Source organism: Kocuria oceani (genome assembly GCF_029524215.1).
Taxonomy (GTDB): Bacteria; Actinomycetota; Actinomycetes; order Actinomycetales; family Micrococcaceae; genus Kocuria; species Kocuria oceani.
On sequence record NZ_JARAMH010000002.1, the window covers coordinates 230687 to 287198 of the forward strand.

Genomic DNA, 56512 nt, shown 5'->3' on the forward strand with positions numbered 1-56512 from the left:
CCCGCGAAGAAGCACCTGCGGATCTCCTCGGTGCCGGTGCTGGGCACCCTGCACGACGTCCGCGACGTGATGGCCCGCACCCGGGCCTCCGTGCTGATCGTGGCGATGTCCAGCCCCGAGCCCCGGCTCATGCACCGCGTGGCCGACGCCGTGGCCGGCACCGGGATCCGGGTCATGACCATGCCCCCGCTGGGCGAGGTGCTCACCGCCAAGCACAAGGCCGTGGACTTCCGGGACATCAGCATGGAGGACCTCATCGGCCGCCGCCCGGTGGACATCGACCTCGAGGAGATCGCCGGCTACGTCACGGGCCGGCGCGTCCTGGTCACCGGCGCGGGCGGCTCCATCGGCTCGGAGCTGTGCCGCCAGCTGGTGGGCTTCGAGCCCGCGGAGCTGATCATGGTGGACCGCGACGAGTCGGCGCTGCAGGGCACGCAGATCTCCATCACCGGTCGCGGCCTGCTCGACGGCCGCGACACGGTCCTCGCCGACATCCGCGACCCCGAGTCCGTCGGGGCGATCTTCCGCGACCGGCGCCCGGAGGTCGTCTTCCACGCGGCGGCCCTCAAGCACGTGTCGCTGCTCGAGCAGTACCCGGACGAGGCGTGGAAGACCAACGTCCTGGGCACCCTCAACGTGCTGCAGGCTGCTGAGAAGGTGGAGGTCGAGGTGTTCGTGAACATCTCCACGGACAAGGCCGCCAACCCCACCACGGCGCTGGGCCACTCCAAGCGCGTGGCGGAGAAGCTCACCGCCTGGATGGCGGACCGGACCGGGCGCCGGTACGCGTCCGTGCGCTTCGGCAACGTCTTCGGCTCCCGCGGCTCGATGCTGCCCCTGTTCACCGAGCAGATCCGGCAGGGCGGCCCCATCACGGTGACCGATCCCGAGGCCACCCGGTACTTCATGACCATCCCGGAGGCCTGCCAGCTCGTCATCCAGGCCGGGGCGATCGCCCGGGGCGGGGAGGTGCTGATCCTGGACATGGGCGAGCCCGTGCGGATCATGGACATCGCCGAGCGGCTGCGCGTGATGAGCGGACGGGAGGACGTCGAGATCGAGATCACCGGACTGCGCCCGGGGGAGAAGCTGCACGAGGACCTGATCGGCCTCGGCGAGACGGACGAGCGGCCGTTCCACCCCAAGATCTCCCACGCCCGCGCCGACCGCCTGGACCCGGCCCAGCTGGACCGGCACACCTGGAAGGTGCGCGGCGGGATGGTCTACACCGGCACGGTCCCCGTGGTGCGGCCCTCCACCCAGCCGCCGCCCACCTCCGTGCAGCGCCCGCGCAGCCCCTCCGGGAGGGCGTCGTGAGCGCCGCCGCGCCGCTGCCCGTGCTGCGTCCGGCCGGGCTGGACCTCACCGACCCCGGAGCCGCACCGGACCCGGAGGAGCTGCGCCGGCTCGGCGAGCTCGTCCTGACGGTCGGGGCCCCCGCCCTCGTGCTGAGCCTGCTGCTGCCCCTGGTGGTCAAGCCGCTGCTCGCGCGCTGGGGCGTGCTGGACGTGCCCAACGAACGCTCCTCCCACCAGCGCACCGTGGTGCGCGGCATGGGCCTGGCGGTGGCCGTGGCCGTGCTCCTGGCCTACGGCGGCGCCCTGCTGGCCGGGGCGGTGGAGGTCGACCGGTCGGTGGCGCTGGTCGTGCTCGCGGTCGCCGCGCTGTGCGCGGCCCTCGGGTGGGTCGAGGACTACCGGGGGGTGTCCGTGCGGGGGCGCCTGGCCGCGCAGCTGGGCGTCGGGCTGGCCGCCACCGGCGTGCTCGTGAGCGTGCTCGGCACCTCGGTGTGGTGGCTGCCCGTGGGCACCCTGGCGATCGCCGCCTACGTCAACATGGCCAACTTCATGGACGGGATCAACGGGATCTCCGGGCTGCACGGGCTGGCCGCCGGACTGCTGTACGCCTGGGCCGGCGCCTCCAACGACCTGACCTGGATGGTCGCCGCCGGCCTGGCCGTGGCCGGGGGCTTCGCCGGCTTCCTGCCGTGGAACCTGGGCCGCGGCACCGTCTTCCTCGGCGACGTCGGCTCCTACCTGCTGGGCGGGTCCCTGGCCGGCATCGCGGTGGCCGCGTTCCTCTCCGGCGTCTACGTCGAGTACCTCCTGCCGCCGCTGGCCGTCTACGTCGCCGACACCGCCGTGACCCTGCTCCGCCGCGTCCGGGCGGGGGAGGACTGGTACCGCCCGCACCGCTCGCACGTGTACCAGCGGCTCACCGACGCCGGGCTCTCCCACGTGGGCTCCTCCCTCGTCGTCACGGGCGTCACCGTCCTCGTCAGCGTGGTCTCGGTCCTGGGCCTGCGCACCGGGCCCACGGCCACGGTGCTCGCGGGCGCGTTCGTCCTGGCCGTGCTGGGGCTCTACCTCGTGCTGCCGGAGCTGCTCGTCCGCCGCGGCGCGCGCCGCCGGACCCGGGCCCCGCGGTGAGCGGGCCCGCGCTCAGCGCCCTGGCCGGGGCCGGGCTGATCGTCGCGAGCCACCTGATCACCCTGCTCGTGGCCCGGGCGACCGCGGGCGCCTCGGGCCCCGTGGCGGCCCCCGCCCTGGCGCTGAGCTACGTGCTGAAGGTGTTCGTGCTCGGCTGGGTGCTGCTGACCGTGCCCGCCCCGCCCTGGCTGTCCCCGGGCTGGCTCGCCGCAGGCCTGCTGGGGGCGCTGGCCGTGTCCCTGGTCCTGGCCGGGCGCACGAGCGCCCGGCGGACCCGCGCGGCCCTCGGCCCGGTGCTGCGCGCCCGGCAGGAGGACCCGCGGCAGGACCCGCAGGGGAACCCGCACCAGGACCTCCACGGGGGCCGCGAGCCGGGCGTGCCCGGGGACCCGGGCGCGGACCCGCACGGCAACCGGCACGACGGGTCCGCGCGGTCCGCCGGGGACCCGGCGCACGACGACAGGAGGACCGAGCGCCATGAGCACGGATGACCGCGACGGCACGACCGGCGGCCCCGCGGACCCGCCCGGACCGGCCCCGGAGGAGGGCCCGGCAGGCGCGGAGGAACACGGCCGGGACGGGCCCGCCCGGGGTCGGGGACTGCGCACCGCGGGGGAGCTCGTGGAGGGCGGCGGCCTGTCCGGCGGCCTCACGACACTCCTCTACGTGGTGATCGGGATGGGGTTCTGGAGTTTGGTAGGGTGGGGTGCGGATCGCGTGCTGGGAACCCGGTGGATCGTGGTCCTGGGAGCGTGCATCGGTGCCGCCTCCGGGATCTACGTCGTGTACCTCCACATGCAGGAGGGGCTCCGTCGCAGCCAGGCCTCCGACGGAGCTGATCCTCCCAACCCGCACCAGTCCGGCCCGGACTCGGCGCCCCGACCGTGACAACCGGCCAGAGCACTGCAGAAAGGACCCGCATTGAACGCCGCCCTCAGGCTTCCCGCCACCGGAGGATTCACCGCCCCGACCGTCGATGAGATGCACCTGCCTCCGTTCTTCGAGCTGGGCACCTTCGAGTTCGGCAAGCAGATGCTGCTGGTCCTCCTGTCGGTCGTCCTGATCGCCGGCTTCTTCATGTGGGCCATCCGCCGCCGCGCGCTCGTCCCCTCGAAGGCCCAGTACCTCGGGGAGAGCGGCTACGGCTTCGTCCGCAACCACCTCGGCCGGGACATCATCGGCGAGAAGGAGTTCCGCCCCTACGTCCCGCTGCTGTTCACGTTCTTCTTCTTCATCCTCGTGAACAACCTCTTCGGCTCGATCCCGATCCTGCAGCTGCCGACGCTCTCCCACGCGGGCTCCGCCTACGTGCTGGCCGGTATCGCCTACGTCACCTGGGTGTTCATGGGGATCAAGCGCCACGGCCTCGGCGGGTTCATGGGGAAGATGACCATGCCGCCGGACGTCCCGAAGGCGCTGTACATCTTCCTGATCCCGATCGAGTTCCTCTCGAACCTGATCATCCGCCCGGTCACCCACGCCCTGCGTGTGTTCGCCACGATGTTCGCCGGTCACCTGGCGCTCATGGTCGCGGCCTCGATGACCGCGTACCTGCTGACCCAGGGCGGGCTGCTGAGCATCGTCTCCGTCGGATCCACCGTGCTGGGCATCTTCATCTACTTCCTGGAGATCCTCATCCAGGTCCTCCAGGCCTACATCTTCACCCTCCTCTTCGCCGTCTACGTCCAGGGCGCCCTGCAAGAGGGCCACTGACCCCGGCGGAGCCCCCGTCCGGCCCCGGCCGGACACCCCAGCTCCACCCTCCAACTGTTCAGAGCCGACACGGCTACGACGCCCGGCCCCCGGGCACCTAGAAAGGAAACACCCCTCATGACTGGTTCGCTCAGCGCTATTGGTTACGGTCTGGCTGCCATCGGCGGTGGCATCGGCGTGGGTCTGATCTTCGCCGCGTACATGCAGTCCGTCGCCCGCCAGCCGGAGTCGCAGCGCGTGCTGCAGCCGATGCTGTTCTTCGGCTTCGCCGTGGTCGAGGCGCTCGCGATTCTGGGCTTCGTGCTCGCGTTCATCGCCTGAGTGGCGTACCCCGTACAAGTCCTTCCTAGAGAACAGGAATCGCGAACATGACACTGTTGCTGGCAGCCGAGGAAGGGGCGAACCCCCTCTTCCCCAATGTCTGGGAAATGCTGATCACCGGCATCGGGTTCCTGATCCTGCTCTTCCTGGTCGTCAAGTTCGTCGTGCCGGCCTTCGAGCGGGTCTACCAGGAGCGCACCGAGGCCATCGAGGGCGGTCTCGCGAAGGCGAAGGCCGCGCAGGCCGAGGCCGCCGCCGCGCGTGACGAGTACAACCAGCAGCTCGAGAGCGCGCGCCTGGAGGCGCAGAAGATCCGCGAGGAGGCCCGCCTGGAGGGCGAGAAGATCCTGGCGGACTTCAAGGACCGGGCCAACGCCGAGTCCGCGCGCATCACCGAGAACGCGCACCGGACCATCGAGGCGGAGCGCTCGGCCGCCGTGGTCTCGCTGCGCAACGAGGTGGGCGCGCTGGCCACCACGCTGGCGTCGAAGATCGTGGGGGAGACCCTCGACGACGACGCCCGCGCCGGCCGGGTCGTCGACCGCTTCCTCGCCGACCTCGAGTCGGAGCAGCAGCGGAACGCGGGTGCAGCGCGGTAATGACAGACGCAGCGAACGAATACCGTCAGCAGGCCACCGCCGACGCCGAGCGCTGGGCCGGCTCCGCCAGCCCCGCGCTCGCGCGCGAGCTGTTCGCCGTGCTGGCCGTCCTCGACGAGAACGGACCCGTGCGCCGGGCGCTGGTGGACCCCTCGTACTCGGGGGAGCAGCGGGCCCAGGTGGTCCGCCGGCTGTTCACCGGCAAGGTCTCCCCGGAGGCCGTGGAGATCGTCGCCGGGATGACCGCTCGGCGCTGGGGCGACGACCGCGAGTTCGCCGACGGCCTGGAGCACGCCGGGGTGGTCCTCACCGCGGCGTCCGCGGAGAACCGGGCCGGCCTCGAGGGCCTCGAGCAGGTCGTGGACCAGCTCATCGCCTTCAAGACCGTCCTGGACGGCTCGCACGAGCTGCAGCGGGCGCTCAGCGATCCGCGTGCGGACGTCGAGGCGAAGACCCAGCTCACCCGCCGGCTCAGCCCGGGCGCCTCGGAGGAGGCGCTGCTGCTCCTGGAGCAGGCCGTGCTCTCGCCGCGCGGCGCCCTGGTGGGCCGTCTCGTGGAGCGCTTCGCGGAAGAGGTCGCGGCGCGCCGCCAGCGCTGGATCGCCCACGTGAGCACCTCCCGCCCGCTGACCGACGAGCAGCTGGCCCGCCTGCAGCACCAGCTCAACACGCTGTACGGCAAGGACCTCAAGCTCACGGTCGACGTCGATCCGGCGCTGATCGGCGGGCTCAAGGTGCAGGTCGGCGAGGAGGTCATCGACGGTTCCGTCGCGGCCCGCCTCGACGCGCTGCGCCAGCGGATCGGCGCCTGAGCCGAGGCTCGCGCGCCGCCGTGGCGGGGGCACCGCCCCGCCGGCCGGACGGCACCGGCCGGTGGACCGGCGCAGCGTTCCGCCACGACAATGGACTCACGGTCACCGCCGACGCAGTGATCACGAACTAGGAGAGCAGGGACAGGACATGTCCGAAGTCACCATCAATGCCGACGACGTCCGTAGCGCGCTGAGCGAATTCGCCGCGTCCTACGAGCCCGGCACCGCAGAACGAACCGAGGTCGGCCGCGTCAGCAGCGCCTCCGACGGCATCGCCCGCGTCGAGGGCCTGCCCTCGGTCATGGCCAACGAGCTGCTGCGCTTCGAGAACGGCGTGCTGGGCCTCGCGCAGAACCTCGACACCCGCGACATCGGCGTCGTGATCCTCGGCGACTTCCGCGGCATCGAGGAGGGCCAGGAGGTCCAGCGCACCGGGGAGGTCCTCTCCGTGCCCGTGGGCGACGCCTACCTCGGCCGCGTGGTCGACCCGCTGGGCATGCCCATCGACGACCTCGGCCCGATCGAGGCCGAGGGCCGCCGCGCCCTGGAGCTGCAGGCCCCCGGTGTGACCATGCGCAAGTCGGTGCACGAGCCGCTGCAGACGGGCATCAAGGCCATCGACGCCATGATCCCGATCGGCCGCGGTCAGCGCCAGCTGCTCATCGGCGACCGCCAGACCGGCAAGACGGCGATCGCCGTCGACGCCATCCTCAACCAGCGCGCCAACTGGGAGTCCGGGGACGTCAACAAGCAGGTGCGCTGCATCTACGTGGCGGTCGGGCAGAAGGCCTCGACCATCGCCGGCGTGCGCCAGACCCTGGAGGACAACGGGGCGCTCGAGTACACCACGATCGTCGCCGCTCCGGCCTCCGAGGCCGCGGGCATCAAGTACCTGGCCCCCTACGCCGGCTCGGCCATCGGCCAGCACTGGATGTACGGCGGCAAGCACGTGCTGATCGTCTTCGACGACCTGTCCAAGCAGGCCGAGGCCTACCGTGCCGTGTCGCTGCTGCTGCGCCGCCCGCCGGGACGCGAGGCCTACCCCGGCGACGTCTTCTACCTGCACTCCCGCCTGCTCGAGCGCTGCGCCAAGCTCTCCGACGAGCTGGGCGCCGGGTCGATGACCGGTCTGCCGATGATCGAGACGAAGGCCAACGACGTCTCGGCCTTCATCCCGACCAACGTCATCTCGATCACCGACGGCCAGATCTTCCTGCAGTCGGACCTGTTCAACGCCAACCAGCGCCCGGCCGTGGACGTGGGCATCTCGGTGTCCCGCGTCGGCGGCGCCGCGCAGGTGAAGGCGATGAAGAAGGTCTCCGGCACGCTGAAGCTGGAGCTGGCCTCCTACCGGTCGATGCAGGCCTTCGCGATGTTCGCCTCGGACCTCGACCCGGCCTCGCGCCAGCAGCTGACCCGCGGCGCGCGCCTGATGGAGCTGCTGAAGCAGAAGCAGTACACCCCGTACCCGGTCGAGGACCAGGTCGTGTCGATCTGGGCCGGCACCAACGGCCACCTCGACGAGGTCGAGGTCGCCGACGTGCTGGACTTCGAGCAGGCGCTGCTGGACCACGTCCGCCGCACCACCAACGTCATGGACTCCATCGTGGGGACCGGCAAGCTCGAGGACGACGCGGTCGCCGCCCTCGAGACCGCCGTGGCCGAGGTCAAGCGCGACTTCCGGGGCACCAAGCACGGCATCGAGCCGGGGCACGAGGAGCACGAAGCCATCGACGCCTCGAAGGTCGACCAGGAACGGATCGTCAGGAAGTAACCGGTCGGTCCGGTGCGCCGCCGCGGCGGCGCACCGGACACGGTGACGAAAGGAAGTCACATGGGAGCGCAGATTCGGGTCTACCGGAACAAGATCGCGTCGACCAAGTCCATGAAGAAGATCTTCAAGGCCATGGAGATGATCGCGACCTCGCGCATCAACAAGTCCCGACAGGGTCTGCTCGCGGCGCGTCCGTACGCGAACGCGCTGACCCGGGCGGTCTCACAGGTCGCCACCCAGCACAACGTCTCCCATGTCCTCACCACACGGCCCGACGAGGTGCGCCGGGCCGCCGTGGTGATCATGACCTCGGACCGCGGCCTGGCCGGCTCCTACTCGTCCAACGTGCTCAAGGAGGCCGAGGGCCTGCTGGAGCTGCTGCACGGGGAGGGCAAGGAGACCAAGGTCTACCTGATCGGCCGCAAGGCCCAGGCCTACTTCGACTTCCGCAGCCGCCCGTACGAGCGCAACTGGACGGGCGACACCGACAACGCCCGCCCGGAGCGGGCGCGGGAGCTGCGCGAGGTGCTGGTCGAGGACCTGGAGACCCCGTACGAGGACGGCGGGGTGGACGAGATCCACCTGGTCTACACGTCGTTCCAGTCGATGGTCACCCAGGAGCCCCGGGTGCTCCGCCTGCTGCCGCTGGAGGTCGTGGACGCCAACGCCCTGACCGACGAGGTCGCCCAGGAGTTCGACGAGCTGGAGGAGCCGGACAGCACCTTCGAGTTCGAGCCGAACCCCGAGGAGTTCCTCGACGCGGTGCTGCCGCGCTACATCGACGCCCGCCTGTACGCCAGTCTCTCGCACGCGGCCACGAGCGAGCTCGCGGCCCGGCAGAAGGCGATGAAGGCCGCCGGCGACAACGCCGACGAGCTGATCAAGAAGTACACGCGCCTGATGAACAACGCCCGCCAGGCCGAGATCACCACCGAGCTCACCGAGATCGTGAGCGGCGCCGAAGCCCTGTGACGGGCCGCCCGGCGATCCAGCAACTGACCACCACGAACAAGTGAAGTGAGAGAAATGACTGCCACCATCAGCGAACAGGCCGGGCAGCCGGTCTCGGGCGGTGCCACGGGCCGCATCGCCCGGGTCATCGGGCCGGTCGTCGACGTCGAGTTCCCGGAGCACGCCGTTCCGGAGATCTACAACGCGCTGACCGCCCAGTACGAGCTCAACGGCGAGACGCGCACGATCACGTTCGAGACGGCCCAGCACCTGGGCGAGAACATGATCCGGGCGATCTCCCTGCAGCAGACCGACGGCCTGGTGCGCGGCACCGAGGTCAAGGACTCCGGCGGGCCGATCTCCGTGCCCGTGGGCGACGTGGTCAAGGGCCACATCTTCAACGTGCTGGGCGACGCCCTCGACGTCGAGACCTCCTCCCTGGAGATCACCGAGCGCTGGCCGATCCACCGCAAGGCCCCGTCCTTCGCGGAGCTCGAGGGCTCCACGGAGATGATGGAGACCGGCATCAAGTCGATCGACCTCCTCACCCCCTACATCAAGGGCGGGAAGATCGGCCTGTTCGGCGGCGCCGGCGTGGGCAAGACCGTGCTCATCCAGGAGATGATCACCCGCGTGGCCCGCAACTTCGGCGGCACCTCGGTCTTCGCCGGCGTGGGCGAGCGCACCCGTGAGGGCAACGACCTCTGGGTCGAGATGGAGGAGGCGGGGGTCCTCAAGGACACCGCCCTCGTGTTCGGCCAGATGGACGAGCCGCCGGGAACGCGTCTGCGCGTGGCCCTGACCGGCCTGACCATGGCGGAGTACTTCCGCGACGTGCAGAACCAGGACGTGCTGCTGTTCGTGGACAACATCTTCCGCTTCACCCAGGCGGGCTCCGAGGTGTCCACCCTGCTGGGCCGCATCCCCTCCGCCGTGGGCTACCAGCCCACGCTGGCGGACGAGATGGGCGTGCTCCAGGAGCGCATCACCTCCACCCGCGGCCACTCGATCACCTCGATGCAGGCGATCTACGTGCCGGCCGACGACTACACCGACCCGGCCCCGGCCACGACGTTCGCCCACCTGGACGCCACCACGGAGCTCTCCCGCGACATCGCCTCCCGCGGCCTGTACCCGGCGATCGACCCGCTGGCCTCGACCTCGCGCATCCTCGACCCGCAGATCGTGGGCCAGGAGCACTACGACGTCGCGATCCGCGTCCGGGCGATCCTGCAGGAGAACAAGGAGCTGCAGGACATCATCGCGATCCTCGGCGTCGAGGAGCTCTCCGAGGAGCAGAAGGTGGTCGTCGCGCGCGCCCGCCGGATCGAGCAGTTCCTCTCCCAGAACACCTACACCGCCAAGCAGTTCACCGGCGTGGAGGGCTCCACCGTGCCGCTGGCGGAGACCATCGAGGCGTTCGGGAAGATCACCGAGGGCGAGTTCGACCACGTCCCGGAGCAGGCGTTCTACAACGTCGGCGGCCTGGACGACGTCATGCAGCGGTGGGACGAGATCAAGACCCGGACCGGCGGCAAGTAGCCATGGCCGAGATGATCGTCGAAATCGTCTCCCTCGAGCGCTCGGAGTGGACCGGCACGGCCCGGATGGTGCGCGTGCGCACCTCCGAGGGCGACATCGGCATCCTGCCCGGGCACGAGGCCGTGGCCGGGCTGCTCCGGCCCGGTGACTTCGCGCTCGACCCGGTGGACGGCGCCCGTGTCGAGGGCACCATCGACTCCGGGTTCGTGTTCGTCGACAACGACCGGGTCACGATCGTGGCGGACAACGTGGAGCTCACCAGCGCCGCCGCCTGATCCGCCCGGTCGCGGGGCCTCCGCCCCGCTCTGCACGCACAGTCGCGGCCTCCGCACCACCGGTGCGGAGGCCGCGGCCGTACCCGGGGCCCGGCGGGCACCCGGCCGAGACCGCCCAGGAGAGTGGATGGAAGAGAAGATCGTCGTGCACGGACCGACCGCGGTCGGGGGCACGCTGCGCGTCTCCGGGGCGAAGAACAGCGTCCTGAAGCTCATGGCCGCGGCGCTGCTCGCCGAGGGCGAGTCCACGATCAGCAACGTGCCGGAGATCCAGGACGTGACCATCATGGCGGAGCTGCTGCGCCGCCTGGGCTGCGCGGTGGCCTACGACCGGGTCGAGAAGACCGTGCGGATCGACGTCCCGGCCGTGCTGCACCACCAGGCGGACTACGACCTGGTCCGGGCCATGCGCGCGTCGATCTCCGTGCTGGGCCCGCTGGTCGCCCGCTGCCGGGTCGCCGAGGTGGCGCTGCCGGGCGGGGACGCCATCGGGGCCCGCGGCCTGGACATGCACCGGGCGGGGCTCGAGGCGATGGGCGCGGTGCTGCAGATCGAGCGCGGCTACCTGGTGGCCTCCGTCCCGCAGACCCTGCGGGGGACGCACTTCCGGCTCGACTACCCCTCGGTGGGGGCCACCGAGAACCTCATGATGGCCGCGACGCTGGCCGAGGGCACCACCGTGATCGACAACGCGGCCCGGGAGCCCGAGATCGTGGACATCGGGCGGATGCTGCAGGGCATGGGCGCCCGGATCGAGGGCCTGGGCACCAGCACCGTGACGGTCGTCGGCGTCACGTCCCTGCGCCCGGTGGAGCACCGGACGGTGCCGGACCGCATCGTCGCCGGCACGTGGGCCTTCGCCGCCGCCGTGACCGGGGGGACCGTGCGGATCGAGGGCGCGGAGCCGGGCCACCTCGCCGTGGTGCTCGACAAGCTGCGCGCGGCCGGGTGCCGCGTGGACACGCACGACGGCTGCCTGGTGGTGGCCGGGCCGCAGCGGCCCCGGGCGATCAACGTCTCCACCCTGCCGTACCCGGGGTTCCCCACCGACCTCCAGCCGTTCGTGGTCGCCCTCAACGCGGTCGCCGAGGGCTCGGGGATGGTCACCGAGAACGTCTTCGAGGCCCGCTGGGGCTTCACCGCGGAGCTGGAGCGCCTGGGGGCCAGCGTGCGGCTCGACGGCCACCACGCCCTCGTCGCCGGGATGCCCGTGCTCTCCGGGGCGCCCGTGGAGGCGAAGGACATCCGGGCGGGCGCGGCCCTGGTGATCGCCGGCATGGCCGCGGTGGGCACCACCGACGTGCACGGAGTGGAGCACGTCGACCGCGGCTACGAGCACTTCGTGGAGCAGTTGGCGGCGGCCGGGGCCGCCGTCGAGCGCCACCTGGCCGGCGCCGCGTACTGAGCCGCCGCCCGGGAACGGAGGAGCCCCGCACCCGGGACGGGTGCGGGGCTCCTGCTCAGCCGGTGCGCGGAACGCGGATCAGATGAGCGTGACGCCGGTGGCCTGCGGGCCCTTCTGGCCCTGGCCGATCTCGAACTCGACGCGCTGGTTCTCCTCGAGGGTGCGGAAGCCGCCCGACTGGATCTCGGAGTAGTGGACGAAGACGTCCGAGTCGGAGTCGTCGGGGGTGATGAAGCCGAAGCCCTTCTCGGCGTTGAACCACTTGACGGTGCCCTGGGCCATGAAATCTCTCCTTGCGAGATGGTGCGAAACGTGTGCACAGGTCGTGCACGGGAGGGCGGTAGGACGAGATGAGCCGAGGACCGTCGGGCCGGCCCCGCGGGGCCGGAGGTCGGGATCCGGGTCGAACATCACGCTCGCTTACCCGTTCTGCGAGCATGCAAAACATGGAACGAAGAACATGTTCAGCTTCACACATCCCCCGGGGGCGGTCAACGTTGTTCGCCTGCTGATCATCCGCGCCGTCGGGGTGTTCGCTGAGCGCGTGACGCGCCGCCGGGCTCAGAACAGCCGCGCGTCGCTGTCGTCCACCCCGCGCATGCCGTCGTAGTCGAGGGTGAGGCAGGCGATGCCGCGGTCCTCGGCGAGCACCCTGGCCTGGGGCCTGATCAGCTGCGCGGCGTACACCCCGCGCACGGGCGCCAGCAGGGGGTCGCGGTTGAGCAGCTCCAGGTAGCGGGTGAGCTGCTCCACGCCGTCGATGTCCCCGCGGCGCTTGAGCTCCACCGCCACGGTCGCCCCTGCCGCGTCGCGGGCGAGGATGTCCACCGGCCCGATCGCGGTCGGGTACTCCCGCCGCACGAGCGTGTGCCCGGCCCCCAGCAGGTGGATCTGCTCGGCGAGCAGGCGCTGCAGGTCGGCCTCGACCCCGTCCTTCACCAGGCCGGGGTCCAGGCCCAGTTCGTGCGAGACGTCCTCGTGGATCTCGAAGAGCTGGATGACCAGGCGGTCGTCGCTCTTGGCCGCCTGCACCGTCCACGTCTGCACCACGCCTTCGGCGGCGAGCTCGGCCTCCGGCTCGCCCACGTGCAGCCGGGCCGGCGGGCTCATCCAGTTCAGGGGCTTGTAGCTGCCCCCGTCCGAGTGCACGAGCACGGAGCCGTCGGCCTTCACTAGGAGCAGACGGCGGGCGGCGGGCAGGTGGGCGCGCAGACGCCCTTCGTAGTCGACGGAGCAATCGGCAATGACGAGACGCACGGGGACCAGCCTAACCAACCCCGGGGACGCCCCGCGCCGAGACCCGTGTGAGAGGATGTCGCCGTGCCCCGCTCCAACCACTCTTCGCGAGGCCGCCGGGCCGGCGGCCCGGCCGCCGGTGCCCGCGCCAGCAAGTGGCAGCGCGCCGCGGCGCGGGAGCCCTGGTCGGTGGAGCGGGTCCTGGAGCCGGCGCCCACGGTGGAGCGGGCCCCCGACGGCGACTGGATGGTGCGCCACGTCCGTCCGGCCAACGCGGTGAAGACCTACGTCTGCCCCGGGTGCGGCCGGTCGATCCCCCCGGGGATCGCCCACCTCGTGGTCTGGCAGCAGGACTCCCTCCTGGGCGCACGGAGCGCCTTCGAGGACCGCCGGCACTGGCACGAGCGGTGCTGGCGCACCCGCCGCTGAGCAGCGCCCGGGGTCTCAGCGGTCGTCCTGGCGCGGGACGAACACCTCCCGCACGAGGATGAGGGCCGCCGCGGCCGTGGGGATGGCGATGAGTGCTCCGAGCACCCCCCACAGCGCCCCGCCGGCGGCCACGGCGATGACCGCGATGGCGCCCGGCACGGCCACGGCCCGGCGCATGATCCGCGGCGAGACGAAGTAGGCCTCGACCTGCAGGTAGGTGAAGTAGCCGATCGCGTAGGGCACGGCCGTCTCCCAGCCCGCGGTCACGGCCACGAGCGAGACGAGGATCCCGGCCAGCACCCCGCCCACCAGCGGCACGAAGGCGAGCAGCGCCACGACCAGCGAGAGCAGCGCCGCGAACGGCACCCCGGTGATCAGCATGAGGGCCAGCGCCACCGCGGCGTTGAGCAGGGCCACGCACGCCTGGCCCACCACGTAGTTGCCGACCCCGCGCAGCATCCGGTCGCCCAGCTCCTGGACCCGGGCGCGGCGGGAGGCCGGGGCGAGCCGGTAGGCCCACTGCGTCATCACCGGCAGGGAGGCCAGGAAGTACAGGGTCAGGGCGAGCACGATCAGCGTCCCCGCCACGGCGCTGAGCACCACCGAGCCCAGGCCCACGACCCCGCCGAAGAGCCCGCCCAGCAGGTCGCTGTCGGACCCGACCCGCCCGCTCAGGCCCTGCAGCCACTGCTCGGTGGAGTCGTGGACCCCGAACCGGGCGTCCAGCTCCGCGAAGCCTCGCGAGGCGAGGAGGTCGTCCACGAGCGGGGGCACCCGTTCGGCCAGCTGGGCGGCCTCGGCCACGATCCGGGGGACCACCAGGGTGATCACGGCGGCCAGCGCCCCCGCCAGGCCCAGCACCACCAGCGCCACCGCCCCCGGGCGCGGCACGGACCGCGCCTCCAGCCACCGCACGAGGGGCTCGAGGCCGAGGGCGAGGAACGTGGCCGTCACGACCCAGCCGACCAGCGGCCCGACGTTCGCCAGCACCCACCAACCGAGCAGCGCCAGGCCCACCCCCACGGCCAGCAGGAACCCGGTCTGCACGGGCCGGACCAGCCCCGGTTGCTGCGGCGGACGCGCCGGGCGCTCCCCGAGCTCGGGCGGCACCTCGAAGCGGCGGCGCGGCCGCGCCCCGGGCAGGGGGCGCAGGAAGCGGTCGACGGCGTGGGTGCGGCGCGCGCGGGCCGGCTCGGGGCCGGCCGGTTCCGGGCGGGCCGGCCCGGGCTCCCGCGCGGGCCCGGGCTCCCGCGCGGGCCCGGGCTCGGGTGACGTCATGGCTGCTCCAGTGCGGTCGGCGGCGCCGCGGGCCCTTCTGCGCCGTCGTCCGGCCGGGCCGCGGTCACGCCGGAAGCGTACACCGGCCCGGTCCGGTGGCCGAGCCGCCGTCCGCCGTCGATAATCGACGGTAGACCCGCGGCGCCCGCCGCGCCGCCGCCCCGGACCCGCCCGGCCGCCTCCGGCCCGGCCGGGTCCATCCCCGAGATCCCCAGGAGACGCTTGTGAACGAGTTCCCGCACCAGCAGCCGCGCAGCGCCGCAGAGCCCGCCCCGCAGCCCGAGCCCACCCTGCCGGCCTCCGTGCGGGGGGCCGTGGACCTGGGCGCCGTGCCCGCCCCGGCCGCCGCGCCCCGGGGTCAGGCCGGGGAGGCCGCCGCCGGGGGCTACCGCCGGGAGGTGGGCACGGCGGACTTCCAGGAGGTCGCCGAGCTCTCCACGCAGGTCCCGGTCGTCTTCGCCCTGTGGGCGCGCTTCAGCCAGCAGTCGGTGGCCTTCGCCGACACCCTCGAGCAGGTCGTCGACCGCTACCGCGGCCGGATGCTGCTGGCCTCCGTGGACGCCGAGGCGTCCCCGGAGATCGCCCAGATGTTCCAGGCGCAGTCCGTGCCGACCGTCGTGGCCCTGCTGGGCGGACGCCCCGTGCCGCTGTTCAACTCGACCGTCCCGGCGGAGCAGGCGGCCCAGCTCCTGGACGAGCTCCTGGGCCTGGCCGAGCAGAACGGGATCTCGGGCACCGTGGAGCCCGTGCGCGCCGACGACGAGCCCGAGCCGCTGCCCCCGCTGCACCAGGAGGCGGCGGACGCCCTCGAGGCGGGGGACCTCGACGCCGCCGAGGCCGCCTACCGCAGGGCCATCGCCGAGAACCCGGGCGACCGGGACGCCAAGCTCGCCCTGGCCCAGGTCCACCTCCTGCAGCGGGTGCTGCCGCTGGACGCCGCCACGGTGCGCGCCGAGGCCGCCGCCGCCCCGGACGACGTCGCGGCGCAGCTGGCGGTCGCCGACCTCGACGTCTCGGGCGGGCACGTCGAGGACGCCTTCCGGCGGCTGCTGGACCTCGTGCGCCGCACCGCGGGGGAGGACCGCGACACCGTGCGCCGGCGCCTGCTGGAGCTCTTCGACGTGGTGGGCGCCGAGGACCCCCGGGTGGTCACGGCCCGGGGCGCCTTGATGCGCGCCCTCTTCTGAGGCCGATCTCCGCCGCCCGGTGCTGAGGCCGGCCTTCGCTGCCTGACCGCGCGGCCGGGATCCGCGGCGGGGCGGCGGGTCCCGGCTCCGCCGCCCGGGGGAGCCCGGACCCGGACCCGGCCGGCGGGATCCGTCGTGCGCCGGAGGCGCCCCGGACCCCGCCTGCCTACGCTGGTGGCATGAGCCACCAGCCGCCCCCGCCCCCCGCCCCGGTCCCGTCCGCGGCACCGGACCGATCCGCCCCGCCGCCCGGCGGGCAGCCCGCGCTGAGCGTGCGCGGGCTGGTCCGGGTCTTCGGCCGGCCCGGGGCCCCGGACGCCAAGGTCGCCGTGGACCGGGTCGACCTCGACGTGCCGCGCGGGTCCTTCTTCGGACTCGTGGGCCGCAACGGCGCCGGCAAGACCACCATGCTGTCCATGGCCACCGGCCTGCTGCGCCCCACGGCGGGGACGGTCCGGGTCGCCGGGGTGGACGTCTGGGCCGAGCCCCGCCGGGCGAAGCAGCTGATGGGCGTGCTGCCCGACGGAGTGCACCTGTTCGACCGGCTCACGGGCCGGCAGCTGGTCACCTACTCGGGCCTGCTGCGCGGGATGGACCGCGAGGTCGTGGCCGAGCGCGCCGAGGACCTCCTGCGGGCCATGGACCTGCTCGGCGACGCCGGCACCCAGGTGCAGGACTACTCCGCGGGCATGACCAAGAAGATCGCCCTGGCGGGCGCCCTCGTCCACGCCCCGAGCCTGCTCGTGCTCGACGAGCCGTTCGAGTCGGTGGACCCCGTCTCGGCGGCCAACATCCGCCAGATCCTGCACGGCTTCGTGGCCGCCGGCGGCACCGTGGTGGTCTCCAGCCACGTCATGGACCTGGTGCAGCGGATGTGCGACCACGTGGCGGTCATGGACCGCGGCCGGGTGCTCGCCGCCGGCACGGTCGACGAGGTGCGGGCGGGAGCATCCCTGGAGGACCGGTTCGTGGAGCTCGTCGGCGGCCGCCGGGAGACGGGGGAGGAGCTCTCGTGGCTGCGCCCGGAGTGAGCCCCGGCCTCGCGCCCGCCCCGCACGGACCCGTGCCCGGCCGCGCCGGTGCGGCGCTGCCGGTCCGGCACCTCGTGGGGCTCAAGGCGAGGATCCTGCTCAACACCCTCAGCCGCAGCACCTGGGTGCTCGTGGGCACCGTCGTGGGCGCGGCCTACTTCCTGTTCCTGCTGGTCACCTCGCTCGTGGGACTGTTCCTGCTCGGCCGCGAGGAGCTCTCCCTGGTGCGGACCGTGCTGGTCCTGGCCGGGTCCGCGGCGACCCTGGCCTGGTGGCTGGTGCCCGTCCTCGCCTCCCGCGCCGACGCGACCCTGGACCCGGCCCGGCTGGCCCTGTTCCCGCTCACGGTCGGCCAGGTCCAGTGGGGCCAGGCCCTCGGCGCGCTCGTCGGGGTCCCCGGGGCCCTGACGGCGCTCGCGCTGGCCGGGACCGTGCTCGCCTGGCGGTCCTCGGCCGCGGCCGTGCTCACCGCCCTCGTCTGCCTGCCCCTGGCCCTGGCGCTGCTGTTCACCGGCTCCCGCTGCGTCACGGCGCTCGCGATCGGGCTGAGCCGCCGGCGCCGGCTGACCGAGCTGCTGTCGGTGGTCGCGCTCGTGGGCCTGGTCTTCCTCGGCCCGCTGTTCGCCGGGGTGCTCAGCGGGCTGGAGCTCGTGTGGGAGCGGCTCCCGGAGTACGCCGCGGCCCTGGCCTGGACGCCGCCGGGGGCCGTCTGGGCCCTGCCCGCCGACGTGGCCGCCGGCCGGTGGGCCGCGGCCGCCGCGCGGCTGGCGGTGACCGTGCTGACCGTGCTCGCCCTCGTGCTGCTCTGGCGGGTCGCCCAGCAGCGTGCCCTCACCAGCACCGCCGGGGAGCGGGCGGCGGCGACCGGCGGGAGCGACGGCGCGGGGCTCCTCGACCGGCTGCCGCCCCGCCCCTGGGCCGCCGTGGCGGCCCGCTGCCTGATCTACTGGATCCGGGACCCGCGCTACTCGGCGGGCCTGCTCGTGATTCCCGCGATCGCCGTGCTGCTGTGGCTGACCCGGGACCCCGGCGGGCCCAACGTCCTGTTCCACGCCCTGGGCCCCATGGTGGCCGCGCTGATGGCCTACACGATCTCCGCCGACGTCTCCTCGGACAACACCGCCGTCCACCTGCACCTGCTGGCGGGGCTGCGGGGCGTGCACGACCGCGCGGGGCGGGTGCTCGCCCTGCTGGTGGTCGCGGCGCCGCTCGCGGCCCTCGGGCTGCTGCTGCCCCTCGCGGTGGAGGGCCGCTGGCACCTGCTGCCGGGGCTGCTGGGCACCACGGTGCTGGCGCTGCTCGGCGGGTGCGGCCTGGCCTCGGTGATGTCGGCCCGCTACACCTATCCGGTGGCCCCGCCGGGCGCCTCCCCGCTGAAGACGCCGGAGGGGTTCACGGTGCTCAACGTGCTCGTGCAGTTCGTGGCCCTGGCGCTCATGCTGCTCCTCACGCTGCCCGCGGCCGTGCCGCTGCTCGTGCACGCGGCCGGCGGGAGCGCCGGGTGGGGCTGGGCGGCGCTGGCCGCCGGGCTGGTGCTGGGCCCGCTGCTGTGCGGGCTCGGCGTGGTCGTGGGCGGGCGCTGGTACGACCGGCGGGCCCCGGAGCTGCTCCAGGAGGTCGCCCGGTTCCGCTGAGCCGGCGCCGGGTCGCACGCCCGGCGACGGCGACGGGGTAAACTGACGCCCATGCACTCCTTCCCAGCCTCCACTCCCGGCACCCCGACCAGCGGGCTGGACGACAGCCCCTACGGCACCGACCCGGCGCAGCCGGCGGGCGGCACCACGACCATCGAGCGCGAGGAGACCCGGGAGGTCCAGGAGCCCGGCGACCACGAGCGCTTCGCGCACTACGTGCGCAAGGAGAAGATCATGGAGTCCGCCCTCTCCGGCGAGCCCGTGATCGCGCTGTGCGGCAAGGTCTGGGTGCCGGGGCGGGACCCGCAGCGGTTCCCCGTGTGCCCCACCTGCAAGGAGATCTACGAGGGCCTGCGCCCGAGCAACGACAGCGGCGACGACCAGGGCTGAGCACGGCCCTTCCGACGAAGCGCCCGCCGCCGGCGGGCGCTTTTGCGTGGCCCGCCGCCGCGCCCTCCCACCCGCCGCGGCCCGTGCCGGGCCGCGGCACCACGAGCGAAAGGACATCGCCACCGTGTCCCAGGACGACCAGCTGTCCTTGTTCGGCGCCGCCGCCGCCGACCTCCCCCCGGCCTATCCGGACCGCGCCGCGTGGGGGACGGCCCCCAAGCTGCGTGCCTGGCAGGCGGAGGCGCTGCAGCGCTACTTCGAGGCCCAGCCCCAGGACTTCATGGCGGTGGCGACCCCCGGGGCCGGCAAGACGACCTTCGCGCTGCGGGTGGCCAAGGAGCTCTTCGACCGCGGCACCGTCAACCGCATCACGGTGGTGACCCCCACCGACCACCTCAAGCGCCAGTGGGCGGACGCCGCCGCCCGGGTGGGGCTGGCGATCGACCCGAACTTCAAGAACTCGGACGGCTCCCACGGCCGGGACTACCTCGGCGCCGCGGTGACGTACTCGCAGGTGGCCATGAAGCCGCTGCTCCACCGCGCCCGCACCGAGGCCGGCCGCACCCTGGTGATCATGGACGAGATCCACCACGCCGGGGACGCGCTGACCTGGGGCGACGGACTGCAGGAGGCCTTCGACCCGGCCGTGCGCCGGCTCGCGCTGACCGGCACCCCGTTCCGCTCGGACACCGCCCCGATCCCCTTCGTGCGCTACGTGGAGGACGGGGACGGCATCCGCCGCTCCAGCGCCGACTACACCTACGGCTACGGGGACGCCCTGAAGGACCACGTGGTGCGCCCGGTGATCTTCCTGGCCTACTCGGGGCAGATGCGCTGGCGCACGAGCGCGGGCGAGGAGATGGCCGCGGAGCTCGGCGAGGGCTTCACCAAGGACATCACCTCGCAGGCCTGGCGCACCGCCCTGGACCCCCAGGGGCAGTGGATCCCCTCGGTGCTGCAGGCCGCCGACCAGCGGCTCACCGAGGTGCGGCGCACCGTGCCCGACGCCGGGGCGCTGGTCATCGCGACCGACCACCAGGACGCCAAGGCCTACGCCGCCCAGCTGCGCCGGATCACCGGGGAGAACCCCGCCGTGGTGCTCTCCGACGACAAGGGCGCCTCGGACCGGATCGACGAGTTCTCCGCCGGCGACAGCCGCTGGATGGTCGCCGTGCGCATGGTCTCGGAGGGCGTGGACGTCCCGCGTCTGGCCGTGGGCGTCTACGCGACGTCCACCTCCACCCCGCTGTTCTTCGCCCAGGCCGTCGGCCGCTTCGTGCGCGCCCGCAAGCGCGGGGAGACCGCGTCCGTGTTCCTGCCGTCCGTGCCCGCGCTGATGCAGCTGGCCAACGAGATGGAGGCCGAGCGGGACCATGCCCTCGACAAGCCGGCGGCCGCGGAGACCGGCCTGCCCGCCGACCCGATGGAGGAGGGCTGGGACGACGACCTGCTCGAGGAGGCCAACCGCGAGGAGAAGGCGTCCTCGACCCTCGCGCAGGGCCGCTTCGAGGCCATCGGCTCCGACGCGTCCTTCCACGGCGTGCTCTTCGACGGCGGCGCGTTCGGCGGCGGCGTGGCCGTGGGCTCCGAGGAGGAGGCCGACTTCCTGGGCATTCCCGGGCTGCTCGAGGCGGACCAGGTCTCGGCGCTGCTGCGGGAGCGGCAGTCGCAGCACGCCCGTCGTCGCTCGGGCACGGCCCGGGCCCCGGAGGCGCCGGCCGTGCCCGACCACCGGCGGCTCAAGGAGCTGCGTTCGACCCTGTCCAAGAACGTCTCGGCCTGGGCGTCGCGCACGGGCACCCCGCACGGCATGGTGCACAACGAGCTGCGCCGCGTCTGCGGCGGCCCGCCGGTGGCGCAGGCCAACGAGGAGCAGCTGCAGGCCCGCGTGAAGAAGCTCCAGGACTGGTTCATCGGCCGCAAGTGACCCCGCGCTCCTCCCCGCGGGGCCGCGGCTGTCGGCCACCGCGGCGCCGCCGGCCGCCGACAGCCGCAACCTCGCGGAGGTGAGCGGAGGAGAGCGCAGGAGACAGGGGGTGGGTCAGGAGTGGACGAGCTCGACGCCCGCGTCGGCCATCTCCTGCAGGGCACGGGCGGTGGACTCCTCGGCCACACCGGCGGTGAGCCCGACCAGGACCCGGGTGTCGTAGCCGGCCTCGACGGCGTCCAGAGCGGTGGCCCGCACGCAGTGGTCGGCGGCCAGGCCCACGATGTCCACGGCCTCGATCTCGTGCTCGCGCAACCAGTCGTCCAGGCTGACGTCGGGCTCGTCGTCCACGTCCTCGTCGTCGCCCATGGGCACGTCCGCGTCCGGGGCGAGCAGGCCCTCGAAGCCGGAGTAGGCGGCGTCGTGCTCGCCCTTGCGGAACCACGCCTGGATCCAGTCGGTGTCCAGGTCCGGGTGCGAGTGCGCGCCGGCCGAATCGGCCACGCAGTGCACGGGCCAGGAGTGCACGTAGTCGGGCTCGTCGGAGAAGTGCGCCCCGGGGTCTATGTGCCAGTCCTGGGTCGCGGCCACGGCGGCGTACTCCCCGTGGTGGTTCTCGAGGTGCTCCGACACGGCGGCGGCGACCTCGGCGCCGCCGGTCACGGGGAGGGCCCCGCCCTCGCAGAAGTCGTTCTGCACGTCGACGACGATCAGTGCGGTCCTCATGGTGCTCCTCCTCTAGTCGGCCGGCTCCGGTGGAATGGGCCGGGCCGGGTCGGTGCGGGTCGGTGGGGATGGGGTCGGGCCGAGCGGGCCCGGGGGCTCAGGCGACGGCCTCCGGTTCGACGACGGTGGGGATCACGGGGTCGCCCTCGCTCAGCCGCCGGGCGGAGCGGGGGAGCTCGGCCATCGAGGCGGTGTGCCTCGCCTGCGCCCGCTCCACGCCGGACGGCCCGGTCCAGCCGTCGAGCAGCTGCCCGTCGCGGACGAACTCCTCGAGCAGGGTCCGGTCGTCGCCGTCGTCGAGCGGGGACCGGCCGATGCCGACCATCTCGTGCGTGGCGGTGCCCCGCTGGTCGCGGCGGCGCAGCGCGTACTTCCGCCCGCCGAGGGAGGCCTTGCCCACGGCGGCCTTGGCCACGGGCTGCAGCGTCCCGGCGGAGTCCTCCCGGGCCACGAGCTTGTAGACCATGGAGGAGGTCGGGGCGCCGGAGCCGGTGACCACGCGGGTGCCCACGCCGAACGCGTCGACCGGCGCGGCGTTGAGGGCGGCGATCGCGTACTCGTCGAGGTCGGAGGTGACGGTGATCCGGGTGTCCGGGTTGCCGAGCTCGTCGAGCAGGCCGCGCACCCACGAGGCCTGGGTGACGAGGTCACCGGAGTCCAGGCGCACCCCGCCCAGCTCGGGTCCGGCGAGCTGCACGGCCCTGCGCACGGCCGCCTCCACGTCGTAGGTGTCCACGAGCAGCGTGGTGCCGCGGCCCATCGACTCCAGCTGGGCGCGGAAGGCGTCCTCCTCGCTGTCGTGCAGGAGGGTGAAGGAGTGGGCGGCCGTGCCCACGGTCCGGAGCCCGTAGCGGTGGCCGGCCTCGAGGTTGGACGTCGAGTCGAAGCCGCCGATCACCGCCGCGCGCGCCGCCGCGACGGCGGCCTCCTCATGGGCCCGGCGCGAGCCCATCTCGATGCACGGGCGGCCCGCCGCCGCACCGACCATGCGGGAGGCGGCCGAGGCCACGGCGCTGTCGTAGTTGAGCACCGACAGGAAGTAGGTCTCCAGGACGCACGCCTCCGCGAACGTCGCCTCCACCACGAGCAGCGGCGAGGAGGGGAAGTAGGCCTCGCCCTCGGCGTAGCCGGAGATCGAGCCCGTGAACCGGAACCCGGCCAGGTAGTCCAGGGTGGAGCGGTTCACCACCCCGGTGGCGGCGAGGAAGCTCAGCTGCTCGTCGTCGAAGCAGAAGCTCTCCAGGCCCTCCAGCAGGCGGCCGGTGCCGGCCACCACGCCGTAGCGGCGCCCGGCCGGCAGGCGCCGGGCGAACACCTCGAACACGCTGCGCCGGTGCGCGGTGCCCGAGTGCAGGGCCGCCTGCAGCATGGTCAGCTCGTAGTGGTCGGTCATCAGGGACGTGGGCGGCGGGGTCCACGGGTGGCTGCGCTGGTTCACGGGCACCACTCTAGCGACGCCGCCGGTGCGCCCGGCCCCCGGGACTCGCTACGATGGACGGACCATGCACTGCACCCTCCCCGCCGCCGTCCGCGCCGCGGCCACCGTTTCCCCGGAGACCGGCACCCGGACCACCGGGGAGACGTCGGTGGCCTCGGCGACCGAGCGCCCCTGGAACGTGGTCGTCTGGGACGACCCGGTCAACCTCATGAGCTACGTGACGTACGTCTTCCGCTCCTACTTCGGCTACCCGGAGGGCAAGGCCCGGGCCCTGATGCTGGAGGTCCACCACCACGGGCGCTCCGTCGTGGCCAGCGGCTCCCTGGAGGAGGCCGAGACGCACACGGCGGCCATGCACGGCTTCGGGCTGTGGGCCACCTTCGAGCAGGCAGGGGGACGCTGAGTGGCACAGGGATTCCGGTCGACCCGCAAGGGCATCACCGCCCGGTTCGAGGACGCGGAGAAGGATCTGCTGCAGAAGCTCTTCGCGGACGTGGCACAGACCCTGGCGCCCGAGGAGCCGGCCGCGCAGGACCCGCTGGAGCGCATGCTCGGGGTGTCCGCGGACGCCTCCGCCCCGGAGGACTCCGCCCTGCGGCGGCTGCTGCCCGACGCCAGCCCCGACCCGGAGCGGGCCGCGGAGTTCCGCCGGTACACGGAGCGGGCGCTGCGGGAGACCAAGATGGGTGCGCTCAAGCAGGCCGCCCTGGCCCTGGAAGCCCAGCCCGTGCGCCTGGACCCCGAGCAGGCCCAGGCCTTCGGGCAGGCGCTCAACGACGTCCGGCTGGTGCTGGCCGACCGGCTGGAGATCCGCAGCCAGGAGGACGCCGAACGGGTCGGCCGCTACGACGACTGGTCCGCGATCGAGGACGTCGAGGCGTACATGTCGCTGCTGTACAACTTCGTCTCGTGGTTGCAGGAGACCCTGATGGAGGCGCTGCTGCACGACCTGCCCCGTCACTGACCCGGAGCTGATCGAGGGCTGACCCGGGGCCGACGTGCGGCGGAGCGTGCGGGGACCCCATATGGGGAACGCCCGTGGCCGTGATCACACCGCGGCGGCCGCCGTGGGGTTTGGGGCGGCGGCACGCCGCGGACTACGCTCTTGACGATATGCAGGATGACGACGTCTTCGGGCCCGGCGGCCGCGCCGCGCGCGGCCCCAATCCCGGCTCACCCATCGGCGTGTTCGACTCGGGGGTGGGCGGGCTCACCGTGGCCCGCGCCATCATCGACCAGCTCCCGCACGAGGAGATCGTCTACGTGGGCGACACCGCGCACGGGCCCTACGGGCCGCTGCCGATCGCGGAGGTGCGGGCGCACGCCCTGCGGATCATGGACGAGCTCGTCGACTCCGGGGTCAAGCTGCTCGTGATCGCCTGCAACACGGCCTCGGCCGCGGTGCTGCGCGACGCCCGAGAGCGCTACACCCGGGTCTACGGCATCCCGGTGGTCGAGGTGATCCAGCCGGCGGTGCGCCGCGCGGTGGCCTCGACCCGCAACGGCCGGATCGGCGTGATCGGCACCGAGGCCACGGTGGGCTCGCGCGCCTACGACGACACCTTCGCCGCCGCCCCGCACCTGCGGATCGACTCGGTGGCCTGCCCGGCGTTCGTCGACTACGTGGAGGCGGGGGTCACCACCGGCCCCGGGCTCCTCGCGACGGCGCAGGGCTATCTCGGCCCGCTCAAGGACGCGGGCGTGGACACGGTCGTCCTGGGCTGCACCCACTACCCGCTGCTCACCGGGGTGATCTCCTACGTCATGGGCGACACCGTCACCCTGGTCTCCAGCGCGGAGGAGACCGCCCAGGACGTCTACCGTGCGCTCGTCAGCCACGGGCTCGAGCGCGAGCCGGGGGCGCCGGGCGGGTCGGCCAGGCACGAGTTCCTCGCCACGGGGGACGCGGCGTCCTTCGAGGTCCTCGCCCGGCGCTTCCTCGGCCCGGAGGTGGCGCGCGTGCGGCACACCAGCTCCGTGGCGGAGCAGTTCCCCACGGGCTCGCTCGCCCGGATCACCCCGGAGATGATCGGGGGCGCCGGCCCGTCCGGCGCCTGAAGCCCCGCGGCCGGTGCGGCCGCCGTCCCACCGGTTCCCCTGGAAGGCCCTCGCCCATGAAACTCACCATCATCGGATGCACCGGATCCTTCGCCGGTCCGGACTCCCCGGCCTCCTGCTACCTGGTCAGCGGCGAGGACGCCGCGGGCCGGGTCTGGCGGATCCTGCTGGACATGGGCAACGGCGCCCTGGGCGTGCTCCAGCGGCACCTGGACCTGCACGACATCGACGCCGTGCTGGTCAGCCACCTGCACCCGGACCACTGCATCGATCTCGCCGGGCTGCACGTGGCCGTCAAGTGGGACCCCCGGGGCTGGGGCGGGCCCCGGATCCCGCTGTGGGGGCCCACGGGGATCCACGACTACCTCAGCAGCACCCACGGGCTGCCGCTCGACCCGGGAATGCACGGGGAGTTCGAGTTCCACTCCTGGGTGCCCGAGCAGCCCGTGCGGATCGGACCGTTCACGATCACGCCCTATCTGGTGGAGCACCCCATTTCCGAGCCCTACGCCCTGCGCCTGGACTACGACGGGGTGATGGGGCCCAGCACGCTGACCTACTCCGGGGACACCGACGCCTGCGAGGGGCTGGTGCGCGCCGCGCACGACGCCGATGTGTTCCTCTGCGAGGCCGCCTACCACGAGGGCCGCGACGACGCCCTGCGCGGCATCCACCTCACCGGCCGGCGCGCCGGCGAGGCGGCCCGGGACGCCGGGGCGCGCAAGCTGCTGCTGACCCACCTGCCGGTCTGGAACTCGCCGACGCGGGCCGTGGAGGAGGCCGAGGAGGTCTTCGAGGGCCCCATCGGCCTGGCCGAGCCGGCCTACACCTACCGCATCGTCCGGCACAGCAGCGGCCGCCCCGCCGCCGCCGTCGGACCGTGACCCCCGGCGCCGCGGACGCGGCGTCCCGGCCCGGACCGGGGAGTAAGGTGGGTCTCATGGAAACCCCCGTCGACACGACCGCGCAGGCCTCCTCGATCCCGGGGGCGACCCGGGCGGACGGCCGCTCACCCGACGAGCTGCGACCCATCACCATCACCCGCGGCTGGTCCCAGCAGGCGGAGGGCTCCGCGCTCATCGAGTTCGGCAGCACCCGGGTGCTGTGCACCGCCTCCGTGACGGAGGGCGTTCCGCGCTGGCTGAAGGGGGAGGGGCGCGGCTGGGTGACCGCCGAGTACGCCATGCTCCCGCGCGCCACCTCCACCCGCTCCGCCCGGGAGTCCGTCAAGGGCAAGATCGGCGGGCGCACCCACGAGATCTCCCGGCTCATCGGCCGGTCCCTGCGCTCCGTCATCGACCTCTCCGCACTGGGGGAGAACACCGTGGTCCTCGACTGCGACGTCCTCCAGGCCGACGGCGGGACCCGCACCGCCGCCATCACCGGCGCCTACGTGGCGCTGGCCGAGGCGGTGAACTGGGCGCGCGCCGAAGGGCTGATCGCCCGGCGCGCCCAGCCGCTGACCGACACCGTCGCCGCCGTGTCCGTCGGGATCATCGACGGGGTGCCCATGCTCGACCTCCCCTACGTGGAGGACGTGCGGGCCGAGACCGACATGAACGTGGTCGTCACCGGCTCCGGGGACTTCGTGGAGGTCCAGGGCACCGCCGAGGGCGCCCCGTTCGACCGCGCCGAGCTCGACGCCCTGCTGGACCTGGCGCTCGCCGGCTGCGCCCAGCTGACCCAGATCCAGGTGGAGACGCTGCGGGAGGGCGACGGTGCCTGAGCACGACGGCGCCCGTGTGGTGCTGGCCACCCACAACGCCGGGAAGCTGACCGAGCTGCGGGAGATGATCGCGGCCGCGCTGCCCGGGGCGGACGTGCAGCGGCTCGTGGTGGACGCCGCCGCCGCGGGCGCCCCCGACGTCGTCGAGGACGGCACGAGCTTCGCGGCCAACGCCCTGCTCAAGGCCCGCTCCGCGGCCGCCGCCACGGGGCTGATCGCCGTGGCCGACGACTCCGGGCTGGCCGTGGACGTGCTCCACGGGGCCCCCGGGATCTTCTCGGCGCGGTGGTCCGGCCGGCACGGCGACGACGCCGCCAACCTGCGGCTGCTGCTCGACCAGCTCGCCGACATCCCCGACACCCACCGCGGCGCCGAGTTCGTGTGCGCCGCGGCCCTCGCGACCCCCGACGGCAGGGAGCACGTGGAGACCGGGACGCTGCGCGGCACGCTGCTGCGGGAACCCGTGGGGGAGGGCGGCTTCGGCTACGACCCCGTCCTGCTGCCGGAGGGCTCCGACCGGTCCGTCGCCCAGCTCACCCGCGCGGAGAAGAACGCCGTCAGCCACCGGGGCCGGGCCATGACCGCCCTGCTCCCGCACCTCCTGGCCGCGCTCGGCGCCGACACGGGCGCCGTCCCCGACTGACCCCACCCGGACCGAGAAGACAGCCCATGCCCTGGTCGTCGCTCCAGCACCTCCCCTTCGCCGGCGCCGTCGAGGCCGTCCTGGCCGAGGCGGGGATCCGCATGGCGCGCAGCGAGTGGGAGGTCCACGCCGGCGGCTCCGCGCACGTGGTGGTGAACGTGGGGCACATCATCTCCGTGCGGATCGCCAAGAACGCCACCGTCTGCGAGCAGGTGGATCGGCGCACGGAGGTCCTGCGCCGGCTGCCCCGCTTCTCCTTCCCGATCCCGCGGCCGCTGACGGGCGTGGTGGTCGCGCACGGCTACACCGGGGTGGGGCTGATCTGGCTCCCCGGGGTGCCGCACCCGCCCGGGTACGGCGACCCGGCCGTGCTGCACCGGGTCCTGACCGAGCTCGCGGAGGTCGACGCCTCCGGCTTCGCCGCCTACCTGGACCGGCCCGGCCAGCACTGGGGCGGCCACCGCCGCCGGCACGTGCTGCTCGACGAGGTCATCCCGCGGCTGCTGCCCCGCAACCAGGCGGCGGCCCGGGGGGCCGTGGCCGAGCTGGCGGCGCTGCCCACCGTCACCCCCTCCCTGGTGCACGGGGACCTGATGGGGCACAACATGCTCTGGGACGGGGAGGAGCTCACCGGCATCATCGACTGGGACCACGCCTGCCTCTACGACCCCGCGCACGACGCCGCCTCCCTCGGACTGTGGTACGGCTGGGACGTCCTGCGGGCCGCCGTGTCCGAGCCGGTCTACGAACGGGCCCGGCTGCACGCGCGCACCTTCCCGCTGCAGGCGGTCGCGTACGCCATGCACCACGACCTCGACACCGCCCAGATCAACCAGGCCATCGCCCGGGCGGACGAGTGGATCGAGACCCACCTGCGCGGCGCCCACGCCTGAGCCGGGGCAGTAGGCTGTTCCGGTGCCTTTTCCCGCTTCCCCCGCCACCGACGCACCGTCTCCCGCCGCGGCTCCCGGGCCGGCGCCCGGGACGACCGGCGCCGGGCCCTCGGCAGCCCCGTCCTCCCTCGACTTCACCGCGATCGACTTCGAGACCGCCAACCGCTTCATCGGCTCGCCGTGCGCGGTGGGACTGGTCCGGGTCCGCGCCGGGGTGGTGGTGGAGGAGCGCTCCGCGTACATGCGGCCCCCGCGCACCCGCGCCGCCTTCGACCCCGGCAACGTCCGCATCCACGGGATCACCGAGCGCACCGTCGCCGGCCACCCGCTCTTCGACGAGCTGTGGCCCCGGATCGAGGACTGGATCCTCGCCGACGACGCCGACGAGCTGGTCGTGGCGCACAACGCGGCCTTCGACATGGGAGTGATCCGCGCCGCCTGCGCGGAGACGGGCACCCGGCACGCCCCGCTGGCGTACGCGTGCAGCCTGGCGCTGGCCCGGCGCGGCTACGACCTGCCGTCCTACGCGCTGCCGCGGGCCGCGGAGGCCGCCGGCGTCCCCCTGGAGCGACACCACGACGCCCTCGAGGACGCCCGGGCCTGCGCCGGGATCGTGGTGGACCTCGTCCGGCGCTCCGGGGCGGGCACGGTCGGGGCGCTGCTCGCCGGCTGCGGCCTGAGCGTCAGGCGCCTGGCGCCCCGACTTCCCTGAGCCAGCGCTCGGCGGAGTCGGCCACCGCATCCCGGGCGTCCAGCTGGGCCAGCCACTCCGGGGGGAGGGCGGCCGTGCCGAGCGCCGCGCCCGTGACGGCGCCGGCGATCGACGCGGCGGCCTCCGGGGCGACGCCGGAGGCGGTGCCCAGGCCCACCGCGCGGCGGAACACCGCCTGCGGGTCCGCGGCCGCCGGGTCCTCGGCCTCGGCGCGCAGTGCCGCCCGGAGTCCGGCCGCCAGGACCACGGGCGCCGTCGGTTCCGCGCCGAGGTCCGCCGGGCGCCCGTCGGGCAGCGCCCCGGGGGCCGGGGTCGGCCCACCGGCGGCGCGCACGGCGTCGTCGAGCCGGGCGAGGGTCTCGTCGACCGGGCGGGTGAGGTGCGCGGCGGTCTCGCGGGCCGCGGCGACGGCGGCGGCGACCGGCCGTGCCGTCCCCTCCCGGCGGGCCCGGACGGCGGCGTGCACGGTGAAGCCGTAGACCGCCGCGGCGCTCTGCGCCTCGGGGTGCCCGTGCGTCAGCGCCGCGCCGTTGATCGCCAGCGGCGCGAGGGTGCGCCATCCCACGTGGGGCAGCAGGCCGAAGGGGGCGGAGCGCAGCACGGCCGCGGCGTCCTCGGCGTCCGGCAGCAGCGGCCGCTCGACCTCGCCCATCCGTCCGCTCCGCAGGGCCTCCAGCACCGTGCCGGCCGGGTCCCGGACAGCGTGCAGGACCTCGTGCTCGTCGAGCCGGCGGGGCAGGGGCCGTGGTGCCTCGGAGGGGTGGGGCACCCCCTGGGTGCGCAGCCAGCGCAGGTAGGCGAGCCACAGGCAGGCGGTCTCGTCGGCGGGCTGGCCGTCGTTGGCCCACTCCACGACCTCCAGGAGGGCGTCCAACGTGTAGAGGGTCAGCTGCGTGTCGTCGGAGACCAGCAGCCGCCCGGCACCGCCGTCGGGGTCCGGGTGCTCGGCGGACGGGGCGTCCGCACCGGCCCGGTAGCCGATCGCGTCCCCCAGTGCCCCGCCCAGCAGGGCGGCGCGCACGGAGTCGGCGTACTCGGGCCGGGCGGGGTCGTGGCCGGCATCGGGGCGGAGGAGGGGTCCAGGCATGCGGTCAGTGTAGTCGGGCCGTGCCGTCCGGCAGCGCCGTCCAGCAGCACCGTCCAGCAGCACCGTCCAGCCGTGCAGGCCGGTGCTGCACCGCGGTGTCTCACCGCCCTTTCAGGTGGGCTGTGGTTGCATGGCACGGGCGTCCGCCGCCCCGACCGCCACGGCACCCCCGTCCGTGTCGACCCGACCCCCAGGAGAACCCGATGACCGAGAACGTCCGCACGACCGCCGTGCGCCCCGGCGCCGAGGAACCCGCCGCCGGCAGCACCCGCGCAGGCGCCGTCGCCGCGGCCCGGCCTGAGCACCGCGCCGACACCACCGCCCTCGCCGGCCGGCGCGACCCCGAGCCCACCGGCCTCGCCGCCCCGGTGCCCGCGGCCGCGCGCAAGGACCCGGCGCCGGCCGCCGGGCAGGACCCCTCCGCCCCGGCGCGGTGGGCCGCGGAGTTCGCGGGCACGGCGCTGCTCGTCTTCGCCGGGCTGGGCACGGGCATGTTCGCCACGGAGGTCATCGACTCCGCGCTGGGCTTCGGTCTCGGCCTGCTCGCCGCGGTCGTGGCCTTCGGGCACGTCTCCGGCGGCCACTTCAACCCGGCCGTGACGCTGGCCGCCGTGGTCGCGGGCCGGACCGCTCCCGGGTCCGCGATCGGCTACGTGCTGGCCCAGGTGCTCGGCGCGCTGAGCGCCGCGGGCCTGCTGTGGGCGGTGCTGACGACCCTGCTGGACACCTCCACCACCGCCCAGGTGATCGCTGGCGTCTCCAACGGCTTTGGGGCGAACTCCGCCTCCCAGGCGGGGTGGACCACGGTCCTGCTGGTCGAGTTCGTGGCCACCGCCCTGCTCGCCCTCGTGGTGCTCGGCTCGACCGCGCCCCGGGCCAACGCCGTGCTCGCCCCGATCGCGATGGCCGCTGCGCTGGCCTTCCTGCTCACGGTCACCGCGCCGTTCGACGGCGGCTCGCTGAACCCCGCCCGCTCCACCGGCGCCGCCGTGGTCGCGGGCTCGTCCCACCTCGGGCAGCTGTGGCTCTTCTGGCTGGCACCCCTGCTGGGCGGCCTCGTGGCCGGGCTCGCCCACCGCGCGGCCGGCCTCCGGCGCCCGCGGCCCGGCACGGCGCCGGACGCGGCCCACCAGGACAGCGCCCTCGAGCACGGCGCCGTCCAGGACAGCACTGCCCAGGACAGCACTGCCCAGGGTCCCGCCGCGGATCCCACCCGTCGTGGAGCAGAGCGGGACCCGTCGGCCTGAGCGGCGGCGGGGCTCGACCGCCCCGGCGCGGGACGCTCCCGACCTCCCCGGTCCGCGCAGGAGCGGCCCGCGCTGCGCGGGGCCGACGCTTTCCGTCATCGACCGACGCCGTGGCTAGGCTGGTGCGTGCCCCGGCCCCCACCGGAAGGAACCGGACCACCCTCGTGAGCAGCACGCGCGCCCCCGAACCGCTCGGCGGGATCAGCATGGCCAGCCGTTCGCCGCTGGCCGACTCCCGCGAGCTCGCCGCCGTCAGCGGCGCCCTCTACCCGGTGCTGACCCTGCTGGTGCGCCTGCCCCAGACCATGGTGCCGCTGGGCGTGCTCACCACGGTGGCCCTGATCTCCGGGTCCCCGGCCCTCGGCACGCTGTGCGCCGGGGCCGTGACCCTCGGCTCCGCCGTGTGCGGGCTGGCCATGGGGGCGGCCGCCTCCTGGCGGGGCCGCCAGCTCGGCCTCGTCCTGCTGACGCTGGCGAATCCGGTGGCGGTCTGGTGGCTGGTCCGTCTGCTGCCGGGGGCCTCCGCCGCCGCCGAGCCCGACCCTGTCCGGCTGGTCCTGCCGTGCCTGCTCGCCGGACTGGTCCTGCCGCAGATGGGCGTGGTGTGCCGGCTGCGCTGGTGGTCGCTGCTCGGCCGGGACGACCGGCAGGACCTCTTCGACACGGCGCTGCGCCACGAGAGCGTGATGGACTCCCTGGCGACGGTCCTGGCCGCCGTGGTCACCGGGCTCGTGGCCGTGACGCTCGGGCCGGCCGCCGTGCTGGCGCTCTCGGCGGCCCTCACCCTGGCCGGCACCACCGTGTTCCTCCTGCACTGCTCGGCGCGGCTGCCGCGCCGGCTCCTGCGCTTCCGCGCCCCCGCCGCCGCGGGGCTCACCCGGGCGGCCCGGCTCCGGCGGCGCCGGACCGCGCAGCTGCGCCTGCTCCCGGTGGTGGGCATGGGGACGCTGGGTGCCCTGCTGGGGTCGATCCTCGGCTCCGTGGTCGTCTTCGCCATTTCCGTGGACGCGGTGGTCTCGGTGGCCTGGCTCTACGCGGTCACGGGGCTGACCTCGGCGGTCGCGGCGGTGTTCGCCTCCGCCCGCACGGAGGAGCTGCGGCTGTGGAACCGCTGGGTGGGGGCGGCCTCGGGGGCGGTGCTGGCCTCGATGCTGCTGACGGTCCCGGACGACTCCGTGGGGATGGTGCTCGCCCTGGCGGTGGCCGGGCTGACCACCGGTCCCTGCCTGGTGGCCGTCTACGAGCTCGCGCGGCTCGTGGCGCCGAGCTCGCGGGTCACCGCCCTCACCACGGTGATGACCGCGGCGATGAGCGTGGGGATGACCGTGGGTCTCGTGCTCTCCGGGTGGTTCGGGGAGACGTGGGGCTACCGCACCGCGGCCCTGGTGCCCGTCGGCTCCGCGGCCCTGCTCCTGGCCGGCGCCCTCGGCTTCGTCCACCGGTGGCGGCGCACCCTCCTCGACGACGCCTGAGTCCCGCCGGGCCCGGTACCGGGCCCGGCGGGACGGGCGGCTCAGTGGCCGCGGTCGATCCACTCCTGCAGGTGCGGGGCCTCGGCCCCGATCGTGGTGGGATCCCCGTGCCCGGTGAGCACCTCGGTGCCCTCGGGCAGGGTCAGCAGCCTCTCGCGGATCGACCCGATGATCGTGCCGAAGTCGCTGTAGGAGCGGCCGGTGGCCCCGGGCCCGCCCTGGAACAGGGTGTCCCCGGAGAACACGACGCCGTGCTCCCCCAGCTCGGGGGCGGAGAAGCACACCGAGCCGGGGGAGTGCCCGGGGGTGTGCAGCACCGTGAGGCGCACGCCGCCGACGGCGAACTCCTGGCCGTCGGCGAGCTCGGCGTCGAAGGGCGTGTGCGGGTAGACCTGCTCCCACAGCACGGTGTCGTCCGGGTGCAGGTGTATCTGCGCCCCCACCTGCCCGGCGACCTCCTTCACGGACCGGATGTGGTCGTCGTGGGCGTGCGTGAGCAGGATCGCCACGACCTGTCGACCGGCCACGGCCTCCACGACCTTCTGCGGGTCGTGGGCGGGGTCGATCACCACGCACGCGTCGTCGTCGCCGACGAGCCACACGTTGTTCTCCACGTCCCAGGTGCCGCCGTCCAGGGAGAACGTGCCGGCGGTCACCAGCCGCTCCACCCGCACCTGACCGGCGGCGGGACGTGCGGGCACGGCCCCGGAGTCGTCGGGGTGCTCACGCCCGGTGTCGGGCAGGGCGTCGCCGTCGACGGCCGGGGCGGCCGGATCGGGCGCGGACGCTCCGGACGGGGAGCCGGGAGTGGGGCCGGGGGCGCTCATCGGGTGGCCTCCGGGGCCGGGGCGATCTCGACGACGGAGCGCAGGACGGTGCCGGCCTTCATCTTCGCGAAGGCCTCCTCGACGTCGCCCAGACCGATCCGCTCGCTCACGAACCCGTCGAGGTCCAGCCGGCCCAGCCGGTACTGGTCCACCAGCATCGGGAAGTCCCTGGAGGGCAGCGTGTCGCCGTACCAGGCGGACTTGATCGACCCGCCGCGCCCGAACACCTCGTCCAGCGGGATCTCCCAGGTGGTGCCCGGGGCCGGGACCCCGACCAGCACCATCCGCCCGGCCAGGTCACGGGCCTCGAAGGCCTGCTTGAAGGTCGGGCCGATGCCCACCGCGTCGATCACCAGGTCCGCGCCGTGCCCGCCGGTGAGCTCCCGGATCGCCGCCACCGGGTCCTGCTCCGTGGAGTTCACGGTGTGGGTGGCCCCGAACTTCTTCGCCGTGGCCAGCTTCTCGTCGTCGAGGTCCACCGCGATGATCGTGCTCGCCCCGGCCAGGGCGGCCCCGGCGATCGCCGCCGCCCCGACTCCGCCGCAGCCGATCACCGCCACGGACTCCCCGCGCTTCACGGCCCCGGTGTTGAGCACCGCCCCGATCCCGGCCATCACCCCGCAGCCCAGCAGCCCCACCGCGGCGTACTGGTGGTCCTGGAGCTCGCCCTCGATCTTGGTGCACTGCCCGGCGGCCACCAGGGTCTTCTCCGCGAAGGAGCCGATGCCCAGGGCCGGGGTCAGCTCGGTGCCGTCCTCCAGGGTCATCTTCTGGGTGGCGTTGTGGGTGGCGAAGCAGTACCAGGGCTCGCCCCGCCGGCAGGCCCGGCACTGCCCGCACACCGCCCGCCAGTTCAGGATCACGTGATCGCCCACGGCGACCTCCGTCACCCCCTCACCGACCGCCGAGACGATGCCCGAGGACTCGTGGCCCAGCAGGTAGGGGAAGTCCTCGCCCACCGCACCGACCTTGTAGTGCAGGTCGGTCTGGCACACCCCGCAGGTGAGCACGTCCACCAGGGCCTCGCCCGGTCCCGGGTCCGGGACCAGGATGGTCTCCAGGGTGGCCGGCTCGTTCTTCGCCTTGACGACGACTCCTCTGACCTCGTGCATGGGGAATGGTCCTTTCTGCGGACGACGTGGCGGTTCCGGTCCGGAACCCTGCTCCCCAGTCTAGGGAAGGACGTCCCGGGCGCACCGGGGGCGCGGGGCGGTCCCGGGAACGCCGCAGCGGCGACCCCGTGGCGCTGGGCCATGGTGCCGCCGCTGCGGTGCCCGCCGAACTCTCCGAGCTGTGCGGTGCGGTGCTCGGGATCAGGAGGCCGAGCTGCTGCCCTGCCGGGAGGTCCCGGAGTCCGCGGAGTTCCCGGAGGAGTCGTCGGAGGAGTAGTCGAGGTGCTCGTGCTCCAGGCGCAGCTTGCGGCCGCGGTCGATGAGCTTCTCCTCCTTCTTCTCCTGCTTGTCGATCTGGCGGGTGTCCCGCGGCGGGAGCTGGATGGTCTCCTCGGCCTTGATCCCGCCCTGGAGCTCGCGGCCGCGCTCCACCTCGGCGTCGATCTCCGCGCCCAGCAGCAGCACGTTGTTGATGATCCACAGGCCGAGCAGGAGGATGATGACGGAGCCGATGATCCCGTAGGTGGCGTTGTAGGACGCGAAGTTGACCACGTACCAGGTGAACGCGGCCGCGGCCAGGGCCGCCACGATCAGGGCGACGATCGAGCCCATGCTGATCCAGCGGAACTTCGGCTGCTCCACGTTGGGGGTGAAGTAGTAGAGGATCGCGATGAGCACGATCGCCAGGGCGACGACGACCGGCCACTTGGCGATGTTCCAGACGGTCACCGCGGTCGTGCCGAGGCCGATGAGGTCGCCCACCCACTGGGCGATGCCACCGGAGAGCAGCAGCATGAGCATGATCAGCACCACGACGAGCACCAGGACGAGGGTCACGAGGATGTTCATCGGCCGGAGCTTCCAGATCGGCCGGCCCTCCTCGACCTCGTAGATCCGGTTCATGGCCCGGCCGAACGCCCCGGTGTAGCCGGAGGCGGTCCACAGGGCGCCGAGCAGACCGGTGAACAGGGCGAGCCCGGCGCCGGTGCTGGTGGTGAGGTTGTTGATGGGCTCGCGGAGCAGCTCGACGAGCGCGTCGGGTGCGTAGTCGCTGAGGAAGTTCGTGATGGCCTGGGTGGTGGCCTCTCCCTGCCCGAACACGCCGAGCAGGGAGACGATGGCCAGGAGCGCGGGGAAGAGGGAGAGCACCGCGAAGTACGTCAGCGACGCGGCGAGGTCGGTGCAGTCGTCCTTGGAGAACTCGGAGAGCGAGCGCTTGAAGATGTAGCCCCACGCGGGCTTGCTGAGCTCGGTGGGGCTGTCCGGCTTGCGATTGTCCTCGGGGTCCGGGGCGGTCTGCTCCTTGGACCGGCTGTCCTGGGTCGTGTCCTGTGCCATCGTGCACGTCCTTCGGTCGTGGCCGCCGGATCCGGTGCCTGGGCTCGGGCCGGCGGCGGGGGCGTGTGGGGGAGGTCTCCTGCATCAGTGTACTGATGATCGAACGGGTGGGCGACAATGGTCCTGGCGGGCCGCGGGCCCGGCCGACATCCCACCTGATCAGGAGGCCCCTCGTGCCCACCACCCGGCGCACCGTCTCCGCGGAGGTCGACTTCGCGTCCGAGACCGACCACCTGGCGGTGTTCTCGCTCGCCGCCGCCCGTCTGGGCGGCGGTCCGCACCCCGGGGAGCGGCTGCGCCTGCGCGTGGACGGCGAGCCGCTGCCGCTGGAGCCGGCCGAGGACCTGCACGGCACCCGGCTGCACCTGGCCCGCGTGCCGGGCGGGACGCAGTGCACCGTCTCCTACGAGCTGGTCCTGGACGGCGCGGGGGGCCCGCCGCCGGCGGCGGCGTCCGTGGACCTGGTCCGCTACACCCGCCCGAGCCGCTTCTGCCCCTCCGACGAGATGACCGGCACCGCCGACTCCCTGTTCCCGGGAGCCCGCGGCGGTGGGTACGCGACCCTGCAGCGGGTGCGGGACTGGGTGCACGAGAATCTGGACTACGTGGCGGGCTCGTCGACGGCCACGGACACCGCCGTGCACACGTACCTGACCCGCCAGGGCGTCTGCCGCGACTACGCCCACCTGCTCGTCACCCTGCTGCGGTCCCTGGGCGTGCCGGCGCGGCTGGTGTCCGTCTACGCCCCCGGGCTGTCCCCCATGGACTTCCACGCCGTGGTCGAGGCGTGGCACGACGGCGGATGGTACATCCTCGACGCCACGGGACTGGCCCCCCGGCCGGAGTTCGTGCGGATCGCCACCGGCGCCGACGCCTCGGAGACGGCGTTCCTGACCACCCTGCAGGGGCGGATCACGCTGGGGGAGATGCGGATCGCGGCGGAGTCCACCGCCGGCACGTCCGAGGATCCCGGGGCGCGGGTCGTCCTCCCCCTGCCCGGCTGAGCGGACGGGCCGGTCAGAGGGAGTTGACGGCCTCCCGCAGGCGGTCCGCCAGCCGGGTGAGGATGCGCAGCTCCTCCGGGTCGAGCCCGGCGGACATCAGCTCGTGCACGTGCACCCGGAACTGCTCGGCGATCTGCGCCTGCATGGCCCGGCCCGCATCGGTCAGCCGGATCCGCAGGCCCCGCAGGTCCTGGGGGTCCTGCCAGCGGTGCACCAGCCCCTTGAGCTCCAGGCGTTCGAGCATCCGGCTGAGGCTGGACTGGGTGAGCAGCACGTACTCGTTGAGCTCGTTGAGCCGCATCCCCGACTCGTCGGAGCGCGACAGGTTGAACAGGACGTCGTACTCGCGGGCCGAGAGCTCCGCGAACTCGGGTTGGCGCTGGAGGCGCCGCATGACCGTCACCTGGGCCCTGAAGAGGGCCTCCCAGGCATCGGCGCTGTTCTGCACACGGTCTGTTTCTCTGCGGGGCACACGTTAATGCTACGACCGGGTTACATGGCCGGACCGGGCGCGAGTGTCCCCCTTTCGGGGGTCCCCCCACCGGGGCCGGGTGGGGCCCACCCGGGCAGCACCCTCGCACCCCGCCCTGACCAGGCCGGATGTGGCCGGTGCCTTCTCGGCCGACCGCGCAGGCTCTGTGTGGACACCAGCATTCCCTAACGCAAATGTCCACGAAAGAGCGCAGGTGTCACGCGTCGGCCAGCGCCGCGATCCGCTCCTCCCGGCGGCGGTGGCGCTCCTCCCTGCGGGCCTCCACGAGCCGGTAGAGCACCGGGACCAGCACCAGGGTCAGCAGGGTCGAGGAGATGAGCCCGCCGATGACCACCACGGCCAGGGGCTGGGAGATGAAGCTGCCCTGCCCCGTGACCCCGAGCGCCATGGGCGTCATCGCCAGGATGGTGGCCAGTGCGGTCATCACGATGGGCCGCAGGCGGCGGGTCGCGCCGCGCTCGATGGCGTCCTCCAGCGCCATGCCGTGCTCCCGCCCCCGGTACTGGTTGATGAGGTCGATCAGCACGACCGCGTTGGTCACCACGATCCCCACCAGCATGAGCACGCCCACGAGGGAGGCCAGGCCCAGGGGCACCGCGGAGACGAGCAGCGCGAGCACCGCGCCCGTGGCCGCGAAGGGGATCGAGACCAGCAGGATCAGCGGCTGGACCAGGGACTTGAACGTCGCCACCAGGACCACGTAGACGATGGCGATGGCCGCGAGCACCGCGAGGCCCAGCTGGCGGAAGGTCGTCTGCTGCTCCGTCGCGGCACCGCCGAGCTCGGCGGCCGCGCCCTGCGGGAGGTCGAGTCCGGCGAGGGCCTCCTGGACCGCGGCGCTCGTGGCGCCGAGGTCGTCGCCCGCCGGGGTGACGGCCACGGTCGCGGTGCGCTGGTCGCGGCTCGAGGTGATGGTCTCGACGGTGAGCGTCTCCTCGACATCGGCCAGGTCGTCCAGGCGCGCCACTCCGCCGGCCGTGGGCACCGGAAGGGCGCGCAGGGCCTCGACGTCCTCCACGGCGCGGCCCTCGCCGATGGTCACGGCCACGGAGTCGGCGTCCAGGTCGATGGACCCGGCCGGGACCGGGTTGACCGTTCCTGCCAGCGCCCCGGTGACCTGCTCCTCGGTCAGCCCGCGCTCGGCCGCGGCGGCCCGGTCGACGGTCACGACCACGGTGGGCTGGGTCGCGGCCAGGTTGCTCGTCACCTGCCCGGCGGAGTCGAGCCCGCGCATGGCCTCCACGACGGCGCCGTCCGCCGTGACCAGCGTGTCCTGGTCCGGGGCGCTGACGGTGATCTCCACGTCGCTGCTGGTGAACCCCTGGGCCCCCTGCACGGAGAAGTCGCCGGCGCCGTCCAGGGCGTCCAGCTGCTCGCCCACGCTCCTGCGCAGCTGCTGCTGGTCGACCTCGGCGTCCGTCGTCACGGAGAAGGTGGCGCTGTTGCTTCCGCTGCCGGGCATGAACGCGGAGAAGCCGCCGCCGGTGCCCATGGTGACCTGGACGTCCTCGATGCCCTCGGTCGAGGCGAGCACCTCCTCGGCGCGGGACGCCTGCTCGGAGGTCACGGCCAGGGCGGTCCCGGCCGGGAGGTCCTGCTCGATCGTCATGGTGTTCTGTCCCGTGTCCCCCAGCAGGTTCGTGGGCAGCACCGGCAGCAGGGCGGCCGTGCCCGCGAGGACCAGCACGCTCACCCCGACCGTCGCCCACGGGTGCCGCTGGGTGCCGCGCAGCACCGGGAGGTAGCCGCGGGCCAGACGGGTGGGCGCCTCGGCGCCGGTGGACGACCAGGGCGCCGTCCGGGCGGAAGCCGTGCGGGAGCGGCGCCGGGCCAGGCGCGGATCGCGCAGGAACCAGTACGCCAGGACCGGCACGATCGTCAGGGACACCACCAGGGAGGACAGCAGGGCGATGGTCGTGGTGAGCGCGAACGGCCGGAACAGCTCACCCGTCACGTCGCCCACGAAGGCGATCGGCACGAACACCGCCACGGTGATCAGCGTCGAGGCGGTGATCGCCCCGGAGACCTCGCGCACCGCGGTGAGGATGGCCCGGCGCTTCGCGTTGGCGGGGTCCGTGCGCAGGTCCACCGTCCCGTAGTGGCGCTTGATGTTCTCGATCACCACGATGGAGTCGTCCACCACACGTCCCACGGACAGCGTGATCGCGGCGAGGGTCAGGAGGTTGAGCGAGTAGCCCAGGGCGCTGATGCCGATGAACGTGGCCAACAGGGACAGCGGGATGGAGATCGCCGTGACCAGGGTCGAGCGCAGGGACGCCAGGAACACCAGGATGACGAGGACGGCGAAGGCCAGGCCCAGGAGGCCCTCCACGGTGAGGTCCTCGATGGACTGCTCGATGTAGGGTGCCTGGTCGAAGACGGTCGTGATCCGGGCGCCGTTGCCCAGGTCCTCCTCGAGCCGGGGAACCATCTCCTCGACGGCCCGGGAGATCCCCACGGTGTCCCCGTCCGGGGTCTTCGTGACGGACACGGCGAGGGTCGGCTCACCGTTGGTGCGCGTGATCGAGGTCTGCTCCTGGTCGGCGAGCTGCACGGTGGCCACCTCGCCGATGGTGGTCGTCCCGGCGGCACCGGAGGCGTCCTCGGGGGTGTCCTCGGAGCGGGGGAGGGGGACGTTGCGCACGGCCTCGAGGGAGTCCAGCGGGGAGCCGGCCTGGACGGGGACGCTCGTGGCGCCGTCCTCGACCGTGCCCACCGGCACGAGCCCACCGCTCTCCTCCAGTGCGGTGCGGAGGTCGGCGGGAGTGGCCCCGGCGCGGGCGAGCTGCGCCTGGTCCGGCAGGATCGACACGACCTGCTCCGGGGCCCCGCTGACCTCGGCCGAGCGCACGCCGTCGATCTTCTGCAGGTCCGGGACCGTGAGCCGCTCCAGGTCCGCGGCCAGCGGGCTGAGCGCCTCGTCGGAGGACACGGCGAGGAAGACGATAGGGAAGTCCGCGACGGACCCGGCGAAGGCGGTGGGCTCGACGTCCTCCGGCAGCTGCGTCTCGACGTTGGACACGGCCCGCTCCACCTGGTTGCGGGCCCGGTCCAGGTCGGTGCCGTACTCGAAGCCGAGCTGGATCTCGGACAGCCCGCTGCGCGAGGTGGACGTGGAGCTCTCCAGGCCCTCCACGATGTTCAGGGCGCGCTCCAGCGGCCGGCCCACCTGCTCGTCGACCACCTCGGCCGAGGACCCCGGCATCACCGAGACCACGCTGATCACGGGGATCTCCAGGGAGGGGATGAGCTCCTGCTTCATGGAGCGCATGCTGAGCACGCCGAAAACGGCCACGAAGACCGTGATGAGCACGATCAGGGCGCGGTTGGCCATTGAGGCGCGGGCGAGGAGAAACACGCGTGCTCCTAGGGGAGGGACGGTCGAGGGCGCCCCGGGGAGGCCGGGAGCGGGCGCTCCTCAGCGTACCGCCGGAATCCGACAGGGGGCCGGGACCGTCCGTGCCGGCACCGGGCGGGGGTGGGCACGCCGCGAGCCCCGGACCGGCGGGTCCGGGGCCCGCGGCGTGCGTGCCGGGCCGGCGCGGGGTCAGCCGATGCCGAGCACCTGGGCGGTGCGGCCCATGACCTCGTCCGCGAGCTGCGGGTGGTCGTTGAGGGTGACGCCGTAGGAGGGGATCAGCTCCTTCAGGCGGCCCTCCCACCCGGAGATCCGCCCCGGGAAGGACTTGGCCAGCAGGTTGAGCATGATGGGCACGGCCGTGGAGGCACCCGGGGACGCCCCCAGCAGGCCGGCGATGGAGCCGTCGGCGGCGGTGATGAGCTCGGTGCCGAACTGCAGCACGCCGCCCTTCTCCTTGTCCCGCTTCATCACCTGCACCCGCTGGCCGGCCTCGACGAGCTCCCACTGGGAGCCGTCGGCGGTCGGGTAGAACTGCTGCAGCGCCTCGACGCGCTGCCCCTTGGTCTTGGCCAGCTCGCTCAGCAGGTACTTCACGAGGTCCAGGTTCGCCAGGCCGGCACGGGTCATGGGGTAGAGGTTGTGCGGGCGCACGGACAGCGGCAGGTCGAGGAACGAGCCCTGCTTGAGGAAGTTGGGCTTGAAGCCGCCGTAGGGGCCGAAGAGCAGGGCGCGCCGGCCGTGCTCGTACCGGGTGTCCAGGTGCGGCACGGACATGGGGGGAGCCCCCACGGAGGCCTGGCCGTAGACCTTGGCGTTGTGCTGGGAGGCCACGTTCTCGTCGGTGTTGCGCAGCCACAGGCCCGAGACCGGGAAACCGCCGTAGCCCTTGGCCTCGCGGATGCCGGACTTCTGCAGCAGCGGCAGGGCGCCGCCGCCGGCGCCCACGAAGACGAACTTGGCCCGGATCAGGCGGTGGCCCTCGGCGTTGAGCCGGTTCTTGACCTCGGCCACCCACGTGCCGTCGCTCTGCCGGTCGAGGTCCACGACCTGCTGGCCGTAGCGGACCTCGCCGCCCCGGGCCTGCAGGTGGGCGACCTGCTGCCGGGTCAGCTCGCCGAAGTCGACGTCGGTGCCCTCCGGGGACCAGGAGGCGGCCACCCGCCCGGCGCCCCGGCCGTGCATGGTCAGGGGCGCCCAGCCGGCGATCCTGTCCCGGTCCTCGGTGTACTCCATGCGCTCGAAGAGCTTGTTCGGCTTCAGCGCCTCGTAGCGGCGCCGCAGGTAGTCGCTGTGGGCGTCGCCGAAGACCAGGGACATGTGCGGCACGGGGTTGATGAAGGTGCGCGGGTCCTGCAGCTTGCCCTCGGACACGAGGGAGGCCCAGAACTGGCGGGAGAGCTGGAACTGCTCGTTGATGCTCAGCGACTTGGCCGGGTTCACCGAGCCGTCGGCGGCCTGCGGGGCGTAGTTCAGCTCGCACAGCGCGGAGTGGCCCGTGCCGGCGTTGTTCCAGACGTTGGAGCTCTCCGCGCCCACCTGGTCCAGGCGCTCCAGCAGCGTGATGTCCCACTGCGGCTCGAGCTCCTTGAGGAACACGCCGAGGGTGGCGCTCATGACGCCGCCCCCGATCAGGAGGACGTCGGTCGATTCCGTTGCCTGAGGTGATGTCACAGTCGATGCTCCCGTAGAACGCCCGGCGCTGACGCTGCGCCGGTGAGTGGTCGGGACTCAGACTAACGCCACGCCCGGACGATTCCCGAATGGCACCGGGCGGTCGGCGGCCGGGCTCAGCGCGCGGGGTCGAGGCGGACCCGGTTGAACTCCTCGTAGCCGGTGGAGGTCAGCGGGAACGACGTGACGGAGTCGTCGACGGCCACGGCCGAGATCGGGTGGGCCAGCGGGACGGCCGGCAGCAGACGGGAGAGGCGGTCGTTGATCGACGCGTAGGCGCGGGTGCGCTCCTCGCCGTCGGGCAGGGCCGCCGCGCGGTCGACCGCCCGGAACAGCGAGGCGTTGTCGATCCCGAACTCGCCGCTGGGCCCGCCGAAGAGCGCCCCCATGAAGTAGTCCGGATCCCGGTAGCCGCCGTTCCAGCCCAGCAGGTGCAGGGCGTGGTCGCCGTCCGGGTCCTGGACCTGCTGGACGTACCCGTCCGTCCAGTCCACCGGCACGGGCTCGATCACGAAGCCCGCCCGGACCAGCTGGGCCGCGATGTCGGCGTAGACCTTCTCGGGCTCCTGCATGTACGTGCGGGACGTGTGGCGCGGGTAGTAGAAGCGCAGCGGCTCCCCGTCGTAGGAGGACTGTGCGAGCAGCTCCCGCGCCCGCTGCGGGTTGTAGGAGGGCACCTGCAGGTCCGTCCCGTCCATCGCGAAGCGGGCCGGGAGGAACTGGTCGGCGACCCGGGTGCCGTCGGGATAGTGCTCGCGCACTATGGCGCCCCGGTCCACCGCGGCGGCGATCGCCTCCCGCACCTCCGGGTCGTCGAGCGGGGGCACGCTCTGGTTGATGCCGAGGTAGGAGACCGAGTACGGGTCACGCTGGAAGACCTGGACGCCCTCCCGGGCCAGCGGGGCGAAGGAGTCCAGGCCCACCTGGTCGTAGCCGTCCACCTGGCCCAGGCGCAGGGCGACGTAGCGCAGCTCGGGCTCGGCTACGGTGCGGAACTCGAGGGTGCCGATGTCCCCGAGCTCCCCCCAGTAGCCGGGATCGGCCCGGAGCACCACGCGGGTGCCGTCCCCGGACTCGTAGCGGAACGGGCCGGTCCCCACGGGGTGGGTCTCCTGGGTGCCGGCCGCCAGGGCCTCCGGGGAGGCGATGCCGAAGGCCGGCTGCGTCAGCGCCCGCAGCACGGGCGTGCGGGCGGCGGCCAGGGACAGCTCCAGGGAGGAGGGCGATTCCACGGTGCAGCCCTCGTACAGCGTCCCGCCGTCGGCGGCGCGGAAGACCGTCGCGAAGGAGGTCCGCTGCCCGGCGGCGGCCAGGGACTCCCAGCGCTCGAAGTTCGCGCAGACCGCCTCCGCGTCCAGGACGGTGCCGTCGTGGAAGCGCACCCCGTCGCGCAGCTCGAAGGTGTAGGTCAGCCCGTCCGCCGAGCGCTGCCAGGACGTGGCGAGCGCCGGCACGGGCTCGCCCGTCGACGGGTCCGCCCGTACCAGGCCCTCCAGCATCTGGGCCGCGATCCGCGAGGTCTCCACGGTGCTGACCACCGCCGGGTCCAGGGTGGGCGCCGCCGCCGCGTTGGCGAAGACGAACGTGGCCTGCGGCACCGAGCGGGAGGCCGTGGGGGCGGGCGAGCCGTCGCCGGGTGCGCACGCGCTCACGGCGAGCAGCCCCGCGCAGAGCGCGAGGGCGGCCGCGGTGCGGGGAACTCGCCTGGTCGCCATGGGTCCTTCGTGGCCGGCCGGACCGGCCGGCGGGGTGGTCGTGGTCGTGGAGGCCGCCGTGCTGATCGTCGTCGGCCGGGTCGTGCTCGGGCCCGGGCGGGGCCGTGGGGTGCGCGAGGCGGGACTCGAACCCGCACGCCGGTCAGGGCACAGGAACCTAAATCCTGCGTGTCTGCCAGTTCCACCACTCGCGCCGAGGGGCCCGTCCGGGCCCCCGTTCATCCTAGCGTCAGGCGTCGAGCCCGAGGTCCCGGCGCAGCTTCGCCACGTGTCCCGTCGCACGGACGTTGTACTGCGCGAGCTCCACGTCCCCCTCCGGGCCGACCACCACGGTCGAGCGCACGAGACCCTCGTAGGTCTTGCCGTAGTTCTTCTTCTCGCCCCAGGCCCCGTACGCCTCGGCGACCCGGTGGTCGGCATCGGAGAGCAGGGGGAACGTCAGGGCCTCGGCGTCGGCGAACCGGGCCAGCGCCTCCGGGCCGTCGGGGGAGATGCCGACGACGGCGAAGCCGTCCGCGGCGAAGCGCTCCAGGCTGTCGCGGAAGTCGCACGCCTGCGTGGTGCAGCCGGGCGTGGAGGCCTTGGGGTAGAAGTAGACGACCACGCGGCGCCCGCGGTGGTCGGCGAGCGAGACGGGCCGGCCCTGCGCGTCGGGCAGGGTGAAGTCGGGGGCCTTCCGGCCGGGTTCGAGACGTGCCGCCATGAACGGTTCCTCCATGCTGTCGTGCTGTGCTGTGCTGTGCTGTGCGGGCGGTGCCCGGACCACGAAGACTACCGGCGGTTCCCGGGGGGCCGCTGGACGGGTCAGTGGGCGGCACCCCGAGGCCCCCCGGTGTCCACGCGCGGCGAAATGCTCATAAGTTTGCTTAGCATGATGCTGTAATCGGCGTTCCGGGTCGGTAGACTGCTTTTCATGCCTTTCACCACTCAATGGCCCACCAACAGACTGCTCTCCACGGCGGCACGTCTCGTGGAGCACGCCTGGAACGAGCGCCTGGCCACGCTCGGCGTCACCCATGCGGGCGTCATGGCCCTCGACGTGCTGCAGACCGCGGGGAGCATGACGCAGGCCCAGCTGGCGCACCGCGTCCGGGTGCAGGCGCAGACCATGGGCAAGACGCTGCACCGGCTCGAGCTGCACGGGCACGTCACCCGCTCGAAGAACGTGCGGGACCGCCGCAGCCACCTGGTGTCGATCACCCCGGAGGGGCAGCGCATCCTCGAGGCCGCCACGCAGCTCGAGGACGACCTGGTGGGGGACGGCCTGCTCACCGACGAGAGCCTGCGCCGCACCCTGGCCGACATCATCACCACCCTCGGCGGCGCCCGCTGGAAGCTGCGGGTGGAGCCCGACGGAACCGTCACCGACGCCGGTTCCGCCGGTGCGCCCCCGGCCGCCCAGGAGATCGAGGTGGACGACGCGGTGGAGCGCGAGACCGTGGCCCAGGGCGACACCACGCCCTGAGCCGGTCGGCGCCGCCCGCGGCCCACCGGCCGGGAGGCGGGGCGACGCGGCTTTCGCACCGCCGCGCGCGGCCACGAGGGCAGGGCCGCGCCGAGGACGCCCGGGGCACGGTCGTGGCCCCGGGCGCTGTCGTGTCCGGACCGGCGCGCCCGGCCTGGGGGCCGGCAAGCGCCCCGGGTCGGAGAGATGGGCAGCGTCCGGTCCCGGCGCGGTGCACGGTCCCGGGAACGACGAGAGGCCCTGCCGCGTGCTGACGCGGCAGGGCCTCTGCTGTGGTGCGCCCCCTCGGACTCGAACCGAGAACCCATTGATTAAGAGTCAATTGCTCTGCCAATTGAGCTAGGGGCGCGTGGTGCTGCGGCAGAAACAGTAGCACGACCCGGCCCGTGGGCCGAATCGGACCGGCCGGCTCACGCCGTGCTCCGCCTCGCAACGAGAAAGTACTCTACCACCTCACGGCGGCTTGTCCATTTCGCCCGGGCCGCCGCGGGCCGTACCGGATCCGCCGCACGGCGCGTGCGGCCGGCACGCGGTGCGGAGCCGGCCGCTGCTCCGGCGGCAGGAGGGCGGCCCCGCCGGGGCTGTCGCGGGCGCGCGGCGAGCGCCCCGGCGTGCGCTGTCTCACATGGTGGGACGAGCCGTCCGAAGATTGACACGCCCGGGCGGGCGGCAGAGCATGGAGCCATGCAACTCAGCCACGGTGTCGTCCAGCTCACGGTACGCGTCCTCGTCGGACGCGGGGCCTGAGCCGACGACCGGTCGAGCGCACGGGCCCTGTCGCACCACCCGGTGCAGCGAGGGCCCTTTTTCTTGCCCGGCGCCATCGGGGACGCGACCGCAGGAGCCGGAACAGAACCACCGACACCAGAAGGACAGTGACATGAGCAAGGGACAGCCGATCAGCCCGGCGCTGATGGCCACCAAGCGGGTGGACACCGCCGCCGACCACCGGCCTCCGGGCGCCCGCGAGCACGTCGTCCCGGCCGCCCCGGCCGTCCACGGGCCCGGCAACACCGTGCCGCCCATGCAGATGACCGGTTCCCAGGCCGTCATCCGGTCCCTGGAGGAGCTCGGGGTGACCGACGTGTTCGGCCTGCCCGGCGGCGCCATCCTGCCGACCTACGACCCGCTGATGGACACCGACAAGATCAACCACATCCTGGTCCGGCACGAGCAGGGCGCCGGCCACGCCGCCGAGGGCTACGCCCTGGCCTCCGGGCGGGTGGGCGTGTGCATCGCGACCTCCGGCCCCGGGGCGACGAACCTCGTCACGGCGATCGCGGACGCGCACATGGACTCCATCCCCATGGTCGCCATCACCGGGCAGGTGTCCTCGAAGGTCATCGGCTCCGACGCCTTCCAGGAGGCCGACATCGTGGGGATGACGATGCCGATCACCAAGCACTCCTACCTGGTGACGCAGGCGGAGGAGATCCCGCGGGTGCTCGCCGAGGCCTTCCACCTCGCCTCGACCGGCCGGCCCGGTCCCGTGCTCGTGGACATCGCCAAGGACGCCCAGCAGGACACCATGACGTTCTCCTGGCCGCCGCGGATGGACCTGCCCGGCTACCGCCCCGTCACCCGAGGGCACGCCAAGCAGGTGCGGGAGGCCGCCAAGCTCGTCGCGGCCGCCCAGCGCCCGGTGCTCTACGTGGGCGGCGGGACGATGCGCGCCGACGCGGCGGCCGAGCTCGCCGAGCTGGCGGAGCTCACCGGCGCCCCGGTGGTGACCACGCTGACCGCGCGCGGGGTGTTCCCCGACTCCCACGAGCAGAACCTCGGCATGCCCGGGATGCACGGCACCGTCCCGGCCGTGTACGCGATGCAGCAGGCCGACCTGCTGGTGACGCTGGGCGCGCGCTTCGACGACCGGGTCACCGGTCACCTGGAGACCTTCGCCCCCACCGCCCGGATCATCCACGCGGACATCGACCCCGCCGAGATCTCCAAGAACCGCACCGCCGACGTCCCGATCGTGGGCGACGTCAAGGAGATCATCCCGGACCTGGTCGGTGCCGTGCGCCAGGAGTTCGAGCGCGGCGGCGCGCCGGACCTCTCCGCATGGTGGACCACGCTGAGCGGCCTGCAGGCCACCTATCCGCTCGGCTACCCGAAGCCCGCCGACGGGCTGGGCTCTCCGCAGCACGTGATCGAGCGGATCTCCGCCCTGACCGGCCCCGAGGCCGTCTACGCGTCGGGCGTGGGCCAGCACCAGATGTGGAGCTCCCACTTCGTGCGCTACGAGCGGCCCCGCCAGTGGCTGAACTCCGCCGGCCTGGGCACCATGGGCTTCGCCGTGCCCGCCGCGATGGGCGCGAAGGTCTCCCAGCCGGACCGCGTGGTGTGGGCGATCGACGGCGACGGCTGCTTCCAGATGACCAACCAGGAGCTCGCCACCTGCACGATCAACAACATCCCGATCAAGGTGGCCGTGATCAACAACTCCTCGCTGGGCATGGTGCGCCAGTGGCAGACCCTGTTCTACGACGGCCGGTACTCCAACACCGACCTGAACACCGGCCACGACAGCATCATGGTGCCCGACTTCGTCAAGCTCGCCGAGGCCTACGGGTGCGCCGCCCTGCGCTGCACCCGGGACGAGGACGTGGACGACGTCATCCGCCAGGCCCTCGAGATCAACGACCGCCCCGTGGTGATCGACTTCGTGGTCTCCGCCGACGCGATGGTGTGGCCGATGGTGCCCGCCGGCGTGTCCAACGACCAGATCCAGATCGCCCGCAACATGACTCCCGACTGGGACGAGGAGGACTGACCATGAGCCGACACACCCTCTCCGTGCTGGTCGAGGACAAGCCCGGCGTGCTCACCCGCGTGGCCGGGCTGTTCGCCCGCCGCGCCTTCAACATCGACTCGCTCGCCGTGGGACCCACGGAGCTCGACGGCGTCTCCCGCATCACCGTGGTGGTGGACGCCGAGGGCGAGCTGCTCGAGCAGGTGACGAAGCAGCTGAACAAGCTGATCAACGTCATCAAGATCGTCGAGCTCACCACCGACTCGTCGGTGCAGCGTGACCACATCATGGTCAAGGTGCGCGCCGATGCCGCGACCCGTCTGCAGGTCACCCAAGCCGCAGACCTGTTCCGGGCCACCGTTGTCGACGTCTCCACCGAGTCGCTCGTCATCGAGGCCACCGGCGCCCCGGACAAGCTCCGGGCGCTGCTCGACATCCTGGAGCCGTTCGGCGTCCGGGAGATCGTCCGGGCCGGTACGCTGGCCCTCGGACGTGGTCCCAAGTCGATGAGCGACCGCGCCCTGCGCCACTGACGCCCCCGGGCGGCGGTGCCCCGGGCGCCGGCCCACAGACACCCCAACCACCTCGCGGCGGGTTCCGCCGCGCCCATCCATGCTTCAAGGAGACACCCCCATGGCAGAGATCTTCTACGACGACGACGCCGACCTGTCGATCATCCAGGACCGCTCCGTCGCCGTCATCGGCTACGGCTCCCAGGGCCACGCCCACGCGCTGAACCTGCGCGACTCCGGCGTGGACGTCCGGATCGGCCTCGCCGAGGGCTCGAAGTCCCGCGCGAAGGCAGAGGCCGAGGGGCTGCGCGTCCTCACCGTCGCGGACGCCGTCGAGGAAGCCGACGTCATCATGATCCTCACCCCGGACCAGGTCCAGCGCCACGTCTACGCCGAGTCGATCGCCCCGAACCTGAAGGACGGCGACGCCCTGTTCTTCGCCCACGGCTTCAACATCCGCTACGGCTACATCGAGGCCCCCGAGGGCGTCGACGTCGTCATGGTGGCGCCGAAGGGGCCGGGCCACACCGTGCGCCGCGAGTTCGAGGCCGGCCGCGCCGTCCCCGCCCTCGTGGCCGTCGAGAAGGACGCCTCCGGCGCGGCCCTCGAGCTGGGCCTGTCCTACGCCAAGGCCATCGGCGGCACCCGCGCCGGCGTCATCAGGACCACCTTCACCGAGGAGACCGAGTCCGACCTTTTCGGCGAGCAGGCCGTGCTGTGCGGCGGCGTGTCCCACCTCGTCCAGTACGGGTTCGAGACCCTCACCGAGGCCGGCTACCAGCCGGAGATCGCCTACTTCGAGGTCCTGCACGAGCTCAAGCTCATCGTGGACCTCATGGTCGAGGGCGGCATCGCCAAGCAGCGCTGGTCCATCTCCGACACCGCCGAGTACGGCGACTACGTCTCCGGCCCCCGCGTGATCAACCCCGCGGTGAAGGAGAACATGAAGGCCGTGCTCGCCGACATCCAGGACGGCACCTTCGCCAAGCGCTTCATCGAGGACCAGGACCAGGGCGGCCCCGAGTTCAAGAAGCTGCGCGAGAAGGAGGAGACCCACCCGATCGAGGTCACCGGCCGCGAGCTGCGCAAGCTCTTCGCCTGGACCTCCCCGGACGCCGACTACGTGGAGGGCACCGCGGCCCGCTGATCCGCACCCGCCCCGCCGCCCACGACGGCGGCGGGGGCACCGGCCGAGGGGCCGCGTCCGCACGTCATGCGCCGAGCATCCCGTGCGGACGCGGCCCCTCGCCGTGTCCGGAGCCGTACCCTGAGGGCGGAGGCAGCCGCCACGATCGGGGGTGGTCCGCATGGCGGACGTCGGGACACGCGAGCGGTCGCCCGGCGGCGGCGTGCGGAGCTGGGCCGGGCGCCACCAGCTCGTGGTCTACTTCGCGCTGGCCTACGCCTGGTCCTGGACGTGGTGGGCGCCCCTGCTGCTCGGGGCCGGCGGCACGGTCCTGCTCCTGCTCGGCGGCTTCGGCCCGTTGCTGGCGGCGGCCGCGGCCACCCGGCTGGCGGGGGAGCCGCTGCGGCCCTGGGCCCGGGCGATCGTGCGGTGGCGGGTCCCCGTCCGCTGGTGGGCCTGGGCGCTGGGGCTGCCCGCGCTGCTGTACGCCGTCGTCAACCTGGTGCTCGTGGCGCTGGGCCGGGAGGTCGACTGGTCCCTGGCCCTCGCCCGCGCCCCCGCCTACCTGGCGGGCTTCGCCTTCGTGGCCGTCCTCGGGGGCGGCCTCGAGGAGCCGGGGTGGCGCGGGTTCGCGCTGCCGCGGCTGCAGGCCCGGCTGGGGCCGCTGCGCGCCACGGCGCTGCTGGGCCTGCTGTGGGGGGTGTGGCACGTGCCGCTCTACGGACCGCTGGGCTTCGCGGTGCCCTTCGTCCTGGCGTTCTTCTACACGCCGCTCTACAACCGCACCCGCAGCGTGCTGCTCTGCGTCCTGCTGCACGCGAGCTTCACCCCGTCCCAGGACCACCTCGTCCTGCTCGCCGCGGACCCCGTGCACACCGGGCTGCTGGACGTGGTGGACCTCGTGCTGTTCGGCACCTACGCCGGGGCCGCGCTGATCGTCGTCGGCCTCACCCGGGGGCGGCTGGGCGACCCCGGCTCCCGGCGGCGGCTCAGCCCTGCCGCACCACCGGGACGCCCTCCGAGGGCTGGACGATGACGAAGCCGGGGCCCGAGAAGGCCAGCTGGAAGGACTCGCCCGAGCCGCCGCGGAGGAGGGAGCCCATCGACAGGTCGTTCTGGATCCCCGGGACCAGGTTGGCCGACCACGCCACGGCCGCCTGCGGGTCCACGTACGTGGGCTGGCTCGCGCAGTCCAGGATCATCGGCGCCCCGTCGGAGCACAGGGCGAGCACCCCGTGGCCGGAGAGCTCCAGGTTGAACAGCCCGCCCGCCATCATCCCGGCCCCGCCCACGCGCCGGATGTCCCAGGACAGGGTGTCGTCGAAGGCCAGCAGGGAGGAGCTGCTGACCGTCATCCCCTCGCCCTCCAGCAGCACCGTGAACACGGTGCGCGCCTGCCGGGCGAAGAACACCTCGCCCTCGCCCGAGACGCGCATCATGGGCGCGTCCTCGCTGGTCAGCACCTTCTTCATCAGCTTGCCGATCGAGCCCGAGCCCTCGTGCCGGAAGCCCATCCGCCCCTGGTAGGCGACCATGGCGCCCTTCGTGGCGACGACGTCCGGGCCCAGGCCCACCCGGAGCATCCGGGAGGACTGCAGGGTCCAGCGCTCCTGGCTCTGGCGTTCGAAGTTGTCCTGGGCGAAGAGCTCGCTGCGCACGGTGGCCTCCTGAGGGATCGGTGCCGGCTGTCCCGCCCATCGTGGCACCCGCGAACGGGCGCCGCAGCCCCGGCGCGGTCGGTAGAGTGGAAACCGTGACTTCCTCCGACCGCACCCCGTACTACATCACCACGGCCATCGCGTACCCCAACGGCACCCCGCACATCGGGCACGCCTACGAGGTGATCGCGACCGACGTCATGGCCCGGTTCAAGCGGCTGGACGGTTTCGACGTCCGCTTCCTGACCGGCACCGACGAGCACGGGCAGAAGATGCAGCAGACCGCGGAGAAGGAGGGGCTGACCCCCCGGGAGCTCGCCGACCGCAACGCGGAGCGCTTCCGGGCGATGGACGACGCCCTGAACATCTCCTACGACCGCTTCATCCGCACCACGGACCCCGACCACTACGCGGCCTCGGCGGCCATCTGGCGGCGCATGGAGGAGGCCGGGGACGTCTACCTCGGCAAGTACGCCGGCTGGTACTCGGTGCGCGACGAGGCGTTCTACGCCGAGGACGAGACCGAGCTGCGCGAGGACGGGCTGCGCTACTCGCTCGGCACCGGCACGGAGGTCACCTGGACGGAGGAGGAGTCCTACTTCTTCCGGCTCTCCGCCTACCAGGACCGGCTCCTGGCCCTCTACGAGCAGCAGGGCTTCGTGTTCCCGGAGACCCGCCGCAACGAGGTCGCCTCCTTCGTCCGCTCGGGCCTGGAGGACCTCTCGATCTCCCGCACCACCTTCGACTGGGGCGTGCCCGTGCCCGGCGACCCGGACCACGTGATGTACGTGTGGGTGGACGCACTGACCAACTACCTCACCGGGGTCGGCTTCCCGGACACCGACTCGGAGCTCTTCCGGCGCTACTGGCCGGCCGACGCGCACGTGATCGGCAAGGACATCGCCCGCTTCCACGCGGTGTACTGGCCGGCGTTCCTGATGTCGGCCGGGCTGCCCCTGCCCGAGCGGGTCTTCGCCCACGGGTTCCTGTTCAACCAGGGCGAGAAGATGTCCAAGTCCGTGGGCAACGTGATCGACCCGCACGCCCTGGTCGCCGAGTACGGGCTGGACCAGCTGCGCTTCTTCCTGCTGCGCGAGGTGCCCTTCGGCCAGGACGGCAGCTACTCGCACGACGCGATCCGCAACCGCATCAACTCCGACCTCGCCAACGACCTCGGCAACCTGGCCCAGCGCTCGCTGTCGATGGTCGCGAAGAACTGCGAGGGCCGGGTCCCGGCCCCGGGGGAGCTCACGGCCGAGGACCGGGCGATGCTCGACGCCGCGGCCGGCCTCTACGAGCCGGTGCGCGCGGAGTTCGACGAGCAGCAGTTCCACCGGGCCCTGGAGCTCGTCTGGCGGGTCGTCGCCGAGACCAACCGCTACTTCACCGCCCGGGAGCCGTGGAAGCTGCGCAAGACCGACCCGCAGCGGATGGCCACGGTGCTGTGGGTGACCCTCGAGGTCGTGCGCACGGTGGGGCTGCTCGTGCAGCCGGTGATGCCGGAGGCGGCCGGCCGGCTGCTCGACGTGCTCGGCCAGGCCGAGGGCGACGCCCGGCTCTTCACCGCCCTGGGCGCGCCGCTGGTCCCCGGCACCCCGCTGCCCGCCCCGGCGCCGGTGTTCCCCCGCTACGAGGAGCCGGCGGCCCTGCAGGCCTGAACCCTCGCGGCCGTCCGGCATGTGAGACGTCCGTCCGGAGCGTGGAAGCACGCGCCACGGCGCTCCTATCCTGAGGGCATGAGCGAGCCGACTCCCGCAGCAGCCCCCGCCCACCTGAGCATCGCCGTCGTCCCCGGCGACGGCATCGGCCCGGAGGTGGTGGCCGAGGCGGAGAGGGTCCTCGACGCCGTGACCTCCGCCGCCGGCGTCCGCGTGGACAAGCGTCGGTTCGGTCTCGGCGCCCAGCACTGGCTGGAGACGGGGGAGACTCTCACCGAGCAGACGCTGGAGGAGCTGCGCGGCCACGACGCCATCCTCTTCGGCGCGGTGGGCGCCGCCCCCGGCGACCGCCGGGTGCCCTCCGGGGTCATCGAGCGGGACGTGCTGCTGCGGATGCGCTTCGCCCTGGACCACTACGTGAACCTGCGCCCCTCCCGGCTCTACCCGGGCACCACCAGCCCGCTCGCCCGGCCTGGGGACATCGACTTCGTGGTGGTCCGCGAGGGCACCGAGGGCCCCTACGCCGGCAACGGCGGGGTGCTGCGCCCCGGCACCGACGCCGAGATCGCCACCGAGGTCTCGCTCAACACCGCCCACGGCGTGCGCCGGCTGGTGCGCTACGCGTTCGAGCTGGCCGCCCGGCGCGAGCGCAAGAAGCTCACCCTGGTGCACAAGCACAACGTCCTGGTCAACGCGGGGCGGCTCTACTCCCGGTTGGTCGAGGAGATCGGCGCCGGGTTCCCGGAGGTCGCGGTCGACTACCTGCACGTGGACGCGGCGACCATCTTCCTCACCACCGACCCGGCGCGCTTCGACGTGATCGTCACCGACAACCTCTTCGGCGACATCCTCACCGACCTGGCCGGCGCGGTCACCGGCGGCATCGGCCTGGCCCCGGCGGGCAACATCAACGCGGACCGCACCGCGCCGTCGATGTTCGAGCCGGTGCACGGTTCCGCGCCGGACATCGCCGGGCGGCAGCTGGCGAACCCGGTCGCGGCGATCCTGGCGACCGCCATGATGCTCGAGCACCTCGGCCTCCCGGAGCAGGCCGCCCGGATCGAGGCCGCCGTGCAGCAGGACCTCGCCGCGCACGGGACCGAGACGCGCAGCACCGCCCAGGTGGGCGACGGCGTGCTCGCCGCGCTGGCCTGAGCCGCCCCGCCCGCGTGCTCCGGGGATAGGCTGGGGCACGAACCATCCGCCCGCCCCGCGTGCCGGTCGCCACGGGGTCGACCCCGCAGGGAGACGCAGTGACCACTCAGCCCACCACCTTCGCCCACCACCTGACCCGGGACCCGGTCCCGGAGGAGGTGCGCGCGGCCATCCTCGCCGACCCGGGCTTCGGCACGAACTTCTCGGACCACATGGTGAAGATCGACTGGTTCGGCGACGTCGTCGCGGGCACGGGGAGCTGGAGCGACCCGCGGATCGAGCCGTACGGGCCGCTGGTGCTCGACCCCGCCGCCGCGGTGCTCCACTACGGCCAGGAGATCTTCGAGGGGCTGAAGGCCTATCGGCACGCGGACGGCTCCGTGTGGACGTTCCGGCCCGAGGCCAACGCGGCCCGGCTCAACCGCTCGGCCCGCCGGCTGGCGCTGCCGGAGCTGCCCGAGGAGATGTTCCTGGACTCCCTGCGCGAGCTCGTCGCCGTGGACGAGCAGTGGGTGCCGGACGGGGAGGGCGAGTCCCTGTACCTGCGTCCGTTCATGATCGCCACCGAGGCGTTCCTGGGCGTGCGCCCGTCCCGGCAGGTGCTGTACTCGGTGATCGCCTCCCCGGCCGGCAACTACTTCGGCGGGCCCGTGAAGCCGGTCGACATCTGGCTCTCCCGCGACTACGCCCGCGCCGGGCGCGGCGGCACCGGGGCGGCCAAGTGCGGCGGCAACTACGCGGCCTCGCTGGTCGCCCAGATCGAGGGCGAGTCCCACGGCTGCCAGCAGGTGATGTTCCTGGACCGGGACCGCGGGGACGCCGTCGAGGAGCTGGGCGGGATGAACGTGTTCTTCGTCCTCGGGGAGGACACGCTGGTCACCCCCGAGCTCACCGGGACCATCCTGGAGGGCGTCACCCGCACCTCGATCATCCAGCTCGCGCGCGACCGCGGGATGACCGTCGAGGAGCGCCGCTTCACCCTCGAGGAGTGGCGGGAGGGCTGGCGGTCGGGCGAGGTCACCGAGGCCTTCGCCTGCGGGACCGCGGCCGTGATCACGCCCATCGGCCGGCTCCTCTCCGCGGAGGGGACCATCGGCGAGGAGGGCGCCCGGCCCGGGGCCGTCACCATGGACATCCGCAAGCAGCTGCTGGACATCCAGACCGGCCGCGCGGAGGATCCCCACGGCTGGCTCACCCGCCTGGTCTGAGACCCCCGGCCCCCTCGGTGACCGGCCGAGGGGGCCGCGCGCCGCCCCGCGGGCCGTGGGATAGCCTGGGGCCATGCGAATTGCCAGGTTCACCGTCGACAACGAGATCCACTTCGGCGCGGTCCAGGGCGCGCCCGGCGCCGAGACGGTCACCGTCCTCGCGGGCGACCCGTTCTACACCGGGATCCACCCCACGGAGCAGCGCCACGAGCTCGCCGACGTCCGCCTCCTGGCCCCGGTGATCCCGCGCTCCAAGATCGTGTGCGTCGGGCGCAACTACGCCGACCACGCCGCGGAGCTGGGCAACGAGCTGCCCACCTCGCCGATGCTGTTCTTCAAGCCCAACACCTCCGTGGCCGGCCCCGGCGACCCGGTGACCCTGCCCCCGTGGACCGAGGAGGTCTCCTACGAGGCGGAGCTCGCCGTGGTGATCGGGCGGATGTGCAAGGACGTGCCCGTGGAGCGCGTGCCCGAGGTGGTCTTCGGCTACACCGCCGCCAACGACCTCACCGGCCGCGACGT

General features: G+C 73.3%; 54 protein-coding genes and 2 tRNA genes (2 of these 56 cut by a window edge). 39 read left to right on the forward strand and 17 right to left on the reverse strand.

The window, feature by feature from the left end:
- The 13 genes from PU704_RS02985 to murA all read left to right on the forward strand — a co-directional run.
- A protein-coding gene (locus PU704_RS02985) for a polysaccharide biosynthesis protein (RefSeq protein WP_277550073.1) crosses the window boundary here: on the forward strand, positions 1 to 1317 show its 3' portion. 594 nt of this gene lie to the left of the window's left edge; only the last 1317 of its 1911 coding nucleotides appear in the window; its start codon lies beyond the left edge, outside the window; it ends in the stop codon at positions 1315 to 1317.
- Positions 1314 to 2429 carry an MraY family glycosyltransferase gene (locus tag PU704_RS02990; RefSeq protein ID WP_277550074.1) on the forward strand — a complete coding sequence of 372 codons (1116 nt, stop codon included), beginning with the start codon at positions 1314 to 1316 and terminating at the stop codon, positions 2427 to 2429. Before PU704_RS02985 ends, PU704_RS02990 begins: the two co-directional genes overlap by 4 nt.
- A complete protein-coding gene (locus PU704_RS02995; protein ID WP_277550075.1) occupies positions 2426 to 2920 on the forward strand; it encodes a hypothetical protein in 495 nt (164 codons plus the stop codon). Before PU704_RS02990 ends, PU704_RS02995 begins: the two co-directional genes overlap by 4 nt.
- Positions 2907 to 3317, forward strand: coding sequence for an AtpZ/AtpI family protein (locus PU704_RS03000; protein ID WP_053004730.1), 411 nt, complete (start codon positions 2907 to 2909; stop codon positions 3315 to 3317). Before PU704_RS02995 ends, PU704_RS03000 begins: the two co-directional genes overlap by 14 nt.
- A 33-nt stretch (positions 3318 to 3350) precedes the next feature.
- Positions 3351 to 4142 carry a F0F1 ATP synthase subunit A gene (atpB, locus tag PU704_RS03005; protein WP_075871304.1) on the forward strand — a complete coding sequence of 264 codons (792 nt, stop codon included), beginning with the start codon at positions 3351 to 3353 and terminating at the stop codon, positions 4140 to 4142.
- Positions 4143 to 4259: 117 nt separating this feature from the next.
- Positions 4260 to 4463 (forward strand): ATP synthase F0 subunit C, encoded by a 204-nt coding sequence (atpE, locus tag PU704_RS03010; RefSeq protein ID WP_017833261.1) that lies wholly within the window; start codon positions 4260 to 4262, stop codon positions 4461 to 4463.
- Positions 4464 to 4510: 47 nt separating this feature from the next.
- Positions 4511 to 5062 (forward strand): F0F1 ATP synthase subunit B, encoded by a 552-nt coding sequence (locus PU704_RS03015; protein WP_047802197.1) that lies wholly within the window; start codon positions 4511 to 4513, stop codon positions 5060 to 5062.
- Positions 5062 to 5874 (forward strand): F0F1 ATP synthase subunit delta, encoded by an 813-nt coding sequence (locus PU704_RS03020; RefSeq protein WP_277550076.1) that lies wholly within the window; start codon positions 5062 to 5064, stop codon positions 5872 to 5874. Before PU704_RS03015 ends, PU704_RS03020 begins: the two co-directional genes overlap by 1 nt.
- 148 nt (positions 5875 to 6022) lie before the next feature.
- Positions 6023 to 7648: a F0F1 ATP synthase subunit alpha gene (atpA, locus tag PU704_RS03025; RefSeq protein WP_047802195.1), complete on the forward strand. Its 1626-nt coding sequence runs from the start codon at positions 6023 to 6025 to the stop codon at positions 7646 to 7648.
- Positions 7649 to 7708: 60 nt separating this feature from the next.
- Entirely contained in the window at positions 7709 to 8620 is a 912-nt protein-coding gene (locus PU704_RS03030; protein WP_277550077.1) for a F0F1 ATP synthase subunit gamma, read from the forward strand.
- A gap of 54 nt (positions 8621 to 8674) precedes the next feature.
- Positions 8675 to 10141: a F0F1 ATP synthase subunit beta gene (gene atpD, locus PU704_RS03035; protein ID WP_277550078.1), complete on the forward strand. Its 1467-nt coding sequence runs from the start codon at positions 8675 to 8677 to the stop codon at positions 10139 to 10141.
- Positions 10142 to 10143: 2 nt separating this feature from the next.
- Positions 10144 to 10416, forward strand: coding sequence for a F0F1 ATP synthase subunit epsilon (locus PU704_RS03040; RefSeq protein WP_062734757.1), 273 nt, complete (start codon positions 10144 to 10146; stop codon positions 10414 to 10416).
- Positions 10417 to 10543: 127 nt separating this feature from the next.
- Entirely contained in the window at positions 10544 to 11821 is a 1278-nt protein-coding gene (gene murA, locus PU704_RS03045) for a UDP-N-acetylglucosamine 1-carboxyvinyltransferase (protein ID WP_277550079.1), read from the forward strand.
- Between the two features lie 78 nt (positions 11822 to 11899).
- Here the strand turns inward: murA and PU704_RS03050 are convergent, their stop codons facing one another.
- Positions 11900 to 12103, reverse strand: coding sequence for a cold-shock protein (locus PU704_RS03050; protein WP_017833253.1), 204 nt, complete (start codon positions 12101 to 12103; stop codon positions 11900 to 11902).
- Positions 12104 to 12382: 279 nt separating this feature from the next.
- On the reverse strand, positions 12383 to 13078 hold the full coding sequence (nucS, locus tag PU704_RS03055; protein ID WP_277550080.1) for an endonuclease NucS: 696 nt from the start codon (positions 13076 to 13078) through the stop codon (positions 12383 to 12385).
- Between the two features lie 63 nt (positions 13079 to 13141).
- Here nucS and PU704_RS03060 point away from each other — a divergent pair, with 63 nt between their 5' ends.
- A complete protein-coding gene (locus PU704_RS03060) occupies positions 13142 to 13486 on the forward strand; it encodes an ATP/GTP-binding protein (protein ID WP_075871307.1) in 345 nt (114 codons plus the stop codon).
- A 15-nt stretch (positions 13487 to 13501) separates the two neighbouring features.
- Here the strand turns inward: PU704_RS03060 and PU704_RS03065 are convergent, their stop codons facing one another.
- A complete protein-coding gene (locus PU704_RS03065; protein WP_277550082.1) occupies positions 13502 to 14764 on the reverse strand; it encodes an AI-2E family transporter in 1263 nt (420 codons plus the stop codon).
- A 224-nt stretch (positions 14765 to 14988) separates the two neighbouring features.
- Between PU704_RS03065 and PU704_RS03070 the strand changes: the two genes are divergently transcribed.
- From PU704_RS03070 to PU704_RS03090, 5 genes are all read left to right on the forward strand, one after another.
- Positions 14989 to 15951 (forward strand): tetratricopeptide repeat protein, encoded by a 963-nt coding sequence (locus PU704_RS03070; protein ID WP_277550083.1) that lies wholly within the window; start codon positions 14989 to 14991, stop codon positions 15949 to 15951.
- Between the two features lie 179 nt (positions 15952 to 16130).
- On the forward strand, positions 16131 to 16982 hold the full coding sequence (locus tag PU704_RS03075; protein ID WP_277550084.1) for an ABC transporter ATP-binding protein: 852 nt from the start codon (positions 16131 to 16133) through the stop codon (positions 16980 to 16982).
- The gene (locus PU704_RS03080; RefSeq protein ID WP_277550085.1) at positions 16964 to 18616 is read left to right on the forward strand and encodes a hypothetical protein; all 1653 of its coding nucleotides are present in this window, start codon (positions 16964 to 16966) and stop codon (positions 18614 to 18616) included. The genes PU704_RS03075 and PU704_RS03080 overlap by 19 nt, the downstream gene beginning before the upstream one ends.
- Before the next feature lie 51 nt (positions 18617 to 18667).
- Entirely contained in the window at positions 18668 to 19006 is a 339-nt protein-coding gene (locus PU704_RS03085; RefSeq protein WP_277550086.1) for a DUF3039 domain-containing protein, read from the forward strand.
- 124 nt (positions 19007 to 19130) lie between these two features.
- The gene (locus PU704_RS03090) at positions 19131 to 20933 is read left to right on the forward strand and encodes a DEAD/DEAH box helicase (RefSeq protein WP_277550087.1); all 1803 of its coding nucleotides are present in this window, start codon (positions 19131 to 19133) and stop codon (positions 20931 to 20933) included.
- Between the two features lie 114 nt (positions 20934 to 21047).
- On the opposite strand, the gene PU704_RS03095 is transcribed toward PU704_RS03090, so the two are convergent.
- Together PU704_RS03095 and PU704_RS03100 are read right to left on the reverse strand one after the other, a co-directional pair.
- Positions 21048 to 21659 carry an isochorismatase family protein gene (locus PU704_RS03095; RefSeq protein WP_047802185.1) on the reverse strand — a complete coding sequence of 204 codons (612 nt, stop codon included), beginning with the start codon at positions 21657 to 21659 and terminating at the stop codon, positions 21048 to 21050.
- A gap of 97 nt (positions 21660 to 21756) precedes the next feature.
- Entirely contained in the window at positions 21757 to 23106 is a 1350-nt protein-coding gene (locus PU704_RS03100) for a nicotinate phosphoribosyltransferase (protein WP_380113874.1), read from the reverse strand.
- Positions 23107 to 23161: 55 nt separating this feature from the next.
- Here PU704_RS03100 and clpS point away from each other — a divergent pair, with 55 nt between their 5' ends.
- From clpS to PU704_RS03140, 8 genes are all read left to right on the forward strand, one after another.
- Positions 23162 to 23500 carry an ATP-dependent Clp protease adapter ClpS gene (gene clpS / locus PU704_RS03105; protein ID WP_047802183.1) on the forward strand — a complete coding sequence of 113 codons (339 nt, stop codon included), beginning with the start codon at positions 23162 to 23164 and terminating at the stop codon, positions 23498 to 23500.
- Entirely contained in the window at positions 23501 to 24061 is a 561-nt protein-coding gene (locus PU704_RS03110; protein WP_277550089.1) for a DUF2017 domain-containing protein, read from the forward strand. It abuts the gene before it with no gap.
- Between the two features lie 149 nt (positions 24062 to 24210).
- Positions 24211 to 25155 (forward strand): glutamate racemase, encoded by a 945-nt coding sequence (murI, locus tag PU704_RS03115; protein WP_047802181.1) that lies wholly within the window; start codon positions 24211 to 24213, stop codon positions 25153 to 25155.
- Between the two features lie 56 nt (positions 25156 to 25211).
- Positions 25212 to 26039 carry an MBL fold metallo-hydrolase gene (locus PU704_RS03120; RefSeq protein ID WP_277550090.1) on the forward strand — a complete coding sequence of 276 codons (828 nt, stop codon included), beginning with the start codon at positions 25212 to 25214 and terminating at the stop codon, positions 26037 to 26039.
- Between the two features lie 56 nt (positions 26040 to 26095).
- Complete coding sequence (gene rph, locus PU704_RS03125) at positions 26096 to 26881, forward strand: ribonuclease PH (RefSeq protein ID WP_047802179.1); 786 nt, start codon at positions 26096 to 26098, stop codon at positions 26879 to 26881.
- Complete coding sequence (gene rdgB, locus PU704_RS03130) at positions 26874 to 27524, forward strand: RdgB/HAM1 family non-canonical purine NTP pyrophosphatase (RefSeq protein ID WP_047802178.1); 651 nt, start codon at positions 26874 to 26876, stop codon at positions 27522 to 27524. Before rph ends, rdgB begins: the two co-directional genes overlap by 8 nt.
- A gap of 26 nt (positions 27525 to 27550) precedes the next feature.
- Positions 27551 to 28417 (forward strand): phosphotransferase family protein, encoded by an 867-nt coding sequence (locus PU704_RS03135; protein WP_277550091.1) that lies wholly within the window; start codon positions 27551 to 27553, stop codon positions 28415 to 28417.
- Between the two features lie 22 nt (positions 28418 to 28439).
- Positions 28440 to 29129, forward strand: coding sequence for a 3'-5' exonuclease (locus PU704_RS03140; RefSeq protein ID WP_277550092.1), 690 nt, complete (start codon positions 28440 to 28442; stop codon positions 29127 to 29129).
- Here the strand turns inward: PU704_RS03140 and PU704_RS03145 are convergent.
- Entirely contained in the window at positions 29101 to 30216 is a 1116-nt protein-coding gene (locus PU704_RS03145; protein WP_277550093.1) for an ADP-ribosylglycohydrolase family protein, read from the reverse strand. The genes PU704_RS03140 and PU704_RS03145 overlap by 29 nt on opposite strands.
- A gap of 203 nt (positions 30217 to 30419) precedes the next feature.
- Between PU704_RS03145 and PU704_RS03150 the strand changes: the two genes are divergently transcribed.
- On the forward strand, positions 30420 to 31463 hold the full coding sequence (locus PU704_RS03150; RefSeq protein ID WP_277550094.1) for an MIP/aquaporin family protein: 1044 nt from the start codon (positions 30420 to 30422) through the stop codon (positions 31461 to 31463).
- 164 nt (positions 31464 to 31627) lie between these two features.
- Positions 31628 to 32935, forward strand: coding sequence for a hypothetical protein (locus PU704_RS03155; protein ID WP_277550095.1), 1308 nt, complete (start codon positions 31628 to 31630; stop codon positions 32933 to 32935).
- A gap of 41 nt (positions 32936 to 32976) precedes the next feature.
- Here the strand turns inward: PU704_RS03155 and PU704_RS03160 are convergent, their stop codons facing one another.
- The 3 genes from PU704_RS03160 to PU704_RS03170 all read right to left on the reverse strand — a co-directional run bounded on the left by PU704_RS03160 (position 32977) and on the right by PU704_RS03170 (position 36212).
- The gene (locus PU704_RS03160) at positions 32977 to 33762 is read right to left on the reverse strand and encodes an MBL fold metallo-hydrolase (protein ID WP_277550096.1); all 786 of its coding nucleotides are present in this window, start codon (positions 33760 to 33762) and stop codon (positions 32977 to 32979) included.
- Complete coding sequence (locus tag PU704_RS03165; protein WP_277550097.1) at positions 33759 to 34874, reverse strand: S-(hydroxymethyl)mycothiol dehydrogenase; 1116 nt, start codon at positions 34872 to 34874, stop codon at positions 33759 to 33761. The genes PU704_RS03160 and PU704_RS03165 overlap by 4 nt, the downstream gene beginning before the upstream one ends.
- A gap of 201 nt (positions 34875 to 35075) precedes the next feature.
- A complete protein-coding gene (locus PU704_RS03170; RefSeq protein WP_277550098.1) occupies positions 35076 to 36212 on the reverse strand; it encodes a YihY/virulence factor BrkB family protein in 1137 nt (378 codons plus the stop codon).
- Between the two features lie 173 nt (positions 36213 to 36385).
- On the opposite strand from PU704_RS03170, the gene PU704_RS03175 reads away from it, so the two are divergent.
- A complete protein-coding gene (locus PU704_RS03175) occupies positions 36386 to 37216 on the forward strand; it encodes a transglutaminase-like domain-containing protein (RefSeq protein WP_277550099.1) in 831 nt (276 codons plus the stop codon).
- Positions 37217 to 37229: 13 nt separating this feature from the next.
- Here the strand turns inward: PU704_RS03175 and PU704_RS03180 are convergent, their stop codons facing one another.
- From PU704_RS03180 to bcp, 6 genes are all read right to left on the reverse strand, one after another.
- On the reverse strand, positions 37230 to 37610 hold the full coding sequence (locus tag PU704_RS03180; protein WP_238986095.1) for a MarR family winged helix-turn-helix transcriptional regulator: 381 nt from the start codon (positions 37608 to 37610) through the stop codon (positions 37230 to 37232).
- Between the two features lie 295 nt (positions 37611 to 37905).
- Positions 37906 to 41067, reverse strand: a complete 3162-nt coding sequence (locus tag PU704_RS03185) for an efflux RND transporter permease subunit (protein WP_277550100.1) — start codon at positions 41065 to 41067, stop codon at positions 37906 to 37908.
- 189 nt (positions 41068 to 41256) lie between these two features.
- Complete coding sequence (locus PU704_RS03190) at positions 41257 to 42741, reverse strand: malate:quinone oxidoreductase (RefSeq protein WP_075871532.1); 1485 nt, start codon at positions 42739 to 42741, stop codon at positions 41257 to 41259.
- 116 nt (positions 42742 to 42857) lie between these two features.
- Positions 42858 to 44456 (reverse strand): ABC transporter substrate-binding protein, encoded by a 1599-nt coding sequence (locus PU704_RS03195; RefSeq protein ID WP_277550102.1) that lies wholly within the window; start codon positions 44454 to 44456, stop codon positions 42858 to 42860.
- Positions 44457 to 44566: 110 nt separating this feature from the next.
- Positions 44567 to 44650, reverse strand: a tRNA-Leu gene (locus PU704_RS03200).
- A gap of 35 nt (positions 44651 to 44685) precedes the next feature.
- Positions 44686 to 45159: a thioredoxin-dependent thiol peroxidase gene (gene bcp / locus PU704_RS03205; RefSeq protein ID WP_047804517.1), complete on the reverse strand. Its 474-nt coding sequence runs from the start codon at positions 45157 to 45159 to the stop codon at positions 44686 to 44688.
- A 210-nt stretch (positions 45160 to 45369) separates the two neighbouring features.
- Here bcp and PU704_RS03210 point away from each other — a divergent pair, with 210 nt between their 5' ends.
- Positions 45370 to 45921, forward strand: coding sequence for a MarR family winged helix-turn-helix transcriptional regulator (locus tag PU704_RS03210; protein ID WP_277550103.1), 552 nt, complete (start codon positions 45370 to 45372; stop codon positions 45919 to 45921).
- A 273-nt stretch (positions 45922 to 46194) separates the two neighbouring features.
- Here the strand turns inward: PU704_RS03210 and PU704_RS03215 are convergent.
- Positions 46195 to 46270: transfer RNA gene (locus PU704_RS03215), tRNA-Lys, on the reverse strand.
- A 531-nt stretch (positions 46271 to 46801) separates the two neighbouring features.
- On the opposite strand from PU704_RS03215, the gene PU704_RS03220 reads away from it, so the two are divergent.
- From PU704_RS03220 to PU704_RS03235, 4 genes are all read left to right on the forward strand, one after another.
- Positions 46802 to 48694, forward strand: coding sequence for an acetolactate synthase large subunit (locus tag PU704_RS03220; protein WP_277550104.1), 1893 nt, complete (start codon positions 46802 to 46804; stop codon positions 48692 to 48694).
- Positions 48695 to 48696: 2 nt separating this feature from the next.
- The gene (gene ilvN / locus PU704_RS03225; RefSeq protein ID WP_062734729.1) at positions 48697 to 49206 is read left to right on the forward strand and encodes an acetolactate synthase small subunit; all 510 of its coding nucleotides are present in this window, start codon (positions 48697 to 48699) and stop codon (positions 49204 to 49206) included.
- Between the two features lie 100 nt (positions 49207 to 49306).
- The gene (ilvC, locus tag PU704_RS03230; RefSeq protein ID WP_277550105.1) at positions 49307 to 50332 is read left to right on the forward strand and encodes a ketol-acid reductoisomerase; all 1026 of its coding nucleotides are present in this window, start codon (positions 49307 to 49309) and stop codon (positions 50330 to 50332) included.
- A 160-nt stretch (positions 50333 to 50492) separates the two neighbouring features.
- Entirely contained in the window at positions 50493 to 51347 is an 855-nt protein-coding gene (locus PU704_RS03235; protein ID WP_277550106.1) for a CPBP family intramembrane glutamic endopeptidase, read from the forward strand.
- Here PU704_RS03235 and PU704_RS03240 read toward each other — a convergent pair.
- Positions 51301 to 51969, reverse strand: coding sequence for an AIM24 family protein (locus PU704_RS03240; RefSeq protein ID WP_047804521.1), 669 nt, complete (start codon positions 51967 to 51969; stop codon positions 51301 to 51303). The two genes, PU704_RS03235 and PU704_RS03240, sit on opposite strands and share 47 nt — an antisense overlap.
- A 95-nt stretch (positions 51970 to 52064) precedes the next feature.
- Between PU704_RS03240 and metG the strand changes: the two genes are divergently transcribed.
- The 4 genes from metG to PU704_RS03260 all read left to right on the forward strand — a co-directional run.
- Entirely contained in the window at positions 52065 to 53627 is a 1563-nt protein-coding gene (gene metG / locus PU704_RS03245; protein WP_277550108.1) for a methionine--tRNA ligase, read from the forward strand.
- Between the two features lie 78 nt (positions 53628 to 53705).
- Positions 53706 to 54782 carry a 3-isopropylmalate dehydrogenase gene (locus PU704_RS03250; RefSeq protein ID WP_075871536.1) on the forward strand — a complete coding sequence of 359 codons (1077 nt, stop codon included), beginning with the start codon at positions 53706 to 53708 and terminating at the stop codon, positions 54780 to 54782.
- A 98-nt stretch (positions 54783 to 54880) separates the two neighbouring features.
- The gene (locus tag PU704_RS03255; RefSeq protein ID WP_277550109.1) at positions 54881 to 55990 is read left to right on the forward strand and encodes a branched-chain amino acid aminotransferase; all 1110 of its coding nucleotides are present in this window, start codon (positions 54881 to 54883) and stop codon (positions 55988 to 55990) included.
- Between the two features lie 73 nt (positions 55991 to 56063).
- Positions 56064 to 56512 carry the 5' portion of a fumarylacetoacetate hydrolase family protein gene (locus PU704_RS03260; RefSeq protein ID WP_277550110.1) on the forward strand. 325 nt of this gene lie beyond the right edge of the window, so the window shows 449 of its 774 coding nt (coding positions 1-449); the start codon lies at positions 56064 to 56066; its stop codon lies beyond the right edge, outside the window.

What these genes read in the sequence shown, in the direction of transcription:
- PU704_RS03000 (WP_053004730.1), top strand. Translation starts at nt 2,907, where the DNA reads ATGAGCACGGATGACCGCGACGGCACGACCGGCGGCCCCGCGGACCCG.
- atpE (WP_017833261.1), top strand. Translation starts at nt 4,260, where the DNA reads ATGACTGGTTCGCTCAGCGCTATTGGTTACGGTCTGGCTGCCATCGGC.
- PU704_RS03015 (WP_047802197.1), top strand. Translation starts at nt 4,511, where the DNA reads ATGACACTGTTGCTGGCAGCCGAGGAAGGGGCGAACCCCCTCTTCCCC.
- PU704_RS03020 (WP_277550076.1), top strand. Translation starts at nt 5,062, where the DNA reads ATGACAGACGCAGCGAACGAATACCGTCAGCAGGCCACCGCCGACGCC.
- atpA (WP_047802195.1), top strand. Translation starts at nt 6,023, where the DNA reads ATGTCCGAAGTCACCATCAATGCCGACGACGTCCGTAGCGCGCTGAGC.
- PU704_RS03030 (WP_277550077.1), top strand. Translation starts at nt 7,709, where the DNA reads ATGGGAGCGCAGATTCGGGTCTACCGGAACAAGATCGCGTCGACCAAG.
- atpD (WP_277550078.1), top strand. Translation starts at nt 8,675, where the DNA reads ATGACTGCCACCATCAGCGAACAGGCCGGGCAGCCGGTCTCGGGCGGT.
- PU704_RS03040 (WP_062734757.1), top strand. Translation starts at nt 10,144, where the DNA reads ATGGCCGAGATGATCGTCGAAATCGTCTCCCTCGAGCGCTCGGAGTGG.
- murA (WP_277550079.1), top strand. Translation starts at nt 10,544, where the DNA reads ATGGAAGAGAAGATCGTCGTGCACGGACCGACCGCGGTCGGGGGCACG.
- PU704_RS03050 (WP_017833253.1), bottom strand. Translation starts at nt 12,103, where the DNA reads ATGGCCCAGGGCACCGTCAAGTGGTTCAACGCCGAGAAGGGCTTCGGC.
- PU704_RS03065 (WP_277550082.1), bottom strand. Translation starts at nt 14,764, where the DNA reads ATGACGTCACCCGAGCCCGGGCCCGCGCGGGAGCCCGGGCCCGCGCGG.
- PU704_RS03075 (WP_277550084.1), top strand. Translation starts at nt 16,131, where the DNA reads ATGAGCCACCAGCCGCCCCCGCCCCCCGCCCCGGTCCCGTCCGCGGCA.
- PU704_RS03085 (WP_277550086.1), top strand. Translation starts at nt 18,668, where the DNA reads ATGCACTCCTTCCCAGCCTCCACTCCCGGCACCCCGACCAGCGGGCTG.
- PU704_RS03095 (WP_047802185.1), bottom strand. Translation starts at nt 21,659, where the DNA reads ATGAGGACCGCACTGATCGTCGTCGACGTGCAGAACGACTTCTGCGAG.
- clpS (WP_047802183.1), top strand. Translation starts at nt 23,162, where the DNA reads ATGCACTGCACCCTCCCCGCCGCCGTCCGCGCCGCGGCCACCGTTTCC.
- murI (WP_047802181.1), top strand. Translation starts at nt 24,211, where the DNA reads ATGCAGGATGACGACGTCTTCGGGCCCGGCGGCCGCGCCGCGCGCGGC.
- PU704_RS03120 (WP_277550090.1), top strand. Translation starts at nt 25,212, where the DNA reads ATGAAACTCACCATCATCGGATGCACCGGATCCTTCGCCGGTCCGGAC.
- rph (WP_047802179.1), top strand. Translation starts at nt 26,096, where the DNA reads ATGGAAACCCCCGTCGACACGACCGCGCAGGCCTCCTCGATCCCGGGG.
- PU704_RS03135 (WP_277550091.1), top strand. Translation starts at nt 27,551, where the DNA reads ATGCCCTGGTCGTCGCTCCAGCACCTCCCCTTCGCCGGCGCCGTCGAG.
- PU704_RS03145 (WP_277550093.1), bottom strand. Translation starts at nt 30,216, where the DNA reads ATGCCTGGACCCCTCCTCCGCCCCGATGCCGGCCACGACCCCGCCCGG.
- PU704_RS03150 (WP_277550094.1), top strand. Translation starts at nt 30,420, where the DNA reads ATGACCGAGAACGTCCGCACGACCGCCGTGCGCCCCGGCGCCGAGGAA.
- PU704_RS03160 (WP_277550096.1), bottom strand. Translation starts at nt 33,762, where the DNA reads ATGAGCGCCCCCGGCCCCACTCCCGGCTCCCCGTCCGGAGCGTCCGCG.
- PU704_RS03165 (WP_277550097.1), bottom strand. Translation starts at nt 34,874, where the DNA reads ATGCACGAGGTCAGAGGAGTCGTCGTCAAGGCGAAGAACGAGCCGGCC.
- PU704_RS03170 (WP_277550098.1), bottom strand. Translation starts at nt 36,212, where the DNA reads ATGGCACAGGACACGACCCAGGACAGCCGGTCCAAGGAGCAGACCGCC.
- PU704_RS03180 (WP_238986095.1), bottom strand. Translation starts at nt 37,610, where the DNA reads ATGCGGCGCCTCCAGCGCCAACCCGAGTTCGCGGAGCTCTCGGCCCGC.
- PU704_RS03195 (WP_277550102.1), bottom strand. Translation starts at nt 44,456, where the DNA reads ATGGCGACCAGGCGAGTTCCCCGCACCGCGGCCGCCCTCGCGCTCTGC.
- bcp (WP_047804517.1), bottom strand. Translation starts at nt 45,159, where the DNA reads ATGGCGGCACGTCTCGAACCCGGCCGGAAGGCCCCCGACTTCACCCTG.
- PU704_RS03210 (WP_277550103.1), top strand. Translation starts at nt 45,370, where the DNA reads ATGCCTTTCACCACTCAATGGCCCACCAACAGACTGCTCTCCACGGCG.
- PU704_RS03220 (WP_277550104.1), top strand. Translation starts at nt 46,802, where the DNA reads ATGAGCAAGGGACAGCCGATCAGCCCGGCGCTGATGGCCACCAAGCGG.
- ilvN (WP_062734729.1), top strand. Translation starts at nt 48,697, where the DNA reads ATGAGCCGACACACCCTCTCCGTGCTGGTCGAGGACAAGCCCGGCGTG.
- ilvC (WP_277550105.1), top strand. Translation starts at nt 49,307, where the DNA reads ATGGCAGAGATCTTCTACGACGACGACGCCGACCTGTCGATCATCCAG.
- PU704_RS03235 (WP_277550106.1), top strand. Translation starts at nt 50,493, where the DNA reads ATGGCGGACGTCGGGACACGCGAGCGGTCGCCCGGCGGCGGCGTGCGG.
- PU704_RS03250 (WP_075871536.1), top strand. Translation starts at nt 53,706, where the DNA reads ATGAGCGAGCCGACTCCCGCAGCAGCCCCCGCCCACCTGAGCATCGCC.